At 71.3% G+C, this 40,443-nt stretch carries 36 protein-coding genes and 3 pseudogenes; 21 read left to right on the top strand and 18 right to left on the bottom strand.

From position 1 onward, the window contains the following. The coding region (locus AB0M88_RS36960) for a hypothetical protein (protein ID WP_364110482.1) at window positions 1-461 on the top strand (461 nt) is incomplete at its 5' end. 9 nt (window positions 462-470) lie between these two features. Here the strand turns inward: AB0M88_RS36960 and AB0M88_RS36955 are convergent. Next, window positions 471-2,288, bottom strand: coding sequence for a carbohydrate-binding module family 20 domain-containing protein (locus AB0M88_RS36955; protein ID WP_364110481.1), 1,818 nt, complete (start codon window positions 2,286-2,288; stop codon window positions 471-473). Between the two features lie 139 nt (window positions 2,289-2,427). On the opposite strand from AB0M88_RS36955, the gene AB0M88_RS36950 reads away from it, so the two are divergent. Next, the gene (locus AB0M88_RS36950; RefSeq protein ID WP_364110480.1) at window positions 2,428-4,674 is read left to right on the top strand and encodes an EAL domain-containing protein; all 2,247 of its coding nucleotides are present in this window, start codon (window positions 2,428-2,430) and stop codon (window positions 4,672-4,674) included. 64 nt (window positions 4,675-4,738) lie between these two features. Here the strand turns inward: AB0M88_RS36950 and AB0M88_RS36945 are convergent, their stop codons facing one another. Then, entirely contained in the window at window positions 4,739-6,607 is a 1,869-nt protein-coding gene (locus tag AB0M88_RS36945) for an adenylyl cyclase (protein ID WP_364110479.1), read from the bottom strand. A gap of 205 nt (window positions 6,608-6,812) precedes the next feature. After that, a complete protein-coding gene (locus AB0M88_RS36940; RefSeq protein WP_364110478.1) occupies window positions 6,813-7,403 on the bottom strand; it encodes a TetR/AcrR family transcriptional regulator in 591 nt (196 codons plus the stop codon). Window positions 7,404-7,460: 57 nt separating this feature from the next. Here AB0M88_RS36940 and AB0M88_RS36935 point away from each other — a divergent pair, with 57 nt between their 5' ends. Together AB0M88_RS36935 and AB0M88_RS36930 are read left to right on the top strand one after the other, a co-directional pair. Next, window positions 7,461-7,862, top strand: a complete 402-nt coding sequence (locus AB0M88_RS36935; protein ID WP_364110477.1) for a DoxX family protein — start codon at window positions 7,461-7,463, stop codon at window positions 7,860-7,862. A gap of 171 nt (window positions 7,863-8,033) precedes the next feature. After that, window positions 8,034-8,534: a putative immunity protein gene (locus AB0M88_RS36930; RefSeq protein ID WP_364110476.1), complete on the top strand. Its 501-nt coding sequence runs from the start codon at window positions 8,034-8,036 to the stop codon at window positions 8,532-8,534. A gap of 9 nt (window positions 8,535-8,543) precedes the next feature. Here AB0M88_RS36930 and AB0M88_RS36925 read toward each other — a convergent pair whose 3' ends face one another. Together AB0M88_RS36925 and AB0M88_RS36920 are read right to left on the bottom strand one after the other, a co-directional pair. Continuing rightward, a complete protein-coding gene (locus AB0M88_RS36925; RefSeq protein ID WP_364110475.1) occupies window positions 8,544-8,735 on the bottom strand; it encodes a DUF3817 domain-containing protein in 192 nt (63 codons plus the stop codon). Window positions 8,736-8,788: 53 nt separating this feature from the next. Next, complete coding sequence (locus AB0M88_RS36920; protein WP_364110474.1) at window positions 8,789-9,211, bottom strand: hypothetical protein; 423 nt, start codon at window positions 9,209-9,211, stop codon at window positions 8,789-8,791. Between the two features lie 95 nt (window positions 9,212-9,306). Between AB0M88_RS36920 and AB0M88_RS36915 the strand changes: the two genes are divergently transcribed. Then, entirely contained in the window at window positions 9,307-10,254 is a 948-nt protein-coding gene (locus AB0M88_RS36915) for a helix-turn-helix domain-containing protein (protein ID WP_364110473.1), read from the top strand. Here AB0M88_RS36915 and AB0M88_RS36910 read toward each other — a convergent pair. Next, the gene (locus tag AB0M88_RS36910) at window positions 10,251-11,513 is read right to left on the bottom strand and encodes an acetyl-CoA C-acetyltransferase (RefSeq protein WP_364110472.1); all 1,263 of its coding nucleotides are present in this window, start codon (window positions 11,511-11,513) and stop codon (window positions 10,251-10,253) included. The genes AB0M88_RS36915 and AB0M88_RS36910 overlap by 4 nt on opposite strands. A gap of 94 nt (window positions 11,514-11,607) precedes the next feature. Here AB0M88_RS36910 and AB0M88_RS36905 point away from each other — a divergent pair, with 94 nt between their 5' ends. Beyond that, window positions 11,608-12,225, top strand: a complete 618-nt coding sequence (locus AB0M88_RS36905; protein WP_364110471.1) for a DUF642 domain-containing protein — start codon at window positions 11,608-11,610, stop codon at window positions 12,223-12,225. 270 nt (window positions 12,226-12,495) lie between these two features. On the opposite strand, the gene AB0M88_RS36900 is transcribed toward AB0M88_RS36905, so the two are convergent. After that, window positions 12,496-13,053 carry a hypothetical protein gene (locus AB0M88_RS36900; RefSeq protein ID WP_364110470.1) on the bottom strand — a complete coding sequence of 186 codons (558 nt, stop codon included), beginning with the start codon at window positions 13,051-13,053 and terminating at the stop codon, window positions 12,496-12,498. A gap of 274 nt (window positions 13,054-13,327) precedes the next feature. On the opposite strand from AB0M88_RS36900, the gene AB0M88_RS36895 reads away from it, so the two are divergent. From AB0M88_RS36895 to AB0M88_RS36880, 4 genes are read left to right on the top strand one after another with little or no spacing between them, the layout of a single operon-like run. Beyond that, a complete protein-coding gene (locus AB0M88_RS36895; RefSeq protein WP_364110469.1) occupies window positions 13,328-14,647 on the top strand; it encodes a 3-oxoacyl-ACP reductase in 1,320 nt (439 codons plus the stop codon). Between the two features lie 2 nt (window positions 14,648-14,649). After that, entirely contained in the window at window positions 14,650-15,471 is an 822-nt protein-coding gene (locus tag AB0M88_RS36890) for a MaoC/PaaZ C-terminal domain-containing protein (protein WP_364110468.1), read from the top strand. Window positions 15,472-15,508: 37 nt separating this feature from the next. Then, window positions 15,509-16,720 carry an acyl-CoA dehydrogenase family protein gene (locus AB0M88_RS36885; protein ID WP_364110467.1) on the top strand — a complete coding sequence of 404 codons (1,212 nt, stop codon included), beginning with the start codon at window positions 15,509-15,511 and terminating at the stop codon, window positions 16,718-16,720. Then, window positions 16,717-18,405, top strand: a complete 1,689-nt coding sequence (locus AB0M88_RS36880; protein WP_364110466.1) for an AMP-binding protein — start codon at window positions 16,717-16,719, stop codon at window positions 18,403-18,405. The genes AB0M88_RS36885 and AB0M88_RS36880 overlap by 4 nt, the downstream gene beginning before the upstream one ends. On the opposite strand, the gene AB0M88_RS36875 is transcribed toward AB0M88_RS36880, so the two are convergent. The 5 genes and pseudogenes from AB0M88_RS36875 to AB0M88_RS36855 all read right to left on the bottom strand — a co-directional run bounded on the left by AB0M88_RS36875 (window position 18,388) and on the right by AB0M88_RS36855 (window position 22,310). Further along, window positions 18,388-19,368 carry a Gfo/Idh/MocA family oxidoreductase gene (locus AB0M88_RS36875; protein WP_364110465.1) on the bottom strand — a complete coding sequence of 327 codons (981 nt, stop codon included), beginning with the start codon at window positions 19,366-19,368 and terminating at the stop codon, window positions 18,388-18,390. The two genes, AB0M88_RS36880 and AB0M88_RS36875, sit on opposite strands and share 18 nt — an antisense overlap. Window positions 19,369-19,508: 140 nt before the next feature. Next, entirely contained in the window at window positions 19,509-19,805 is a 297-nt protein-coding gene (locus AB0M88_RS36870; protein ID WP_364110484.1) for an amidase family protein, read from the bottom strand. A 175-nt stretch (window positions 19,806-19,980) separates the two neighbouring features. Next, window positions 19,981-20,169, bottom strand: a pseudogene (locus AB0M88_RS36865) (amidase family protein); the annotation flags it as partial. A 264-nt stretch (window positions 20,170-20,433) separates the two neighbouring features. Beyond that, entirely contained in the window at window positions 20,434-20,769 is a 336-nt protein-coding gene (locus tag AB0M88_RS36860; protein WP_364110464.1) for a gamma-glutamylcyclotransferase family protein, read from the bottom strand. Between the two features lie 2 nt (window positions 20,770-20,771). Continuing rightward, the gene (locus AB0M88_RS36855; RefSeq protein WP_364110463.1) at window positions 20,772-22,310 is read right to left on the bottom strand and encodes a phosphatidylglycerol lysyltransferase domain-containing protein; all 1,539 of its coding nucleotides are present in this window, start codon (window positions 22,308-22,310) and stop codon (window positions 20,772-20,774) included. A gap of 55 nt (window positions 22,311-22,365) precedes the next feature. On the opposite strand from AB0M88_RS36855, the gene AB0M88_RS36850 reads away from it, so the two are divergent. Then, entirely contained in the window at window positions 22,366-23,139 is a 774-nt protein-coding gene (locus AB0M88_RS36850; RefSeq protein WP_364110462.1) for a (2Fe-2S)-binding protein, read from the top strand. Window positions 23,140-23,195: 56 nt separating this feature from the next. Continuing rightward, window positions 23,196-24,167, top strand: coding sequence for a cellulase family glycosylhydrolase (locus AB0M88_RS36845; RefSeq protein WP_364110461.1), 972 nt, complete (start codon window positions 23,196-23,198; stop codon window positions 24,165-24,167). A 114-nt stretch (window positions 24,168-24,281) separates the two neighbouring features. Here AB0M88_RS36845 and AB0M88_RS36840 read toward each other — a convergent pair whose 3' ends face one another. Further along, window positions 24,282-25,433 carry an FAD-dependent monooxygenase gene (locus AB0M88_RS36840; RefSeq protein WP_364110483.1) on the bottom strand — a complete coding sequence of 384 codons (1,152 nt, stop codon included), beginning with the start codon at window positions 25,431-25,433 and terminating at the stop codon, window positions 24,282-24,284. Window positions 25,434-25,460: 27 nt separating this feature from the next. Here AB0M88_RS36840 and AB0M88_RS36835 point away from each other — a divergent pair, with 27 nt between their 5' ends. Next, window positions 25,461-26,186 (top strand): TetR/AcrR family transcriptional regulator C-terminal domain-containing protein, encoded by a 726-nt coding sequence (locus AB0M88_RS36835; protein WP_364110460.1) that lies wholly within the window; start codon window positions 25,461-25,463, stop codon window positions 26,184-26,186. A 12-nt stretch (window positions 26,187-26,198) separates the two neighbouring features. Here the strand turns inward: AB0M88_RS36835 and AB0M88_RS36830 are convergent, their stop codons facing one another. Continuing rightward, on the bottom strand, window positions 26,199-26,762 hold the full coding sequence (locus tag AB0M88_RS36830; RefSeq protein ID WP_364110459.1) for a helix-turn-helix domain-containing protein: 564 nt from the start codon (window positions 26,760-26,762) through the stop codon (window positions 26,199-26,201). A gap of 84 nt (window positions 26,763-26,846) precedes the next feature. On the opposite strand from AB0M88_RS36830, the gene AB0M88_RS36825 reads away from it, so the two are divergent. From AB0M88_RS36825 to AB0M88_RS36810, 4 genes and pseudogenes are all read left to right on the top strand, one after another. After that, window positions 26,847-27,320, top strand: a complete 474-nt coding sequence (locus AB0M88_RS36825; protein ID WP_364110458.1) for a VOC family protein — start codon at window positions 26,847-26,849, stop codon at window positions 27,318-27,320. A 154-nt stretch (window positions 27,321-27,474) separates the two neighbouring features. Continuing rightward, a complete protein-coding gene (locus AB0M88_RS36820) occupies window positions 27,475-28,170 on the top strand; it encodes an NAD(P)-binding domain-containing protein (protein ID WP_364110457.1) in 696 nt (231 codons plus the stop codon). Between the two features lie 57 nt (window positions 28,171-28,227). After that, on the top strand, window positions 28,228-29,475 hold the full coding sequence (locus AB0M88_RS36815; protein ID WP_364110456.1) for an MFS transporter: 1,248 nt from the start codon (window positions 28,228-28,230) through the stop codon (window positions 29,473-29,475). A 487-nt stretch (window positions 29,476-29,962) separates the two neighbouring features. Then, a pseudogene (locus AB0M88_RS36810) lies at window positions 29,963-30,128 on the top strand (ISAzo13 family transposase); the annotation flags it as partial. Between the two features lie 308 nt (window positions 30,129-30,436). On the opposite strand, the gene AB0M88_RS36805 reads toward AB0M88_RS36810, so the two are convergent. Together AB0M88_RS36805 and AB0M88_RS36800 are read right to left on the bottom strand one after the other, a co-directional pair. Continuing rightward, window positions 30,437-31,729 (bottom strand): acyltransferase, encoded by a 1,293-nt coding sequence (locus AB0M88_RS36805; RefSeq protein WP_364110455.1) that lies wholly within the window; start codon window positions 31,727-31,729, stop codon window positions 30,437-30,439. Between the two features lie 208 nt (window positions 31,730-31,937). Beyond that, window positions 31,938-33,302 (bottom strand): MFS transporter, encoded by a 1,365-nt coding sequence (locus AB0M88_RS36800; RefSeq protein WP_364110454.1) that lies wholly within the window; start codon window positions 33,300-33,302, stop codon window positions 31,938-31,940. Between the two features lie 106 nt (window positions 33,303-33,408). Here AB0M88_RS36800 and AB0M88_RS36795 point away from each other — a divergent pair. Continuing rightward, window positions 33,409-34,251 (top strand): annotated as a pseudogene (locus AB0M88_RS36795) (fatty acid desaturase); the annotation flags it as partial. Window positions 34,252-34,329: 78 nt separating this feature from the next. Here AB0M88_RS36795 and AB0M88_RS36790 read toward each other — a convergent pair. Next, window positions 34,330-34,956: a CPBP family intramembrane glutamic endopeptidase gene (locus AB0M88_RS36790; RefSeq protein WP_364110453.1), complete on the bottom strand. Its 627-nt coding sequence runs from the start codon at window positions 34,954-34,956 to the stop codon at window positions 34,330-34,332. A 120-nt stretch (window positions 34,957-35,076) separates the two neighbouring features. Here AB0M88_RS36790 and AB0M88_RS36785 point away from each other — a divergent pair, with 120 nt between their 5' ends. Continuing rightward, the gene (locus tag AB0M88_RS36785; protein WP_364110452.1) at window positions 35,077-36,615 is read left to right on the top strand and encodes a GGDEF domain-containing protein; all 1,539 of its coding nucleotides are present in this window, start codon (window positions 35,077-35,079) and stop codon (window positions 36,613-36,615) included. 20 nt (window positions 36,616-36,635) lie between these two features. After that, window positions 36,636-37,415 carry an aminoglycoside phosphotransferase family protein gene (locus AB0M88_RS36780; RefSeq protein WP_364110451.1) on the top strand — a complete coding sequence of 260 codons (780 nt, stop codon included), beginning with the start codon at window positions 36,636-36,638 and terminating at the stop codon, window positions 37,413-37,415. On the opposite strand, the gene bioB is transcribed toward AB0M88_RS36780, so the two are convergent. Further along, the gene (gene bioB / locus AB0M88_RS36775) at window positions 37,412-38,473 is read right to left on the bottom strand and encodes a biotin synthase BioB (protein ID WP_364110450.1); all 1,062 of its coding nucleotides are present in this window, start codon (window positions 38,471-38,473) and stop codon (window positions 37,412-37,414) included. The genes AB0M88_RS36780 and bioB overlap by 4 nt on opposite strands. Window positions 38,474-38,603: 130 nt before the next feature. On the opposite strand from bioB, the gene AB0M88_RS36770 reads away from it, so the two are divergent. Continuing rightward, complete coding sequence (locus AB0M88_RS36770) at window positions 38,604-40,343, top strand: alpha/beta hydrolase (RefSeq protein WP_364110449.1); 1,740 nt, start codon at window positions 38,604-38,606, stop codon at window positions 40,341-40,343. Window positions 40,344-40,443: the final 100 nt, after the last annotated feature.

Raw genomic sequence — 40,443 nt, 5'->3', positions numbered from 1 at the left:
GCTGGCGCGCCCAGCGTCAGCAGGACGCCGACCGGTCGGCGGTGTCGGCGGTGCTGCTGCCCGATCCCCTGCGGTGGCCGGACGACAGCGCCGGTCCGCTCCAGGTCGTCGACTCGTCGATCGTCCAGGTCGAGCTTTCCGGCCATGTCGACCTGGTCAACGCGGGTCCGGCGCCGGTGCGGTTCGCCGGGTTCCGGGCCGACCGGGCCGGGCTGCGGTTGTGGGGCACCGTGGTCGGGGCGGGACCGGTCGCGCCCGGTGGCTTCACGGAAGGCGCCGTGCACGCCACCATGGTGTGCGCCGACCGGCCGCCGAGCGGTCCTGTCCCGGCGACCGTCGAGGTCGAGTCGGCCGACGGTGTGCTGCGGCGGCCGACGGTCACCGTCGAGTGGCGGGCGTGGGCCGATCAGCTCACCGCGGTCTGCGACCGGCCGGCGCCGGGCGTGTGGTCGAGGAGATGAGCCGGCCGGTTACTTCCAGGTGTCGTTGAGGGTCAGGGTGCAGGCGCTTCCCGTGTTGACGGTGCGGTTGCCGCCGGATTCCCAGGTGACGGCCGAGCCGTTCTTCTTCACGTACTTGTATTCGACGTTCGTGTTGGCCGGGAGCACGGCCGAGCCCTTCCACACCGGGTACGACGCGGACGACAGTGCGACCCCGCCCGAGGTGTCCCAGTTGCTGAGCGCGGCCTGGTTGCCCAGCACGTAGACGTTTTCGCCCCAGACCGTGGTGACCGTGGCGTTGAAGCTGACCGTGACCGTGGTGCACGTCGTGCCGCCACCACCGGTCCCCCGGGCGTTGACGTCGATCGCGACCGCGCCGCCGGCCGGGATGGTGACCGTCGCCCGGCCGCCGGAGACCGTCACCGCGGTGCCGGCGCAGCTGCTGCCGGAGACACCGCCGGTGATGCGGTCGCAGTAGGTGCCGTCGGCCAGACCGGTCGCGTAGGAGGCGGTCGACGCCGACGAGGTGTCGTTGAGGCCGATCCAGCCCAGCGAGCCGCGGTGGAATCCGATGACGCCGGCGTTGGTGGCGGTGAAGTCGGCGACCGAACCGACGGATCGCGTCGCGTTGTGCCAGGCGACCATGCCCTTCATCGCCGTCGACTGGGTGTTGCACTGCCACGCCCCGGAGGTGCAGCTGGTGTTGCTGACGAAGCCGTTGCCGTCGGACGGCGGGGCGTGCCCGGTCGCCGAGGTCGAGAACGTGAAGCCGTCGTAGAGGACCGGCTTGCCGTACGGATAGGCCAGCAGGAAGTAGTTGGCCAGCAGGTACTTGCTGCCGTCCTGGTAGCGCAGGGTCGACCCGTCGCGCTCGGTGTCGTGGTTCGTCACCATCGCGTACGTCTGGGAGCTGGTCGCATCGAGTGACCAGCTCGGAATTCCGGAGAGGTTGTTGAGGGTGCCGTTGGTGAACTGGGCCTTCAGGCCGTCGGCATAGGAGAAGCCGATGACGTCGCCGTTGGACGTGAACGCCGACGGCGCGAGTGTGCCGCTGCCGCCCGGCATGACCTCCTGCGCGATGTACGGCGCCGTGCCCGACGAAGTGGTGTTGTGCAGCAGCGAGCGGATCGCCGAGAAGTCGGCCTGCGGGATGTGTTTGGCCGCGTCGACCCGGAAGCCGTCGACGCCGAGGTCGATCAGGTCGTTGAGGTAGCCGGCGATCTTCGCGCGTACGGTCGAACTCTGGGTCTTCAGGTCGGAGAGCGAGGAAAGCTCGCAGTTCTGCACCTCGGCCGCGTTGTTCCAGTCGTCGATCTGGCCGTCGGCGTCGTTGCAGTAGCCGTCGTTCGGGTGGTGGAAGTCGTCGTACGAGTACGGCACGGCCGGATAGCTGTAGCCGCTCGAGCTGAAGGTCGAGCCGCCGTAGCCGGTCGAGGCGGTGTTGTTGGAGCCGGCCGTGTGGTTGACGACGGCGTCGGCGTAGACCCGGACGCCCGCGTTGTGGCAGGTCGTGACCATGCTCGAGAACTGGGCGCGGGTGCCCATGCGGCTGGTGAGGCTGTACGAGACCGGCTGGTAGACCTCCCACCACGGATGGGCGCCGTCCGAGGTGCTGGCCAGCGTGATCGACTCTTCGGGCGGGGCGACCTGGACCGCGCCGTAGCCGGCCGGCCCGAGTTGCTGGGTGCAGGCCTGGGCGATCGACGGCCAGTTCCACTCCCACAGGTTGGCGGTGACATCGCTGTTGTTGAGCACGACGGCAGCGGAAGAGGGCGTGCCGGTCGCGATCACGGCTACTCCGCCGGCCGCGAGGAGGGACGCTGCGAGGACGTTGCGAAGTCTTCTCATGGCGCTCCTAAGAACCAAGCTGGTCAATGCCTGCTGAAACTTCTTACAGGATTTGACGGGACCGGGCAAGCGTCTTGCAGTTGCCGGAACCTGCGCCCGAATCCTTGTCCGCCCACCCCGACCGACCGATCTTCCCAGCGTGCTGACCAGGTTGAGCGCCATCCGAGGGTGGATCCCCGCGGGCGGAGGACTGCGCGACGAGGACTGGGCGGGCCGCCACCGGCTCCTGACCCTGCTCCTGGCCGCCACCGTGCCGCTGCTGACCGCCTTCGGCGTCTTCCGGGATGCCCTGGCCACCGACTGGCTGGTCACCATCCTCGCCGTGCTCGGCTGCGTGGTCGCGGCGGTCTCGCTGCGGCCGCGCCGGCTGCCGTCGACGTTCGTGGCGCTCGGCTTCACCATCGCCTGCGCCGGCTTCGTGACCATGTGCCACGGGCTCACCGAGGCGCACTTCTCGTTCTTCATCGCGGCGGCCGCCCTCGCCCTCTACCGCGACTGGACGCCGTTCGGCATGTTCCTGCTCGCGACCACCGTGCAGCACGCGGTCTTCGGCGCGACCCACGGCGACCACACGTACGACCACCACAGCGCCCTGGTCCACCCCTGGGTCTGGGCGCTGCTGCACGGCGGCGCGGTGCTGCTCGCGGCGGCCTTCCAGGTCATCGGCTGGCGCCTGACCGAGAACGAGGAACGCCGGGCCGAGGAGAACCTCAACGAGAGCAACGCCCAGCTGACCGTCGCGTTCGACGAGACCCCGGTGCCGATGGCCATGATCGCCCCGGACGGCGTCATCCTGCGCAGCAACGAGGCCTACCGGGACTGGATCGGCATGTCCGACGGGCTGCCCCCCGGCTTCACCGTCGCCGACCTGCCGGTCACCCCGCTCGACGCCGACGTCGAGCCGCTCTTCGACCTGCTTCTGCGCAGCGCCGAGCCGGTCACCGTGACCCGGCGGTTCCGGCGGGAGACCGACGGCGCGATCGTCTGGGTCGAGATGCACAGCACCGCCCTGCACGACCGGGACGGACGCCTGCGGCTCATCTTCGTGCACTGCCTCGACGTCACCAGCAACCGCCGGCACGCCGAGGAACTGCGCCACCAGGTGCGCCACGACTCGCTGACCGGCCTGCTGTCGCGCGCCGCGTTCGAGCAGGACCTGGCGGCGCTGCTCGCCGAGCACCCCGGCCCGGCCTGCCTGCTCTACCTCGACGTCGACCGGTTCAAGACCATCAACGACGGATCCGGCCACGGGGCCGGGGACGAGGTCCTGCGTACGCTCGCCGACCGCCTCTCGGCGACCGTGCCCGGCAGTTCCCTGATCGCCCGGCTGGGCGGCGACGAGTTCGTGGTCGCCCTGCCCGGCACGCTGGAGAACGGCTGGGACGTCGCCGACGCGCTGGTCTCCGCGTTCGCCGAGCCGATGGACATCGGCGGCAGCCGGATGCAGGTCGCGGTCAGCATCGGGCTCACCGTCGCCCAGGGCGCCGGCCAGGCCGAGGACGCGGTGCTCGCGGCCGACACCGCGATGTACACCGCCAAGCGCTCGGGCGGTAACCGGGTCGAGGCGTTCAGCGACGAGATGCGGGTCAGCGTCCGCCGCCGGGTCGTCTCCGAGGCCCGCCTGCGCGAGGCCCTGGCCGGCGACCCGGTCGAGACCCTGCCGGTCTGGTTCCAGCCCGTGGTGTCGACCGCCGACCGCCGGATCGTCGGCGCCGAGGCGCTGGTCCGCATGCGTACGCCCGACGGCGAGATCCTCGCGCCCGGCCATTTCATCGCGGCGGCCGAGGAGACCGGGCTCGTCGTGCCGCTCGGTGAGCACGTGCTGCGGATCGCGGTGTCCCACCTGATGGAGTGGGGCGACGCGCTCGGCTACGTGTCGGTCAACGTGAGCCCGCGCCAGCTGGGCGAGCCCGGCTTCGTGCCGATGCTGGCCGAACTGCTCGCCGCGCACCCCGGTCTCGACCCGTCCCGGCTCGTCCTCGAGATCACCGAGACCGCGCTGCTGTCGTCCTCGGTCGACGTGCAGGAGCGCCTACAGATGATCAAGGCGCTGGGGATGCGGATCGCGCTCGACGACTTCGGCACCGGGTACAGCTCGCTGACCTGGCTCCAGTCGGTGCCGGCCGACGTCGTGAAGCTGGACCGGTCGTTCGTGGCCGGCCTGGCCGCCGACCCCCGCAAGTCGTCGATCATCTCGGCGGTGCTGTGGCTGGCCCGGTCGCTCGGCATGTCGGTGACCGCCGAGGGCGTCGAGGACGAGGCGGACTGGAACACGCTGCGGTCGGCCGACTGTCCGGCGGTGCAGGGCTACTACATCAGCAAGCCGTTGCCGGCCACCGAGTTCGCGACGTTCCTGGCGTCGTTCGCCGGGGCGGCCGCGGCCTGATCGCGTACGGAAACGGGCCGGGGCTTTGTCGCAAAGCCCCGGCCCACCTCTGGTGTTGTGGCCGTTACGGGGTCGGGTAGTCGGTCACGAAGACCGGTACGCCCACGCCCGCCTCGACCGACGCCGGGCCGCCGACACCGTTGACCACGTGGTCGATCGTGCCCGCGGACAGGTTGACCGTCATGATGTGGTGCAGCTTCACGCCCGGGCGGTTCGGGACCTCGAAGCCGTTCGCCGTGTGGATCGACGGGTTGAGCTGGTTGAACACGTAGACCCCGCCGCCGTACAGGTGGTGGGTCTTGACCTTGTCGCCCACCTTGTAGCCGGCGTAGCCGAGCGTCTTGCCGTTCGTCCAGTCGGCCTGCGTCGGCGGGTCGTACGGCAGCTCGTTCTGATAGAAGATCGTCGTGCCGTTGTCGCCGTTCCAGGTGGTGTTGTACTTCTGGAAGTGCTCGACGAACAGGCCGGTCGCGGTCACGTTGTCGCCGTTGATGATCGCGCCGTACGGGGCGGTGTTGGTGACCCACCGCTGGGCGTCACCCTGCGGGTCGCCCCCGGTGAAGCCCTCGTTGCCGTGGTCGGCCCGCCACACCCAGGTGTGGTCGATGATCACGTTGTCGCTGTTGACCTCGAGCGCCGCCCCGGTGACCTTGCCGATGTGCGGGCCGCCGACGCGGAAGTACACGTCGGCCAGCAGCGTCGGGTTGTTCGCCGAGGTCAGGTTGAGGCCGTTCTTCGTGCCGACCTGCAGCAGGTTGGCCGACGCCTTGGTGCCCGCGTCGATGGTCACGCCGGCCACGATCGCGCCCTGCGTGTTGCCGACCTTGAGCGGGGTGGCGCCGTTCACCGAGGTGAGCGTGGCCTGGCCGATGCCGAGCACGACCTGGTTGGGCCAGAGCACGTCCAGCGAGTGACCGATGTTGTACACGCCCGGGGTGAGCAGCAGGTTCTTGCCGAGCAGCAGGTTCGCCTCGATCAGCCAGTCCGGGTCGGACGGCTTGGCGACGTAGAAGCTGCTCAGCGACAGGGTCTTGCCCGGGGTGAGGCCGTTGGCCCAGGTGACGCCGGACGAGTTGTGCTGCACGCTCGGCACCCGCACGTTCCAGGCGCCCTTGTCGTCGACGTACAGGTAGGGCTTCTCCCGGCTGGCCGGGGTGGTGGCCAGGGTGGTGTACGGCGGGTTGGGGAACGCGCTCTCGTCGGGCGCGCCCTTCACGCCCGAGAAGACCTGGTTCCACACCGCGTTCGACCAGCTGGCGACCTCACTGTTGCGCGTGAGCCACTGCTGCTGCGAGCCGTTGGTGGTGGCGGGCAGCTTGGAGTCGGCTACGAAACCGCCGCTGGCGTACTGCGGGCCGGCGGTGCAGTAGTCCATGAACGTCAGGCCGCCGCCGCTGATGTCGACCCGGCGCAGCGACGAGGCCTGCGAGACCGCGTAGAAGTTGGCGCCGGCCCGGCAGCCGTCCTGCCCCTTGCCGTTGACGTGCAGCGACAGGTTGGACGTGGTGCGCCAGAAGTTGACCAGCGCGAGGCAGTTGTCCGCGCTCAAACACCGGTTGTAGACCTCGATCTTGCCGTTGATCACGACGTCGTCGGGCGACGCGCCGAGACCGGAGACCTCGGTGTAGTAGCCGACCTTGATCTGCAGCGGCTGGTCGTCGGTGCCGTAGGTGCCCGGCTTGAACAGGAACGCGTAGCGCTCGGTGCCCATCTCGTTGTCGACCTGCTTGGCGTACGTCGCGTCCAGCTTGGCCTGGATGTCGGCGATCGGCATGCTCGGGTCGAAGATCGTGACGTTGGTGCCCAGAGCCGGGTTCTTTATCTGCTGCGCTGCCGGTGCTGCTGAGGCGGCCGTGCCGGTCGTCGCGGCGAGCGCGCCGACGGTCACCGCCGCAAGGCCGATGGCAAGCAGCCGCCGGACTGTTTTCGACATGCGGAAAGCCTTTCCGTAACAGGGATGCAACCATCCGGATCACAGAAAGCAATAGAGAGTTGCCCATGTCAAGGCTGGTCGCGCGTATCGGATGCGACCAATCTCCACCGGTTCGGACATCTTGCTTCAGTTCCGGAACCGGAACTGCCCGAAAGGACATCGGTACCGGTACCGGAACCGGTGTCAGGACGCCGCCCCGCCGGCCCTACCGACGATCATCCGGTGTGGACCCGGTGCCGGGGGTGTGCGGGCCCAGGATCTGGGCGACCACGTCGGCGACCAGAGTCGGCGGGATCGGGTGGTGGGCGATGAAGCGCCGGTAGAAGAACGGCGCGGTCAGCAGGTCGGTCGTCAGCTCGAGGTCGAGCCGGGCCGGCAGCTCACCCCGGCGCTGGGCGCGGACGAGCACGGCCAGCAGCGGCTCGCGGCGCCGGCGGGTCAGGTCGGCGTGCATCTCGGCCAGGGCCGGCTCACGCTCGGCGGCGTCGATGAAGGCGGCCATCAACTTGGGGAACGGCGTGTCCCGCACGAGCGTGACGAACGCGTCCAGCAGCATGGTGACGTCGGCTGTGGTGTCCCCGCTGTCGGGCGCCGGGAACGGCCGGAACGTCGCGTCCATCGCGTCGACGAGCAGCGCCCCGGTGGTCGGCCAGTGCCGGTAGAGCGTCGCCTTGCTGGCCCCGGCCCGCCGCGCCACCGCCTCCATCGAGAAGCCGGCCAGCCCGTCCGCCCCGAGCACCTCCAGCGCCGCCTCGAGAACCCGCCGCCGGGCCCCCTCGCCCCGCGTCACCGGCATTGCCCACCTCCTATCGAAACGCTACCGTGTCGATAGTCGTCATGATGGGAGTGTCCCATGAGCCGCCTCTACTGGACCACTACCGCGCTGATCACCGCCGAGTGCATCGGCGGCGGCATCGCCGACCTGCTCCGCACGCCCCCCTTCTACCCGGCGATGATCGACCTCGGCTACCCGCCCTACCTGGCCACGATCATGGGCACCGCCAAACTGATCGCCGCGGCCATCGTCGTGGCTCCGGCGCTGCCGCGCCTCAAGGAGTGGGCGTACGCCGGAATCACCGTCAACCTCATCGGAGCGATCGCCTCCCACGCCGCCATGCACCAGTCCCCGTCGAACGCGATCGCCCCGGGCGCCTTCCTCCTGCTCGCGCTGGTCTCGTGGGCCACCCGGCCGTCCTCGCGAATGCTGGAATCCCGCGAACCGGCGCACCCACTGCGTGCTGGTGAGCGCGCCTGACGGTGAAGTCGACCAGCCGGTCGACGCCGGCCCGCTGATCGGCGTGCTCGGCGGGTGGCTGGTCCCGGCGGCCCTCGCCGGGCGGCGTTCGTGCCGTCGTCGCGCTGGTCGTCCGGCCGCATCCGGGAGCCGGCCTGAGAGACTGGCCGGCAGCGGCGAAAGGGGCAGCGAGTGATCTTCAGCAAGGAGCGTGATCTGCGCCTGGTGACGATCCGGCGGGGTGGCACGCTGACCGATCGCGACCATCAGCTGCTGGCTCTCTGGGCCGCCGCGTGCCCCGAGCACGTGCTGCACTTCTTCGAGGAGGTGCGGCCGGAGGACGGCCGGCCCCGCCACGCGGTCGAGCTGGCCCGGGGCTGGGTGCGGGGCGAGGTCAGGATGATGAGGGCCCGCGACGCCGCCTTCGCCGCGAACGCCGCCGCCCGCGAGGTGTCCGGTGAGGCCCGGGAGGCGGCCCACGCGGCCGGGCAGGCCGGCGCGGTGCCGCACGTCGCGGCGCACGATCTGGGCGCGGCGGCCTACGCGATCCGCGCGGCCCGCGCCGCCGGTGGCGACGAGGCCGCGCGCCGTGAGCGCGACTGGCAGCGGACACAGCTGCCGGATGAGATCCGCGAGCTTGTTCTCGACGATCAGCGCCTGCGCAACGAGCTCTGCTGGTCCGTCTTCGAATAGGGCCGCACGTCAGCCACGGCTCGCGACCTTGCGCTCGGCGAGCAGGCCGCCGACGCCGGGCACCAACGACAGCCAACGCGGGCGTCTCTCGGCGGTCGCCTGCAGAACCGCGCCGATCACCAGCAGGTAGGCGCAGCCGTGGAGCGGTCCGACCAGGGCTGCTATCCAGCTGATGTGGACGGTCGCCAGGTTGGCCAGCAATACCAGGAGCTACACGGCCTCGACGCGGGCGGCGATGCGGAGCAGCACGGTCCTCACGCTCCCGTCGTCGAGCCGGGGCGGACGACCATCAGGACGACGACCACGGCCCACAGCAGGTTGAACAGGCCGGCGGTCATCCCCAGCCGGGGCGCCCGGCCGGCCGGAGGCGAGGCCAGCGCCGCGGCCTGGGACGGGAGCACCAGGAAGCCGAGCACGACCGCGGCGGCGATGGTCAGGAAAAGCGAGGCCAGCAGCCACGCCGAACCCAGGATGCCCATCACCCCGGCGGTCGCCAGGCCGAGCACCGGAACCAGGATGCCCAGCGCGGCGTAGACCCGGCAGATGCGGTTCAGCGTCAGCATCGCCGGGCGATCGGACCGGCGCAGGGCGGCCGGGAACATGCTGGCGGCGACGGTTACCGGTCCGACGGCGACGATCGCGGCCAGGACGTGCAGCGAGAGCAGGAGCTTGGTCACGACTGACGACGGTAGGGCGGGGGAAGATCGCGAGGAAGTGGCTGGAATGCCACACCCCCACGGATTTTGGCCAAGAGACCGATTAGAGTGCCAGGATGCACCGGGTCACGGTTCTCGCGCTCGACGGCGTCGTCGCCTTCGATCTCGCGACGCCACTCGAGGTCTTCGCCCGGGTGCGGCTCCCCGATGGGTCGCGCCCCTATGACGTACGCGTGTGCGCACCCCAGCCCGAGGTGGACGCCGGGCTGTTCACCGTGAAGGCCGCGCACGGGCTGGAGGCGTTGGACGACGCCGACACCATCGTGCTTCCGGGCTGCCACGAGCCGGCTCACGGCGTACCGGAAAGGGTTGTGGATCGGTTGCGCCGGGCCGCGAGGCGCGGCACCCGGCTGGCGTCGATCTGCGCCGGCGCGTTTGTCCTGGCCGCGACCGGTCTGCTGGACGGGAAGCGGGCGACGACGCATTGGGCCGCGGCGGAGCTTCTCGAGGCGATGCACCCGGAGGTCGAGGTCGATCCGGATGTGCTCTATGTCGACAACGGACAGTTCCTGACCTCGGCCGGCGCGGCGGCCGGGCTCGACCTGTGCCTGCACCTGATCCGGCGGGATTTCGGCTCGGCGGTGGCGGCCGACGCGGCGCGGCTGTCGGTGATGCCGCTCGAGCGGGAGGGCGGCCAGGCGCAGTTCATCGCGCCGTCGCAGCCGGCGGTGCCGCGCGGGTCGGTTTTCGAGTCGCTGCTGGTGTGGCTGGAGGAGAGTTCGGCCCGCGACATGACGCTGGCCGAGATCGCGGGCCGGGCCGGCATGAGCACGCGGACGCTGAACCGGCGGTTCCGCGAGCAGACCGGCACGACGCCGCTGCAGTGGCTGCACCGGGCGCGCATCCGCCGGGCGCAGCACCTGCTGGAGACGACCACGCACCCGGTCGACCGGATCGGCGGGCAGGTCGGGTTCGGGTCGCCGACCGCCTTCCGCGACCGGTTCAAGCGGGTCGTCGGCACGAGCCCGCACGACTATCGGCGGTCGTTCAGGCAGTCCGTTTAGCGCTCCATGATCGCTACGACGCCCTGACCGCCGGCCGCGCAGATCGAGATCAGGCCGCGGCCCTGGCCCCGGGTGGCCAGGAGTTTCGCCAGCGTGGCGACGATCCGGCCGCCGGTCGCGGCGAACGGGTGCCCGGCCGCCAGCGACGAGCCGTTGACGTTGAGCTTGTCGCGGTCGATCGAGCCGAGCGGCTGGTCGAGGCCGAGGCGCTCCTTGCAGAATGCGGCCGACTCCCACGCCTTGAGGGTCGACAGCACCTGCGATGCGAACGCCTCGTGGATCTCGTAGTAGTCGAAATCCCGCAGGGTGAGCCCGCGCCGGGCCAGCAGGCGGGGCACCGCGTAGGCCGGCGCCATCAGCAGCCCCTCGTCGCCGTGCACGAAGTCGACCGCCGCGACCTCGCAGTCGACCAGCCAGGCCTGCACCGGAAGTTCGTGCGCCGCCGCCCACTCTTCGGAGGCGAGGAGCACCGTGGACGCACCGTCGGTGAGCGGCGACGAGTTACCGGCCGTCATGGTGTCGCTGTAGACGCCCTTCAGGCTCGCCAGCTTCTCCAGCGACGTGTCGGCGCGCAGATTCTGGTCACGGGTCAGGCCCAGGTAAGGCGTGACCAGGTCGTCGAAGAACCCGCGGTCGTAGGCGGCGGCGAGATGCCGGTGCGAGGCGAGGGCCAGTTCGTCCTGCGCCTCCCGCGAGATGTCCCAGTGGCCCGCCGTGATCGCGGCGTGCTCACCCATCGACAGGCCGGTGCGCGGCTCGGCGTTGCGCGGAATCTCCGGCTGGAACGGTTGCCACGGCCGCAGCTTCGCTGCCGCCCTCAGGCGGCCGGCCAGCGAGCGGGCCCGGTTCAGCTCCAGGAGCGTACGCCGCATCTCGTCATTGACCTGCAGCGGAGCGTCCGAGGTCGTGTCCGTCCCCCCGGCGATCCCGACCTCGATCTGGCCCAGCGCGATCTTGTTGGCAACCAGGATCGCCGCCTCGAGGCCGGTGCCGCAGGCCTGCTGGATGTCGTACGCCGGGGTCCGCGGGTCGAGCCGCGAGCCGAGCACGACCTCGCGGGTCAGGTTGAAGTCGCGGGAGTGCTTGAGCACCGCGCCGGCGACGACCTCGCCCATCTGCCGCCCGGCCAGCCCGAACCGCGCGATCAGGCCGTCGAGCGCGGCGGTCAGCATGTCCTGGTTGGAGGCCCGGGCGTAGCGCCCGTTCGACCGGGCGAACGGGATCCGGTTGCCTCCGAGCACTCCGACGCGCTTTTCCACGGCTGCCTCCCTGTCTCTGCTACTCGCCGGTAGCTTACTCGGCCCGGCAGCGTCTTCGGCAAAGTGGACAAAAGCCGCTATTCTCCCCTTGGCCTTGATCCGACTCCCCGAGGACCTGCCCCCGATGCCACAACTCCGCCGAATCCTGACCCTCGGACTGACAGCCACCCTCCTGCTGCCCGCCGCACCCGCCCCGGTCTTCCGCGACGGCTTCGAGTCTCCCCCGGTCAGCGGCCAGGGCCGGCGCCTTCCCACCGGCTCCCACATCGGCCCGTGGACAGTGACCGCCGGCGACGTCGACCTGGCCACCACCAGCCTGTGGCAGACCCCGGCCGGCCGCCAGACCCTCGACCTGGACGGCGACACCAACGGCACCGTCTCCACCACGATCGCGGTCCGGCCCCTGACCACCTACAAGGTGACGTACGCCCTGGCCGGCAACCCGGCCGCCGACCCCATGCTCAAAACCGGGCAGGTCCGGGTCAACGGCAAGACCGTACAGCGGTTCACGTTCGACACGAGCCTGACGTCGCTGAGCAAAATGGCCTTCACCAGCCGCTCCGTGTACGTCTTCGCCCTGAGCAGACAGCTCCGCCTCGACTTCGCCAGCACCACCACCCCGGCCGGCTACGGCCCGGTCCTCGACGACGTCCGCGTCGACAGCTGCCTGGTCATCCTCTGCCCGAGCACCAAGAAGGCGACCCGCGCTTGAAGGGGAGCTCCGCCGCCCCGATCCGCCTCGTAACCTTGAGCGCCGACGACTGGTTCGCCATCACCGACCTGCTCAACCTCCCCGGCGACCATCCACCGAACCCCGGCGGGCTGGCGCATCACCCGCCGCACTCCCCTGCAGCACTAAACCGTGTACCTGCCGATCCTGGGCGCTGGTTCGGGTTGCGCCCGCAACGGCCACCCTTCCGCGTGTCCCAAGGGATGTCTCGTAACTCAATGCGGACGTCGCTCAGCGGCGGTCTTTGGGGCGTCAGCCGGCCCGGTCGATGTCGTGCAGATAGAGGCTGAGCAGCGCGGTGTCGGTGACAATGAACCGCTCACGTCCCTTGACCTCTTGCCCGCGTCGTAGCCACGCGAGGTTTGCCGACGGTGTCGGCGCCTTGACGCTTTTGGAATCGAGCACCCCGCAGTTTTCTTTGGGTGAGAAGCTCGACACGAATTTCTGGAACAGGCTCAGACCAAGTTCGGCCGAGGTGACCCCGAGCGGCACACACTGGATGCCGTTGTCCAGAAGGAACCGCAGACGGCGGACCGCGACGCGCCGGCGCTTGTCGTCGAGAGCGGTCGCCAGCTGCCGCAGCAAGACGAAGTTGCCTTGGTTGATCGCGTTGGCGAGGGCGAGGTGGGAGCACTCCACCACGGTGGGATAGTCGTCCTGAAAATCGAGGACGTATCGATCGGTGCGGTAACGGGACATGACGGCCCGGAATTTCTGAGGTGCGTCCCGGTGCATTGCGAGATAGTCGTTCGTGACGATCCGCGTGCCGATGCCGTTGGCCAGAAGGGGAACGTAATGATTGTTGCGCACCGGATTGTCGCTCTGGACCAGGAGACAGCAGCCCCCGTCGGGGGAATTTCATAACGGCCCTTGGCCGCGAAGCTGATCAGCTGGGTATCAAGGATCGGCAAAACGGTGACCACCCCGGGCGCAACACTGACCCACCCCAGGCCGTGCCGCGATCCACGGGACGGACCTTCCGCCGCACCAGCGGCCGACCGGCGGATCGCCGAGGACCGGGTGAGGGTGGAAGCGCTGTCGGCGGCCCTCGGCCGTTTGGCTACTGGCGAGTAGGATCCGGGGCATGGCCGATCGATACGCGAGCTTCGCCCATTCCGGTCCGGGCCGGGTTCTGGTCAAGCGGCTCGGGTTGCCCGACCCGCCGAGGCTGCGGCGCTATCACGCCGGCGACCCGGTCGCGGACGGGCCGGTGCTGCTCGGATCGACCCAGGGGCGGCTGGCCAAGACGACCCGGGAAATGTTGGAGCAGGCCGGCGTCGACCTCGCCGATGCGGCCGGCGGCCCCTATGCGGCCCTGATCTTCGACGCGACCGGCATCACCGACAGTGCGGGCCTCCGGAAGCTCTACGACTTCTTCCACCCCAACGCCCGGGCGCTCCGGGGCGGCGGCCGGGTCATCGTCCTCGGGACGCCGCCCGACGAGGCCGGCTCACCGGCTGAGGCGACCGCCCAGCGCGCGCTCGAAGGCTTCACCCGCAGCGCCGGCAAGGAGTTCGGCCGGGGCAGCACCGCCCAGCTGGTCTACGTGTCCCGGGGCGGCGAGAACGCCGTCGAGTCGACCCTGCGGTTTCTGCTCAGCGCCCGCTCGGCCTACGTCTCCGGCCAGGTCATCCGGGTCCGGGCCGGCCAGGCCGACGATCCGCTCGACTGGAACCGGCCGCTCGACGGGAAGACGGCCCTGGTCACCGGCGCGGCCCGCGGCATCGGGGCGGCCATCGCCCGGGTCCTGGCCCGCGACGGCGCCGACGTCGTGGCGCTCGACGTGCCGGCCGCCGGGGACGCGCTGGCCGGGGTCGCCAACGACGTGCGGGGCCGCGCCCTCCAGCTCGATCTCACGAGCGGGGACGCGGGCGAGAACCTGGCCGCCTATCTGGGCCGCGGCGTCGACATCGTCGTGCACAACGCCGGCATCACCCGTGACCGCACGATCGCCAAGATGGATCCGGCCTGGTGGGATGCGGTGCTCGACGTCAACCTGTCGAGTCAGGAGCGGATCAACGGCGTACTCCTGGAGCGGGACCTGATCCGCGAGGGCGGCCGGCTGATCGGGGTGGCGTCGATCGCCGGCATCGCCGGCAATCGCGGGCAGACCAATTACGCGACCAGCAAGGCCGGCGTTATCGGACTCGTCCAGTCGATGGCACCGGCCCTCCTTTCTAAAAAGATCACCATCAATGCGGTGGCGCCCGGTTTCATCGAGACCGCGATGACCGCGAAAATGCCGGTCGCGTTGCGGGAGGCCGGCCGCCGCATGAACAGCCTCGCCCAGGGTGGCCTGCCGGTCGACGTGGCGGAGACGATCGCCTGGTTCGCCTCGCCCGGCTCGGCCACGGTCACCGGAAACGTGGTCCGGGTCTGCGGCCAGAGCCTTCTCGGAGCGTGAAGATGACGACCGATGAGGTGAAAGGCAATCCTTATCTGAGGGCCGCCGCCGGCCTGCTGCCGGGCCGGCGCCGACCGCGTACCCTCCCCGACCGCGAAGTGGCAATTCACGCTCACGCCATAGACCGCGATCACCTCGCCGCCTACAACCGCGTCTGCGAGTTCCGCCTCTCCGACGCGCTTCCGGCCACCTATCCCCATGTGCTGGCGTTCCCGCTGGCGATGCACCTGATGTCGGCGGCCGACTTTCCGTTCCCGATCGTCGGCATGGTGCACATCGCCAACCGGATCACGTTGCACCGGCCGATCGGTGCCGGCGAGCGGCTCGATCTGACCGTGCGCGCGGCCGGGCTGCGCGACCACAAGCGCGGCCGCCAGTTGGACATCGTCGCCACGGCCGCCGTTGACGGCGAGAAGGTCTGGGACGGTCTTTCGACGTACCTCAAAATCGAACGCGAGCGTGAGCGGCGCGACCAGCGTGACCCGACGCCGGCGCCGGCCACCGCGATCTGGCGGGTTCCGACCGGTGTCGGGCCGCAGTACGCCGCTGTTTCGGGTGACCGCAATCCGATTCACACGTCGCGGATCGGCGCGCGGCTTTTCGGCTTTCCGCAGCGGATCGCGCACGGGATGTGGAGCGCCGCCCGGTGCCTGGCCGCGCTCGAGGGCCGGCTGCCCGATCGGTACACGATGGACGTGACTTTCAAGGCTCCGGTCCTTCTGCCGTCCCGGGTGGAATTCACCGCCGTCGAATCGAATGGCGGCTGGGAATTCGGGCTGCGGTCGCGGAAGCCGCACCTTGCGGGCCAAGTTACGCCACCGTAACGTTACCGGCGAGTACGGCACCGAAGGTGGGAGAAGCATGGAGTTCTGGCTCGACCTCAACGACGAGCAGCGCGAGTTGCAGCAGTGGGTCCACGGGTTCGCCGACGGAGTGATCCGCCCGGCCGCCGCCGAGTGGGACGAGCGCGAGGAGACGCCCTGGCCCATTCTGCAGGAGGCCGCCAAGATCGGGCTGTACGGCTTCGAATTCCTGATCAACGCGTGGTCCGACCCGACCGGATTGTCGCTGCCGCTGGTCAACGAGGAGCTGTTCTGGGGCGACGGCGGCATCGGCATGGCCCTCGGCGGCACGGCGCTGTCGGTCGCCGCGATCTACGGTTCGGGCACGCCCGAGCAGATGGTCGAGTGGGTGCCGCAGTGCTTCGGCGACGAGGCGTCCCCGCAGGTGGGCGCGTTCTGCTCGACCGAACCCGAGGCCGGCTCCGATGTGGCGTCGATGCGCACCCGGGCGGTCTACGACGAGGCGTCCGACGAGTGGGTGATCTCCGGGCAGAAGGCGTACGCCACCAACGGCGGCATCGCCAACGTGCACGTCGTCACCGCCTCGGTCGACCCGTCGCTCGGCTCCCGCGGGCAGGCCGCCTTCATCGTGCCTCCGGGCACCGACGGGCTGGCCAGCCCCAAGAAGCTGAAGAAGCTCGGCCTGCGGGCCTCGCACACCGCCGACGTCTTCCTCGACGACGTCCGCGTGCCCGGCCACTGCCTGCTCGGCGGCAAGGACGCCCTCGACGAGCGCCTCGCCCGGGCCCGCGAGGGCAGGCGCGCCACCGGCCAGGCGGCCATGCGTACCTTCGAACTCTCCCGGCCGGCGGTCGGCGCGCAGGCGCTCGGCATCGCCCGCGCCGCCTACGAGTACGCCCTCGAATACGCCAAGACCCGCGTCCAGTTCGGCCGCCCGATCATCGAGAACCAGGCGATCGCGTTCGCCCTGGCCGACATGCGGACGGAGATCGACGCCGCCCGGCTGCTCGTCTGGCGGGCGGCGTGGATGGGCCGCAACGAGAAGACGTTCGGCGCCGGCGAGGGCTCGATGAGCAAGCTGAAGGCGGGCGAGGTCGCCGTCGCGGTCACCGAGAAGGCCGTCCAGATCCTCGGCGGCGCCGGCTACCTGCGCGACCACCCGGTCGAGCGCATGTTCCGCGACGCGAAGATCTACACCATCTTCGAGGGCACCTCGGAAATCCAGCGCCTGGTCATCGCCCGCGCCATCTCGGGCATGCAGATCCGGTGATCTTCGAGGCGGCCACGCTGGCGCGCCGGGGCCTCCTGCACCCCGGCCCGCCGTCGCGTGTGCTGCGACAGCTCCTCGAACTGCGGCGCTGGGGCTTCGGCCTCCCGGGCGAGCTGCGGCAGGCCGCGGCCCGAAACCCCGGGCGGGTCGCGGTCATCGACGATGACGGCTTCCTGACGTACGCCGCCCTCCTCGACCTCTCACAACGACTGACCGCGGTCCTGGACGTCGAGGCGGGCGACCGGGTCGGCCTCCTGTCCCGCAACTCGGCCGCCATGGTCGCGGCGATGGTCGCGGTGGCGTCGGCCGGCGCCGACCCGGTCCTGCTGAACACCGGCTTGTCGGCGCCGCAGCTGTCCACGGTCGCCCGCGACCAGGGCCTGCGCCTGATCCTGCACTCCCGCGACTTCACCCCGGCCGGCGTCCCGGCGCGCTGCCTCGACGACCTCGTCGCCCCGCCGCCCTCCTCCGGCCTCACACCGCCACCGCCCCTCGCCCCCAGCCTCAGACCGCCCGCGCCGTCGCCCCTCGCCTCCGGCCTCACACCGCCCGCGCCGTCGCCCCTCGCCTCCGGCCTCACACCGCCCGCGCCGTCGCCCCTCGCCTCCGGCCTCACACCGCCCGCGCGGCCGCCCCTTGCCTCCGGCCTCACACCGCCGGCGCGGCCGGGCCGGACTATCGTGCTGACCTCCGGCACCACCGGGCTGCCGAAGGGCGCCCAGCGCCCGACCCCCGGCGGCTTCGGACCGCTCGCCTCGATCATCGACCGCATCCCGCTGCGGGCCGGCGACAGCATGCTGATCGCGGCGCCGCTCTTCCACACCTGGGGCCTGGCCGGCCTGCAGATCGCGCTGGCGCTGCGCGCGACCGTGGTACTCCGCCGCCGGTTCTCACCCGCCGACGCGATCCAGGCGATGATCCGGGAGCGGTGCTCGGCGCTGATCGCCGTACCGGTCATGCTGCAGGGCCTCATGGAGCTCCCGCCCGGCGACCAGCCCCCACTGTCGGTCGTGGCCGTCAGCGGCTCCGCGCTGCCCGGCGGTCTGGCCATCCGATTCATGGACCGGTACGGCGACATCCTGTACAACCTCTACGGCTCCACCGAGGCCTCCTGGGCGTCGATCGCCACCCCGGCCGACCTGCGGGCCGCACCGGGCACCGCCGGCCGGCCGCCGCACGGCACGCGAATAGCCGTTCTCGACCCCGACGGGAGGCCGCTGCCTCCGGGCGAACCGGGCCGCCTGTTCGTCGGCAACGAGATGCTGTTCGAGGGCTACACCAACGGTGCCGGCAAGGAAACCCGCGACGGTCTCCTGGCCACCGGCGACCTGGGCCACGTCGACGACGCCGGCCGCGTCTTCGTCGACGGCCGCGAAGACGACATGATCGTCTCGGGCGGCGAGAACGTCTTCCCGTCCGAGGTCGAGAACCTCCTCGCCGACCTGCCGGGCGTACGCGAGGTGGCCGTCATCGGCGTCCCCGACCCGACCTACGGCCAGCGCTTGGCGGCCTACCTGGTCCGCCGGCCGGGTGTGTCCCTGGACGCGGACGCCGTACGGGACCACGTGCGCGAGTTTCGCGCCCGCTTCTGTGTCCCCCGAGATGTCGTCTTCCTCGACGCCCTCCCCCGCAACGCCACCGGAAAGGTCCTCAAGCGTGAGTTGCCGTCACTGCCGGACCGGTAGGCCGGCCGCCCGGTAGACGTCGTCGATGAGCGTCATCGTGGCGACCGAGTCGGCGGGTGGCGTCAGGTTGGCCGTGGTCTCGCCCCGCACCGCGGCCGCGAAAGCCCTCAGCTGGTGGACATAGGTCGGCTCCCCGCCGAACCTCTCCCGGTGGCTCCGGCCGTCGGTGGTCACCTTGAAGCCGGCGAACAACTGCGGCATCACGAAGTTGGCGACCTTCAACATGCCCCGCTCGCCGACCACCCGGGCCCCCAGACTGAGCACAGTGGACGACCACAGCGACGCCCGGACCCGGCCGGTCGCGCCGTCGCCGAGGTCGAAGTCGGCGGTCATCGCGCGGTCGACGCGGGCGTCGCGCCTGAAGGGCAGCGCGTGCGCTCCCGTCACGGTCGGCGCGCCCGGGGACAGCAGGCGCAGGCAGTGGACGGCGTAGCAGCCGGCGTCCATCAGCGCGCCTCCGGCCAGGCCATAGTCGTACCGGATGTCGCCGAACCGCGGCAGCGGGAAGCACATCGCCGTCTCGACCCGCTTGATCCGCCCGAGTTCGCCGCTGTGGGCGACCTCGGCCATCCGCGCGGCCAGCGGGTGATAGCGGTAGTGGAACGCCTCCATCACCACGAGCCCGGTCTCGCCGGCCACCGTCCGCACCTCGAGCGCCTGGGCCGCGTTGGAGGTGAGCGGCTTCTCGCAGAGCACGTGCTTGCCGGCCCGCAGCGCGGCGACCGTCCACTGCTCGTGGCGCCCGTTGGGCAGCGGCACATAGACCGCGTCGAGCGTCGGATCGGCCAGCAGCGCCTCATAACTCTCGTGCACGACCGGAATGCCGTGCCGCCCGGCGAACGCCGCCGCCTTCTCCCGGTTGCGCGCCGCCACGGCGGCCACCTCGACCCCGGCCACCGCGCGCGCCGGCTTGATCAGCGCCGCCGGGGCGATCCGGGCCGCGCCCAGCACGCCGATCCTCATGGCAGGCAGTCTAGGAGCTCGGGGTCCACGCCAGCTAGGAGCGGTCGGCGTGCTGCGAGACCAGGCCCCAACCCCGTCCCGGCTGAGCCGGGCCGGCGCGAGTTGCCGGCTCGGGTGGCGCCAGTCAGGGGGCGACTGCGTCAGAGGGACACCAGGAGGCGCTCGGCGGCGGCGACCGCGAGGTCGTCGCGGCCGTGCGGTGCGACCACCTGGAGCCCGACCGGCAGGCCGTCGGCGAGGCCGGCCGGGACTGAGATCGCCGGGTGCCCGGTGACGTTGAAGCCCCAGCACAGGTCCCCGGCCGCCACCCCCGTCGCGTATTCGTCGTAGCCGTAGGCCACGCACGTCGTCGCCGGGGTGACCAGGACGTCGAAGGAGGCGAAGACATCGGCCAGCGCCGTGTCGTTGTGGCGCCGAATCGCCGCCGCCTCGGCCAGGTCGGGAGTCGGGCGGCCGTTGTCGAGCGCGTAGAGGGCTTCCCACGCAACGCCCGGCGGCCGGAGCTCGAGACGAGGCGTGCGAACGAGTCCAGCTTCCCAGGCCGGGTGACGGGCGCGGGATGCGGCCGTACGTGCCCTTCAGCCCGATCACGCCGCAGAACGAGGCCGGGATGCGGAGCGACCCGCCGCTGTCGCCGCCGGTCGCGATGGGGACCACGCCCGCGGCGACCGCCGCCGCGGCACCGGCCGAGGAGCCGCCGGGCGAGCGCGACGGGTCCCACGGGTTGCGGGTGTAGTCGGTGCCGTTCCAGCCGTGGCCCTGGGCCGTCGCGCCGGGCCGGGCCCGGGTCGAGGTGCCGATCGGGATCGCACCGGCGGCGACCAGGCGCTCGGCGATCGGCGATCGGCGATCCGGCCGGGGTGCGGGCCTTGACCAGGAAGGGCACGCTGGCCAGCGGCGCCGAGCGGTCGACGGTGCGGGCCGCGGCCAGCGCGGACGGGCCGTCGAGCCGGTCGAGGAAATGCAGCACCGGGTCGAGGCTACGGGCCCGGGACAGAGCTTCCGAGACGACGTCGACCGGGTCGACCGAACCCGCGCGGACCCGCGCCGCGATCTCGGTCGCGGTCATTTCCGGCCGACGTAGACCCACGCGGTGTCGCCCGACGCCAGCGGGGCCTCGATGCGGTGGTAGTCGTCCACTTCGTACTCGTCGGCGCGGAGCAGGTCGTCGTCGGTCAGGGTGAGGACGGCGCCGGCCACCGCGTCGGCCGGATCGCCGGTGGCGACCAGGATCGGATGATGGGTCAGGCCGCTGACCGCGAGCACGTGCGGGTCGGTGATCTCGACCTGGCCGAGGCGGAAACCGAGGACCGAGTCGTCTCGGCCGGCGAGCGGGCGGCCGAAGTTGGCGATCTGCACGGCCGGGTCGCGCAGGGTTCCGTAGGAGAACAGCAGCGGCATGATCAGGAGCTTACGGGCGCGGCCGACGGCGACGGCTCACGGGAAGACGCCGGAGCCGGGCGGGCGCCGAACTCCGACGTCAGCGCCACGAAGGCGACCGGCACCAGCTCCCACCACGAGCGCATCCGCAGCTGCCGGGCCCGCCACCGCGGATGGAACTTGTCGGTGAACAGCCACAGCGACCGCAGTTCGATCCACCGGTCCAGCGCGTGCAGCGGAACCCGCACCACGCGGGCCCCGACCGATGTGCCGGCGTAGACGCGGCGCATCCCGGCGAAATTCAGCGTCACCTCGGTGGCGTCGTGGGCGCGGGCGTAGGCGACCATCGAAAGGATCATGCGTTCGACCACGCCGTTCGGGGCGTCGCGGCGCCGGGGCGCCACGTCGAGGGTCAGAATCCGGCCGGCGGCCGCGACGGCGAACCGGGCGAAGGCGACCGGCTCGCCGCCGGCATCGCGGGCCACCACGACGAGTACGCCGTCCCGCGGCGTCAGCAGCGCGTCGAGATTCATGGCGAAGCCGCGTTCCGAGCGGCCGCGCAGCCAGTCCCGCAGCACGCCGTCGAGCGCCGGCACGAGCAGCGGGTCGAGCGGGCCGATGTCGACGCGTACGCCCGCGTTGTCGGCCCGCCGGGCCGCCTGCCGCACGTTGCGCATGGATCGCCCGGCCGGCGAGAACGACGGTATGTCGAGGACCGCCTCGTCGCCGATCTCGACCGCCCGGCGCACGCCGGCCGCCCGCCACAGCCCGCCGGTGGCCGCCGCGTCGTTGCCGAGGACCGCCGGCCGCCAGCCGTGCTCGTCGCAGAGCAGCGCGAACGCGGCGATCGCGGCCGCCGCGTCGGAGCCGACCGGATCGCCACCGGCCAGCGCGACCCCGAACCGCACCCGGTAGCCGATCGCGGCGTCGCCGCGCGGGCTGAAGACGTACGTGCGGTCGGCGCGCGTGGCGAACGGGGCCAGGCTGCCCGACGACGGATCCTGCACGAGCCGGCGGACCTGGGCCCGCTCGGCCTCGTCGGCCGGCGGCGGTGCGGGCGCGGCGGCCAGCGCGATGGCCAGCGCGACCAGGACGGCGGCCAGGACCACGACGACGTAGACCCGGGTGGAACGGTCCGGGGAGGCGAGGGGGAACGGCGAGGCCGCGTACGCCCGGTGCCGCCCGGCCTCCCACAGCGCCCGCCCGAGCACGACCGTGAGCGCGCCGCCGGCCACCACCGCAGCCGCCCGCAGCCGCTGCGGGTCGGGCCGCACCGGATAGCGCCCGGGCAGCAGCAACAGCGCCGCGACGACCGGCAGCACGAGTTCGCGCCGGGCCACCGGCGGCAGGACCGCGATGACGATCAGCCCGAGGGTGACCTGGAGGGCGAGCCGGCGGCGCCCGGCCAGGCCGTGGGCGAGCAGCAGCAGGAGAAGCGCGAGCGCGACCCGGTCGAGCGCGGGCAGCCGGACGCCGGGCATCCAGGGCGACGGGTGAGCGAGCAGGGCCAGCGCTCCGAGGCCGAGCAGCACGGTCAGCACCCGCCCGCTCCACCTGTTCATACGCACATCATTACTCCCGATCGTCAAAACGATCGATATGACATCCGCTACCTCGGTGCGCTTGACTGACCTGGTGCTTCCCGCTCTGGTCACCGCCGCACAATTCGGGCCGTTCTTCAGCTGGGAGCCGTGGTCTCCCGGCGCGGGCTGGCTCCCCTGGGCGTCCCTGGCCGACGGCGACGTCGCCGCGGAGCGGGTGCGGATCGCCCGCGACACGCTGATCGGCATGTTCGGGCTGGCGGAAGACGACGTGCCGACGCGGGTGGTCGCCTCGGTCACGTTCCTCGGCTATGCCTCGCGGGTGGTGTCGCCGCTGCTCGGCGCGGCGGCCGCCACGGGCGACCTGCCGGCGCCCCGACCGGACGAGCTCTGGTGGCGGCCGCAGCCGGGCGGGCCGCTTCCCATCGCGTACGGGAGAACGCGAGCGCGAGCGGGCAGCCGGAGGAAGGTGACCGCCCAGGCCTTCGCCGAGGTCGCCGTCGGCGGCCTGGTGATGCCGCTGCTCGAAGTTTTCCGCACCCGGTTCGCGCTGTCGCCGCAGGTGCTGCTGGGCAATGTCGCCTCGGCACTGGGCGGCGCGGCCGGCATGATCGCGGATCAGGCGCCGCGGCATGCCGAGCGAGCGGCGTCCATCGTCGCCGAGATGCTCGAGATCGCGCCGCTGGCCGGGACCGGCACGCTGGTGCGGCCGTCGCCGGAATCTCCGAGGCGGTTCCTGATCAGGAACAACTGCTGCCTGTACTACCGAATCCCCGGCGGCGGGACCTGCGGCGACTGCGTGCTGACGCCGGAGGAGGAACGCCGCCGCGGATGGGAGTCGTCCGCTTGACGCGGGCGCGATGTTTACGTAACCATTGACGAACTTCTACGTCTTGGGAGCTCGCCATGAAGCTTTTCTTGGGACGCGCGCTGCTCGTGGCGGCGCTCCTCGTCTTCGTCGCCCCGCGGCCCGCCTCCGCCGCCACCAACAGCTTCCGAGGGGTCAACTGGGCCGACGCCCGCGACAACTACGTCGACGGCTGGGTGATCCCGACCGGGCTCACCGCCTCGGACTCCTACGCGACGGTCCGCACCAAGGCGGACGGCATCGTGAGCGGCTTCCAGACCCTGCTCGGCGCCAACACGGTCCGGCTGCCGATCAACCCGCAGAGCGTGAACTCGGCCTGGTGGAACGCCTACAAGGGCACGGTCGACTCGGCACTCGCCCACGGCATGCGGGTCATCCTCAGCTACTGGGAGGCCAACCACGACGGCTTCGTCGACGACACCGCCGCCTGGAACACCATGTGGGACACCGTGGTCGCCGGCTACGGCTCCAACGCGAACGTGTACTTCGAGCCGATGAACGAGCCCTTCGGCTACAGCCTCAACGACTGGGTCAACCTGTGCTCGGGCTGGCTCTCCCGCCACTCGACGGTCCCCCGCGGCCGGGTGCTGATCAGCGGCACCGGCTACAACGACAACGTTACCGGCGTCGGGGCCTCACCGGCCCTGTCCGGCACCCTGCTGTCGCTGCACTTCTACGGCTTCTGGGCGTCCTACACCACCCGGGCGGCCTGGACGGCCAACCTCACCCCGCGGATCGGCGCCTACGCCTCCCGAACCGTAATCGACGAGGCCGGCGCCCCCATGACCACCGGCCTGACCTACACCGGCGGCCAGAACCAGGACGGCAACGTCTTCACGTCCTACTTCGCCGCGACGACCGACTACACCCGCTCCCAGCAGATGGGTGTCGTCTACTGGCCCGGCCTGCGCTCCGGCGACACCTATTCCCTGACCCGCCAGAACGGCAGCGGCCTGGCCGTCAACAACGCCACCGGCGTAGCCCAGCTCCGCTGGGGCTGGGGGCTGTAATCCACCTGGGGGCGACCCCCAGACCCCACGGTGCGGTGGTCGCGCCGGCGTCAAGGTCGCGCTCAGCGAGGCTCACCACCGCACCGCGCAATTCGCGAAGCGGGCCGGCCATCGCTATTCGGGAACGGCCGGCTGCGTCGCGCGCTGTCGGTTCGCGGATGCCGTCCCGGTGGGGCGCCGGGTGAAGAAGCGGACGATGTCGTCGGCCGCGGTGGGCGACAGCATCATGGCCTGGACTCGGGCGGACATCTCGGCGATCGGGTGGATGCGGGTGAACATCGCCTCCTCGTACGTCCGGATGGCCGCGCCGGGATCGGCGGCGAGTTGGGCCGCGAGCTCGGCGCCGTCGAGCATCGCCTGGTTGGCGCCCTCGCCGACCGGCGGCATGAGGTGCGCGGCGTCGCCGATGAGGGTGAGGCCCGGCCGGTGGGCCCAGCGCGTACCGGCGGGCATCGCCTCGATCCGGCGCAGGGTCGGCGGGCCGTCGCCGGCCTCGATGAGGGCGGTGAGGCCGGGGTTCCAGCCGTCGAACAGGTCCAGCAGGGCGCGCTTGCTGCTGTAGGCGTCGATGGGGCGACCGTCCGCGCGCAGGGAGATCCCGACTCGGATGCTGCCGTCGCCGAGACGTTGCGCGGCCAGGATCCGGTTCACCCCGACGCACCAGAGGTTTCCGGGGCCGACCAGCTCGGCGAGATCCGGGTGGCGCCGGTCGGCGTCGCCGATGGTGAGCTCGGCCAACGTGGCGACGGCGGACAGCGGCGCGTCGGTCAGCAGCGACCGGACGACCGAGCGGGCCCCGTCGGCGCCGATGAGGACGTCGCAGTCGGCGCTGTGGCCGCCGTCGAACGTCAGCCCGTAGCCGCCGCCGGGCCGGGGCGTCGCCGCGACGAGCCGGTGCCGCCAGGCCACCGCGTCATCGGGCAGTGAGTCGAGGAGAAGGTCACGCAGCACGCGGCGGTCGATCTCTGGGCGCCCGGAGAACGAGCCGGGCCGCGGCCGGTGGTGCACGAGGGTGCGCCCGGCCGGGTCGAGGATGCGATGTTCCTCGCCCTCCGGCCGCGCCTCGGACCGGAACCGGCCGGTGAGGCCCGCCTCGGCCAGGGCCCGCTGCCCGGACTCCGGGTGCAGGTCGAGCATGCCGCCCGGCGATCGTGCGGAGCGGCTTGCCTCGCGTTCGTACACCACCGCGCCGATGCCGTGCCGGTGCAGGATCCGGGCCAGCGTCAGCCCGCCGAGGCCACCACCGGCGATCGCGATTCGCATCATCAACTCCGTTACCGTACGGTGTACCTCATGGATACGCCGTACGGTAGCGCACCGGTGCCGGTCTGGGAACGGCCCGAGCCCCGGCCGCGGGCCGCGCCGGTGCCGCTGAGCCGCGCGAAGATCGCCGCCGCGGCGATCCGGCTCGCCGACGCCGACGGCCTCGACGGGCTGTCGGTCCGCAAGATCGCCAAAGAGCTCGGCGTCGGGCCGATGCGGCTCTACGACTACGTGACCAACCGGTCCGAACTGCTCGATCTGATGGTCGACGCCGTGTACGCGGAGATCGCCGAGGCCGCCCGGCCCTCCGAGTGGCGCGCCACGGCACTGGCCATCGTGCACCGCACCCGCGAGGCGGCCCTGGAACACGAGTGGTTCGCCGACCTGCTCGGTGCCCGGCCGCACCTGGGACCCCACGCACTCGCGGTCGGCGAATCGACTGCGGCGGCGCTGAGCCAGGCCCCGGGCGTACGCGATATCGGCGACCTCCAGCGGGCCTTGAGCGCCCTCAACGCGTTCCTCGCCGGAGCCCTCCGCACGGAGATCACCGAGCGGCGCACCGCCCGTACGACCGGCGTCGACGTGTCCGCCTGGCAGACCGCCCTCGGGCCCTACGTGACGCGCATGCTCGAAACGGGCCGCTACCCCACCGTCGCCCGGCTGGTCGTCGAAGGCGCCCACCTCAGCGCCGAGGAAACTTTCCACCACAACCTGACCACCATCCTGGACGGCGTCACCAACCGTCCGGGCACGTAATTTGCATCGGCGCTACGGGCGGATGCCCCGGAGTACGACGTCGAGGTACTGGGGCGCCGTCGTGCCGGAAGCCGGGTCCTTCGGCAGGGACGAGATCAGGGTGAGCAGTTGCAGCGGGCCGATGTCCGCGCGGACCGCGCCCGCCGTGTGGGCCTGTTCGACGAGCTCGCCGAACGCCGCCTTCATCGGCGCGCACGCGGTGGCGACCGGTGACTCCTCGTCGGCGAGGGCCTCGGCCACCCGCGCGCTCATCCCGCGGTATTCGCTGGCGCTGCGGTCGTACAGGTCGAGCCACTGCACCAGCGCCGCCCACGGGTCGGCGGCGCCGAGCAGGTCGCGAGCACTGCGGTCGAGGAGGTCGACCCGTTCCTGGAGGATCGCGACGAACAGGTGCTCGCGGGTCGGGAACCGGCGGTAGAGCGTGGCCTGCCCGACGCCGGCGCGGCGGGCGACCTCTTCCAGCGGCGCGTCGGCGCCGAGTTCGGCGAAGAGTTCCCTGGCCGCCGCCAGCAGCGCCTCGTAGTTGCGGCGGGCGTCGGCCCGCAGCGGGCGGCCGGGGCTTGTCGTCGAGGTCACTCCGCCATCCTAGCGACAAGTGGACAGGGTGTCCGTATCGTTCTCGAGGTAAGTGGACACACTGTCCGTTTGAGGAGAGGTGTGATGGCGCGACTCTGGCACGTGGGCATGGCGGTACCCGATCTCGACCGGGGCATGGCGGAGATCGGCGAGCTGTTCGAGCTGAGCTGGCGACCGGTGATCACCCGGTCGATGACGGTGACCGACGAGGCGGGACGGGCGCAGGGCGTGGACGTGCACGTCACGTTCTCACTCGGCGGGCCGTTCGCGGTCGAGCTGTGGCAGGAGATTCCGGGCACTCCGCTGGCGACCCCGGCCGGCGGCTGGTTCCACCACCTGGGTTACTGGGTGGACGACCACGAGGCCGAGAAGAAGCGGCTGGCCGGCCTCGGGTTGCCGCCGGTCCTGACGTCCGAACCGGCCCTGCTGCTCAGCCGCGGGCCCGGCAACATCGTCGTCGAGCCGTGCGACGTGCAACGGGACCAGCCCTACCTGCGGGACCTCTACCCACCGGACTCACCGTTCTTCGGTGAACCCACCCTGAGCGTGAAGGGATAGAAGGAATGTTCGGGAAACCGCGCTTCGCGCTGACCAACCCGGCCCCGCTGACCGCGTACCCGCGCGTGACCGGCAACCCCGCCGAACCCGGGATTCGTCACCGCGCCACGGGTTCGTGCCGGCCGACGTCCGTGGTCGAGCCGGCGGTGACGCGATGAACATCGCCGTAGTGGGGGCCGGCAGCATCGGGGGCACCCTGGTCCGGCAGCTGAGTGCGGCCGGGCACCGGGTCAGCGTCGCCAACCGGCGCGGACCCGAGCACCTCGTCGACCTCGCGGCCGCGACCGGTGCCCGGGCCGCGACGCTCGCCGAAGTCGCCGCCGACGCACGCGTGGTCATCGTCGCGGTGCCGCTCCCCGCCATCGCCGGACTGCTCGGTGCCGGTCTGGCGCTGCCCGCCGACGCGGTCGTCGTCGACACCAGCAACTACGTGCCGCACCTGCGCGACGCCCGGATCGGCGAACTCGACCACGGTGCCGTGGAGAGCCGCTGGACCGAACGGCAGCTGGGCCATCCGGTCGTCAAGGCGTTCAACACCATCACCGCGGCCAGCCTGCGCGACAAGCCGGCACCGGCGGGCACGCGCGGCCGGGTCGCGCTGCCGATCGCCGGCGACGAGCCGATCGCCAAGACCGTCGTCATCGCGCTGGCCGAGCAGATCGGCTTCGCCGGAGTGGATGCCGGCCCCCTGGACGAGTCGTGGCGCCAGCAGCCCGGCACTCCCGTCTACACCACCGATCTGGGCGAGAACGCCATCGCGGCCGCGCTGGCCGGGGCCGAGCCCGCCCAGACCGAGGCATGGCGGGCCCGGTTGACTGCCCGAGCCGGCCAGGCTCCGGGGTGGTCCTGATCACTTGGCCGGCCGCCCCGGGCGCACCGGAGGCCCGAGGACGGCAGGCTGAGCGGCATGGCCACCCTCGCTCCGCGCAAGTTCGCCGCGCTCCGCAACCGGGACTGCCGGCCGTACCTGTTCGGGGCCGCGCTGGCCATGATGGCCGACAACATCGAGCACGTCATCACCTACTGGCAGCTGTGGCAGAAGTTCCACTCCCCCGCGCTGGCCGGGTTCGAGGTGATCAGCCACTGGGTGCCGTTCCTGGTGTTCTCGGTCTACTTCGGGTCGCTCGCCGACCGGTTCGACTGCCGGCGGGTCATCCAGGCCGCGCAGGTCCTGTTCATGCTGGTCTCGGCCGCCTGGGGGGTGCTCTTCCTGACCGGCAGACTGCAGATCTGGGAGGCCTGCGTGCTGCTCGTGCTGCACGGCCTGGCCGGGTCGCTGTGGGGCCCGGGCGAGCAGCTGATGCTGCACGACTTCGTCGGCGACGAGGAGCTGCCGAGCGCCGTCCGGCTCAACGCGACCTTCCGCAGCCTGGGCGTGCTGTTCGGCCCGGTGGTCGGCTCGGCCCTGCTGCTGGGCCTCGGTCCGACCCGGGGGATCTTCGCCAACATTGCTTTCTATCTGCCGCTGACACTCTTTCTCTTCCGTACGAGGTTCACCGGCCACACCCGCGACGAGGGCGTCCCGCGTCGACGGCTCGGGTTGCTCGACTCGGTGAGGGTGATACGTGACGTGCGGGGCAACCACACCCTGGTCAGCATGATCATCCTGGGCGGCCTGGGCTCGTTCTTCGTCGGCGCGTCCATGCAGTCGTCGATGCCGATCTTCGCGCAGGACCTGGGGGCGGGAAGCGCCGGAACCGCGTACGGAATCCTGCTCTTCGCCAACGGCGCCGGCGGCGTCCTCGGCGGCATCCTGCTCGAGGCCACCGGCCGCATCCCGGCCAGCGTCCCGGCCGCGGTGGTGAGCACCGCCGTCTACGGGCTGGCGACGGTCGGGTTCGCCGTCGCCGGAAACTATCCGGCCGCGGTGGCCCTCCTGGTCGTCGGCGGGGTAGCCAACCTGGCGTCGATGTCGATCGGCCAGACCGTGGTCCAGCTGCTGGCCCCACCCGGCGAACGCGGCCGCGTGATCGGGGTCTACGGCATGTCAGCCAACGGCCTGCGCTTCGGCAGCGGCGTCACGGTCGGGCTGTTCGGCGCCGTGGTCGGCATCCACTGGTCGCTGGGCCTGAGCGCGGCGGCCCTGTGCGTGGGCACACTGATCGCGGCGCTCTACGCCCGCTCCTCGGCCCCGCGCCCGACGGCCACGGCTTAGTTTCCCGACCGAACTCGAGGGCCGGTGCTCACCTGGGCGGCAGCCAGGGATCGCTGAGGATCTCCAGGGCCGCCGCGCAACGGCGCTACCTTCGCGGTCGGTGTCGTGCTGGAGCCGGCCGTTCGATTCCGGGTTTCGTCCCGGCCGTTCTGGCTGAGCTTTCGGCCGGGCAACGGGCGGATCCGAGATGCGGTTGAGCGATGGCTCCCGGGCGGTCACGTGCGCCCTGACGATGCGGCCAAGCCCCCGGCATCGACGCAGGCGTGTGCGTCGGTCGGTCGGAGATGGCGGCGGGTGAGCAGGGCCGGGTCGGGCGCGGACGGCCGCTCGGACCGGGCATCGAGGTGCGCATGGCCGACGGCTGGGGATGAGCGTGTCCCGGCCGGTTCGGCTCCGGGCCGGCCTGGATCCAACGCCGTTCAGTTAGCGCCCGCCGGCCCGGCGGCGGCCGAAACGGGCCGTCGAGCGGGATTCGGGTCGGCCGGCCGCGTTGAGGGCCCTGGTGGAGCCCGGCGAGCGCGGTGATCCGAAGTCGCCGCCGCGGTGGACGACCAAGTCGGCCCGCAACCTCGCCGGCGAGTTGCCCGGCAGGCCACCGGGTCAGCGCCGACACCGTCGCCGACCTGCTACGAGAGCAAGGCTCCCGCTTGCAACGCGAGAGCGGCCTGCACCAACGAGGCGGCCACCGACCCCGGACGGCCGCACCCGGCACCGGCCGCAGGCCCGTGCTCACCCTGGCCGCGGTCGGGGGCACTGGTGGCGGATAGGAGCTTCGCGGCGATCTCGCCTACCCGCATCAATGCCGGATCAGCGAAGAGATCCGCCCCGCCGCCTTGCCATCGACCGCGAGGCAATGCTCAATACGACCGTCTGGAGCGACGGAACCGCCAGCACCCTCAAGTCCTGCCCTCACCGACATCTCGTCGGTAGCTGGTTGGCGCCCGGCACCGGAAATGGTGAATCAGCCTTTCAGCGCGGCTTCCGCCGGGGCGGCCCGCGGCGCCGGAGGGACGGCCGTGGGGCGGTCGTTTCGGGAGGTGAAGCGCTCGCCGACTCGGCGGCCGAGTCGCTGGGCCGGCTTCTCCACGAAGCGGACGACCAGCTCGGACAGGGCGAACAGCACGGCCAGCAGGCCGGCGAACGTGAGGAGCCGCACCGGCGCCGGCTCGCCCACGATGCCGGGCAGCGCGTGCTTCAGGGCGCTGAGCAGGATCAGGTGCAGCAGGTACATCGAATAGCTGAGTTCGCCGAGCTTGCGCAGCACCCACGGCATCTGCCGGCCGCGGAGCAGGAAACCGGCCGCGAACACGATGGCCGGGAAGACGACGGCGGTCACCCACAGCTGGCGGGCGATCTCGTCGGCCAGGTGCCACCACGCGCCGGCGGTGGCCGCGACCAGGACGGCGGCGATCGCGGCCGCGCCGGGCAGGATCCGGATCTGGCCGTGCTGCATCCGGTAGATCGTCGTGCCGGCGAACATCGTCGCCAGCAGGATGAGTGACTGCCAGGAGGCGCGACCCGACGACTCGCCGCCGTTGACCACGGCGACGCCGATCACGCCGACGGAGAGGACGGCGCCGACTATGACAATTCTGCGGGAGCCGATGAGGAAGGCCGCGATGGTGGTCACGAAGACGATCGCCACGCCGATCACCGCCTCGGTCCGGCGGTCACCGCCGCTGGTCAGCAGCGTCTGCGGCAACGCGGGCCCGATGAACAGGGCGACGGCGGCCAGTCCCGCCGCGTACCACGCGCTGTGGCGGTGCAGGCCGAAGGCGAACAGGCCGGCGACGACGAAGTAGAACACCATCTCGTAGGAGAGCGTCCAATAGATCGCGACCAGGTTGGAGACGCCGAGCAGGCCCTGCATCATCGTGCCGTGCGCCAACAGCCCGACCGTCGTGTGCTGCACGAGCTGCCCGGGGAAGGCGGCGATTCCGGCCGTCATCAGCACCAACATCAAGGTGGTCGCCACCAGGAACGCCGGGTAGAGCCGGAAGAGGCGCGAGATCCAGAACTTGCGCAGGTCGCCGTGCCGCTCCAGCGACATCGGGATGATGTAGCCGCTGATCAGGAAGAAGAGCAAGACCCCGCACTTGCCGAGGTCGAAGAACTCCCACGCTTTGCTCGGGACCGGAATCCCCGACAGCGGGCGCATGTGCCAATAGACGACGGTCAGGGCCGCCAGCCCGCGCAGTGCGTCCAGCCACGAGAGCCGGGGACGCACGGGGACAACGGGCACTACGTTCGTCATTGACGTGCTCCCACCGAGCGGACTGCGCGAAGCGCGGGGCGGACTGCGCGAAGCGCGGGGGCGGTCCGGCTCGCTGAGGTCGCCATCGTACGGAAAGCGCTCTCCGGCGAACGACCCGAAACTGCGTTCGCCGGCGAACTTTGGAGGAACAGCTGGGGCCGGCGGCTCGTCGGGCGACGCGTACATCAGGAAGCCGGCGCCGGGGCGCCTAGGTTGACCGACCCGCCACCAGGTTGCCCGCCTCCCGGGGGAGGACGATCGCCTCGAAGGCGGGAGCGGCCAGGACGACCGCCAGGGTGAGGAAGGCGAAGCGGTAGGGCTGGGTGTCGAGGGCGCCGCCGAGGCGGACGAGGACGGCGCCGACCGCGACGCCCAGGCCGGCGCCCAGCTCCTGGACCGCCGACATCAGCGTGTTGGCGCTGGTCATGCGGTCGGCGGGGACGTCGGCGAAGGCGATCGTGTTGTAGGCGGTGAAGCCGATCGACCGGAAGGTGCCGCTCAGGACCAGCAGGATCAGGATGAGCGCGAGTGGGGTGGCCGCCGACAGGAAGGCGATGCCGACCAGGCAGGCGGCCGACGCGATCACCGCGCCGAGCATCACCAGGCGGATGCCGAAGCGGCGCATGAGCGGGGTGGTCGCCGGTTTGATGCCGATGTTGCCGGCGAACAGGGCGATGACCACCAGGCCCGCGTGGGCCGCGTTCCAGCCGAAGCCGAGCTGGAAGAACAGGGGCAGGAGGAACGGGATCGCGGTGATCACGGCGCGGAAGACCGAGCCGCCGAAGGCGGTCACGCGATAGGTCCGGATGCGGAGGTCGCGGAGTTGGACCAGCGGGCGGTCGGCGCGCAGCAGGTAGGCGATCGTGAACGCCAGGGCCACACCGGCCAGGAGCAGCGCGGGAAGGGTGACCGCCCAGTTCGGGTGCGGGTCGGCCACGCCTTCCATGCCGGCCACGAGCGCGGCCAGGCCGGCGGCGGCGAGCACGAAGCCGCGCCAGTCGAGCCGGCCCGCGTCGTCCGACCGCATGTCGGGGACGAGGCGGCGGGCCAGGAGGAGCGCGGCCAGCCCGAGCGGCAGGTTGATCAGGAAGATCAGCCGCCACGAGGCGTACGTGCTGAGGATGCCGCCGAGGGCCGGCGCCAGCAGCGGGGCGACCAGGGCCGGCCAGGTCAGGTAGGCGATCGCCTTGACCAGGTCGGTTTTGGCGGTGGTGCGGATGACGACCAGGCGCCCGACCGGCACCATCATGGCGCCGCCGATGCCCTGCAGGATGCGGGTTCCGACCAGCATCGGCAGGGTCGCCGCGGCCGCGCACCCGGCCGAGGCCAGGGTGAAGATCGCGATCGCGCCGACGAAGATCCGCCGGGCGCCGAAGCGTTCGGTCAGCCAGCCGCTGATCGGGATCAGCACGGCGAGGGTGAGCACGTACGCGGTGATCGCCACGTTGACGCCGACCGCGGGCACGCCGAGGTCGGCCGCGATGTGCGGGGCGGCCGGGGCGATCACGGTCGCGTCGAGGATCTCCATGAAGTACGCGCCGGCCACCAGCAGCGCGAGCCCTCGACTGGTCATCAGTGAATCATGCCAGCGCCCTCGGACGGCTATCGGGCACGACCGGGCCGAGTGAAGTTTGACCTGCGTATACCCCGTGGTCAGTGGGTCGGCTTAGCGTGCGGCGGTGCGTACCGTGACGCCGGGCCCGACCCGGACCTACGGCGCGACGACGACGTCCTTCCCGCTGGTCGCCCTCGCGCTCGGCCTGCTCGTTTGTCAGCTCTTCGTGCTGCCGCTCTGGCTCCTCCCCCGTGACGCGGCGTGGGGATGGTCGCTGGTGCCGCTGGCGCTCGCCAACACCCCGCTCTGGTCGTTGACCCACGAATCGATCCACGGGTCGCTGCTGCGCGACCGGGACTGGAACGATCGGCTGGGCCGGGCGTTGGCGATCGGTTACGGGGCCCCGTTCGCCCTGCTCAAGGCCGGTCATCTGCTGCATCACCGGTTCAGCCGGACGCCGCGGGAGCGGACCGAGGTGTTCGACCCGTCGGCGACAAGCTGGGGGCGCCGGGCGCCGGCCTATTACCTGCGGCTGTTCGGCGGGCTCTATCTGGCCGAGGTCGTCTCGGTGCTTCTGCTCTTCGTGCCGCGGCGTGGCTGGCTCGCCCTGGCCCGGCACGTCGACTCCCCCACCTCGGTGTCGGCGCAGCTGTTCGAGATAGTGGCTTCGCGCCGCCTGAGGGTATTCCGCATCGACGCCGCGATGATCATCGTGGTCTACGCTGGCGCATTCTGGACATTCGGCGCCGACTACTGGATGCTCCTCGCCGCGCTCGCCGGCCGGGCGTTCGTCGTCTCGGTGGCCGACAACGCCTACCACTACGGCACCGAGCTGGACGCGCCTCTGGAAGCCATGAACCTCCAGCTGCCCCGGCCGCTCGAGTTGTTCGTCCTGGCGTTCAACCTGCACGGCGTGCATCACAGATATCCGGGGCTGGCCTGGCATTCGCTCCGGTCCGCGTTCGAGAACGACGGCGCGCGGTTCGAGATGGGCTGGTTCGCGGCGGTCGGCCGTCAGATCGAAGGGCCCATTTCCGAGAGGGATCTAAAAGTGCCCGGCGTGGTAGAAGAAACGCCCGAGCCCGATCGTGAAAATCGTCGCGCCGTAGAGAGCGTGCTCGACCGAGACGACCAGAAGCGAGCGCGTCTGCCGGTAGCGGCGGGCGAACAACCACCCGCCGGCGAGCGTGGCGACAACCGCTATGAGGTTGCCGAACAATAGGTGGGCGTACCCGAAAGCGAGAGCGCCGGCCGGCGCGACCGTCCTCCCGAAGGCCGGCGAATACCGGTGCATGAGAAATGCCCGGTAGATCAGCTCCTGCGGATAGACCGACGCGAGTGGATAGAAGATCAGCACGGCCAGCCAGAGCAGCGGCTGCTGACGCGGCAGATCGAACAGGTGGCCACGGTCGACGATCGCGACCACCACGAGCGCCCCGGTCGACACGGCCAGCCACAGGCGGATCACCGAGGGCAGGGCCGGGCGCAAGGCTTCCGGCCTGAGGAACGTACGCCGGTCGAATCCGTCCGCGCGACGCAGGTAGAAGAAGGCCGCGACCGCGGCGACCAGCAGCACCGGGATCGGGCCGCCGGGTACGTGCACGGCGATACAGACACCGACCACGCCGAAGAACAGCAGCAGGTATTCGATCACGGCCCGGGTGCGGCTCACGCGACGGAACGCTAGCGGCGCCGGGTGGCCGGTCGGTTGCCGTCACATGTCCGCCCTCAGCCGTCGGCGGCCCCGGCCGATACCACCGGGGTAGGACCCCCGACGGCAGGAGTACGCAACGTGAACGGGACGACCCGGCCCGTGTTCCATCGGGACCCCCTCCTGATCGTGGCCACGCTCTGGTCGCTGCTCGCGACCACGCTGTTCTTCGTGTTCCACCACGACTCGAACGCCTCGGTCGGCGTCTACTGGGCGTTCCAGCCTCCGCTGGACGTGCTCCTCGCGTACTCGGCCTGGCAGGTGTCGCGGATCGCGACCGGGCCGACCCGGCGGTTCTGGCGGATTCTCGCCGGGGCCGGCGCGCTCTTCACCTTCGGCGACTCGGTGCAGGCGGCGACCGCGCTGCTCGGGCACGACCAGTGGTCGACCGCCGCCGGACCCGTTCAGTCGATCTGCTTCGCGGTCGGCGAGGCCGTGCTGATCATCGGGATGATGGTGCACCCGCACCCGGGTCGCACCGGGCGGGAGCGGCTGGCGTTCTGGCTCGACTCGACGACCGTGCTGATCGGTGGCGCGGTCGTGGCCTGGTGCTTCGTGGTGCGGCCGGGCGCCACCGACGTGGCCGGCACACTGATCGCGGCCGCCGTGATCCTGACCGCCTCGTTCGCCACCTTCAAGATCATCCTCAACGGCAACGCCCCGATCCACAAGGTCGCCGCCGGGCCGATGATCATCTCGGCCGGGGCGAACGCGGTCGGCGTCTTCGCCGCCCCGCACGCCATGAACCACCTGCCGCCGTACGTGTACGCGATCCGTTTCCTGCCGTCGCTGATGGTCGCGGTCGGGCCGCGCATCCAGGAACTGGTGGCCCAGTTCGACCACGCCGCGTTCGGGTCCCGGCGGCGAAAGCCGTACAGCCTGCTCCCGTACGGCTCGATCGGCGTCGCCTTCGCCGCCCTCGTCATGGTTCTCACCCACCGCGACGAGGACGGCAGCGCCACCCGGCTGTGGGGCGTGGTCGCCGGCCTGGGCCTGATCTGCGGCCTGGTCGCCGGCCGCCAGCTGGCCACCTTCCACGACAACACCCGCCTGATCTCCCAACTCGACACCACCCTGGCCGAGCTCCGCGAGCACGAGGTACGGCTGCGCCACCAGGCCCTGTTCGACGGCCTGACCGGCCTGGCCAACCGCACCCACTTCCACGAGGAGGTGACGGCCACCCTGGCCGCCGCCGCCCCGGGCACGGTGTCGTTGCTGCTGATCGACCTGGACGGCTTCAAGGGCGTCAACGACACCCTCGGCCACGCGGCCGGCGACGCCCTCCTGATCGGCGTGGCGACGAAGCTGAGCGCGTCGGTCCGCGGCTGCGACCTGGTGGCCCGCCTGGGCGGCGACGAGTTCGCGGTGCTGCTGCGCGACTGCACGGCCGGCGACGCCGAGAACACCTCGCGCCGCATCCTGGGCGCCCTCACCGAGCCGGTGACCGTCGGCGACGCCCCGGTCTGCGCCAACGCCAGCATCGGGGTGGCCTGCGCCGAACCGGGCGACGACGTCGAGTCCCTGCTCCGCGACGCCGACCTGGCCATGTACGCCGCGAAGCACGACGGCAAGGGCACCTGGATGCGCTACCACGCCGGGATGGAGCCGGCCGCCCACTGACCGCCAGGCAAGATGGACCGGTGTCCGAAGCGCTTTCCTGGGCCGCCGAAATCGCCCGTCAGCCGGTACGCGTCGTGCGCCCGCTCCTGGGTGGCACGCACGCCGTCACGGTCCTGCTCGATGCCGACGGGCAGGAGATGGTCCTGCGCCGATATCCGCCCGGCGATGACGCCCCGGCCCGCGAGGCGAGGGTGCTGCGGGCGCTCGACGGACTCGGCGGCTGGGCGCCGAAACTGCTGGGCGCCGACCCGGCCCACGGCCTGATCCTGATCACCCGGCTTCCCGGGACGGCCGACATCATGCCGGCCGATCCCCGGCACGCGGCGGCGGAACTGGCGCGCGGCCTGGCCCGCATCCATGCAACTCCCCCGCCCGCGCTGCGCGACGGGATGACCGCGCTGAGCCGGGACGAAGAGCCCCGGTTGGCCGACGCCGAGCACGTGCTCACCCACTTCGACTACTGGTCGGGCAACGTCCTCTGGGAGGGCCCGGCACTGACCGGCATCGTCGACTGGTCCGGGGCGTCGCTCGCTCCGCGCGGGCTCGACGTCAGCTGGTGCCGCCTCGACCTGGTGCTGCTGCACGGTCCCGAGGTGGCCGACGTGTTCCTGCGGGCGTACGAACGCGCGGCCGCCACGACGGTCCCCGACGTGCGGCTCTGGGACCTGTTCGCCCTGAACAGCTCGCGCGACCGGATCGAGACCTGGGAACCCAACTACACCAGCCTCGGCCGCACCGACCTCACCGGCGCCGAGCTGCGCGCCCGGCACACCCGTTGGAGCATCGAGACCGGCTCCTAGAGATCGGCCGGCTGTGACGTGCCCGCGCCCCGGCAGCGGATGGCGACCAGGTCGTGCCGGGCGGCCGGGAGCGTCTGCTCCTGCGCCCCCTCGATCGTGAAACCCGCGTCGGCGATCATCCGGCGGTCGTCGGCCCCGGGCTGGCCCTCGCTGGTCAGGTAGTCGCCGAGGAAGATCGAGTTGGCCAGGTACAGCGCGAACGGCTGCATCCCCCGCAGATGGATCTCCCGGCCGCCGGCCAGCCGCACCTCGACGTCCGGGAAGAAGAACCGGAACAGCGCCAGGATCCGCAGGCACCGGTCGGGCGTCAGCTCCCAGCGTCCGGACAGCGGGGTTCCGTCGAACGGGATGAGGAAGTTCACCGGCACCGAGTCGGGGTCGACGGCCCGCAGCGCGATGGCCAGGTCGACGATGTCGTCGTCGGACTCCCCCATCCCGAAGATCGCGCCCGAGCACGGCGACAGGCCGGCCTCGGCCGCCTTGCCGACGGTGTCGACCCGGTCGGCGAAGGTGTGGGTCGTGCAGATGTCGGCGTACCGTTCCTCGCTGGTGTTCAGGTTGTGGCTGTAGGCGTGCGCCCCGGCCGCCGCCAGCCGGGCCGCCTGGCCGTCCGTGAGCAGGCCGAGACACACGCACACCTCGACGTCGGGCTCCTCGGCCCTGACCGCGGCGATCGTGTCCTCGACCCGGCTGATGTCGCGGTCGGCCGGTCCGCGGCCGCTGGCCACCAGGCAGATCCGCTTGGCGCCGGCCGACGCGGCCGCCGACGCCGCGTGAGCCACGTCCGATGGCTTGAGCCAGGTGTATTTCAGGATCTCGGAGCGGGAGCCCAGGCGCTGTGAGCAGTAGCCGCAGTCCTCCGGGCACATTCCGCTCTTGAGGTTGATGATCGTGTTGAGCTTCACACGCCGGCCGAAGAAGGCGCGGCGGACCCGGAACCCGGCGGCCACGACGTCGAGCAGTTCCTCCTGGTCGCCGAGCAGGGCCAGGGCCTCGGACCGGGTCGGCACCTCGCGCCGCAGGGACTTCGCCACCAGATCACCCAGAAATGTCGTCACCTCGACATTGGATCATGCGATCGGCGATCAAGCCCGAAGACATTCAAATCTGTACATACGTTGCATTGACTTTCTACGATCCGGTGCGCGCGACGACGACGCCGCGCGTACCCGACCGAAGGGGTCATGAATGCAACGACTGGGAAGAAGCATTCTCGTGGCCGGGCTGATCGCCGGGGTTCTGGTGGCAGGTGCCCCGACGGCGGCCTCCGCGGCCGCCCGCACCGACACCACCAGTGCCCGGGAGCGCGCGCGGGTCGACCGCGTGCCGACACCGAAGCTCGGCTGGTACAAGTGCTACGACACCGCCGAGTGCGCGACCACCCTGCTGCCCCTCGACTACGACAATCCGAAGGGGGCCAAGACCGAGATCGCCGTGCTCCGGGTCAAGGCGAAGGACCAGAAGCACAAGATCGGCACGCTGTTCCTCAACCCGGGCGGACCGGGTGGCTCGGGCACCGAGATCGCGCTCGAGGCGCCGCTGTTCCTCAGCCCGGCCCTGCTCGACCGGTTCGACATCGTCGGATTCGACCCGCGGGGCATCGCCAGCAGCACCAATCTGCACTGCTGGAAGTCGGTCAAGGACCAGACCGCGGTGCTCAGCGAGATGAACGTCGCCTTCCCCTGGGGGAAGGCCGAGGAGAAGACGTACGTCGACGGGGCCAAGAAGTTCGGGAAGGCGTGCTCCACGACCGGTAAGCCGTTGTCGGGCTCGATGTCGACGGCCGAGGTCGTGCGGGACATGGACGTGCTGCGCCGCGCGGTCGGCGACAAGAAGCTGTCCTATCTGGGCTTCAGCTACGGCACCGCGATCGGGCAGTACTACGCGAACATGTTCCCGGACCGGTTCCGCGCCATCACGGTCGACGGCGTGCTCGACCCCGAACACTGGGTCGGCACCAAGGCGACCGCCGGCCTGGAGCAGGACCAGCGGATCAAGTCGGCGGCCGGTGCCTACCGGGCGCTGCAGGAGATCCTCAAGCGGTGCGACAAGGCCGGCGAGGCCTACTGCGCGTTCGCGGCCGGTGACCCGGTCAAGAACTTCGACACGATCGCGCGGAAGCTGCGGGCGAAGCCGCTCGTGGTGACCGATGAGGAGGGCGGCAGCTTCACCATCACCTACGCCGACTTCGTCAGCGGCATCCTCGGCGACCTGTACGACACGGGTGCCGGTGACTGGGTGACGCAGGACGCGGCGTACATCTGGACGCTGCTGTACCCGTCCTCAGCCGCCGCTTCGAGCAAGGCGAAGGCCGCGCTGACCGCGAAGATCCGCGACAACCGGCAGAAGGCGGGGCGCGACTTCCCGTACGACAACGGTTTCGAGACCTTCGCCGCGGTCGACTGCACCGACGCCCTCCACCCGAAGGACGCGGGCCAGTGGCCGTCGCTGATGGTGACGGCCGACAAGAAGGCGCCGTACTTCGGCCGGGCGTGGGGCTGGGAGACCGCCCAGTGCGCGCGCGACACGTGGACGGTTCGCGACGAGGACGCATACACGGGTCCCTGGACCCGGCGGACTGCCGCGCCGGTGCTGATCGTCGGCACCCGGTGGGATCCGGCCACCAACTACGACGACGCGGTCTCGGCCTCCAAGCGGCTGCCCAACAGCCGCCTGCTGTCCAATGTGAACTGGGGCCACACGTCGTACGGCACCTCGGACTGCGCGACCACCGCGATCGACAACTACCTGCTGAAGGGGACGCTGCCGGCCAAGGGCACGCTGTGCCAGGGGTCGTACCAGCCGTTCCTGACACCACTGCCGACCGACTCGTCGGCGTTCGCTTCCCGGGCGGTGCCCGTGACCCCGGCCGACCGGCCGCAGGTCGCCGGGCCGCCGATGCCGTCCACCCTCAACGGCACTCGATAGTTCCGGTGTGGGCGCCGCTGCGCGGGGGGCGACACTCCCTGGGGGGGCGGGGATCGGAGGGAGAGGCACTCCGAGGTGGGCGCGCGGGGGAGGGTGGCGG

Origin of the sequence: Actinoplanes sp. NPDC051411 (genome assembly GCF_040682075.1) — a bacterium.
Taxonomy (GTDB): domain Bacteria; phylum Actinomycetota; class Actinomycetes; order Mycobacteriales; family Micromonosporaceae; genus Actinoplanes.
Note: the sequence above shows the minus strand (reverse complement) of the source record. Positions and strands in the feature narration are given on the sequence as shown.

Coding starts and splice junctions, on each gene's coding strand:
- AB0M88_RS36800 (WP_364110454.1), bottom strand. CDS start 33,302: ATGACCAGTCGAGGGCTCGCGCTGCTGGTGGCCGGCGCGTACTTCATG.
- AB0M88_RS36945 (WP_364110479.1), bottom strand. CDS start 6,607: ATGTCGAAAACAGTCCGGCGGCTGCTTGCCATCGGCCTTGCGGCGGTG.
- AB0M88_RS36805 (WP_364110455.1), bottom strand. CDS start 31,729: ATGACGAACGTAGTGCCCGTTGTCCCCGTGCGTCCCCGGCTCTCGTGG.
- AB0M88_RS36860 (WP_364110464.1), bottom strand. CDS start 20,769: ATGCCGCTGCTGTTCTCCTACGGAACCCTGCGCGACCCGGCCGTGCAG.
- AB0M88_RS36940 (WP_364110478.1), bottom strand. CDS start 7,403: ATGCCGGTGACGCGGGGCGAGGGGGCCCGGCGGCGGGTTCTCGAGGCG.
- AB0M88_RS36845 (WP_364110461.1), top strand. CDS start 23,196: ATGAAGCTTTTCTTGGGACGCGCGCTGCTCGTGGCGGCGCTCCTCGTC.
- AB0M88_RS36885 (WP_364110467.1), top strand. CDS start 15,509: ATGGAGTTCTGGCTCGACCTCAACGACGAGCAGCGCGAGTTGCAGCAG.
- AB0M88_RS36895 (WP_364110469.1), top strand. CDS start 13,328: ATGGCCGATCGATACGCGAGCTTCGCCCATTCCGGTCCGGGCCGGGTT.
- AB0M88_RS36815 (WP_364110456.1), top strand. CDS start 28,228: ATGGCCACCCTCGCTCCGCGCAAGTTCGCCGCGCTCCGCAACCGGGAC.
- AB0M88_RS36935 (WP_364110477.1), top strand. CDS start 7,461: ATGAGCCGCCTCTACTGGACCACTACCGCGCTGATCACCGCCGAGTGC.
- AB0M88_RS36770 (WP_364110449.1), top strand. CDS start 38,604: ATGCAACGACTGGGAAGAAGCATTCTCGTGGCCGGGCTGATCGCCGGG.
- AB0M88_RS36855 (WP_364110463.1), bottom strand. CDS start 22,310: ATGAACAGGTGGAGCGGGCGGGTGCTGACCGTGCTGCTCGGCCTCGGA.
- AB0M88_RS36875 (WP_364110465.1), bottom strand. CDS start 19,368: ATGAGGATCGGCGTGCTGGGCGCGGCCCGGATCGCCCCGGCGGCGCTG.
- AB0M88_RS36840 (WP_364110483.1), bottom strand. CDS start 25,433: ATGATGCGAATCGCGATCGCCGGTGGTGGCCTCGGCGGGCTGACGCTG.
- AB0M88_RS36955 (WP_364110481.1), bottom strand. CDS start 2,288: ATGAGAAGACTTCGCAACGTCCTCGCAGCGTCCCTCCTCGCGGCCGGC.
- AB0M88_RS36835 (WP_364110460.1), top strand. CDS start 25,461: ATGGATACGCCGTACGGTAGCGCACCGGTGCCGGTCTGGGAACGGCCC.
- AB0M88_RS36890 (WP_364110468.1), top strand. CDS start 14,650: ATGACGACCGATGAGGTGAAAGGCAATCCTTATCTGAGGGCCGCCGCC.
- AB0M88_RS36915 (WP_364110473.1), top strand. CDS start 9,307: ATGCACCGGGTCACGGTTCTCGCGCTCGACGGCGTCGTCGCCTTCGAT.
- AB0M88_RS36820 (WP_364110457.1), top strand. CDS start 27,475: ATGAACATCGCCGTAGTGGGGGCCGGCAGCATCGGGGGCACCCTGGTC.
- AB0M88_RS36825 (WP_364110458.1), top strand. CDS start 26,847: ATGGCGCGACTCTGGCACGTGGGCATGGCGGTACCCGATCTCGACCGG.